47 protein-coding genes (2 of these 47 cut by a window edge) are annotated in these 57,671 nt (G+C 63.5%); 26 read left to right on the top strand and 21 right to left on the bottom strand.

What is annotated here, in order from left to right; genetic code table 11:
- Window positions 1-552: the 3' portion of a Fe-Mn family superoxide dismutase gene (locus BM338_RS09775; RefSeq protein ID WP_090450693.1), read on the top strand. It extends 27 nt beyond the left edge of the window; the window shows 552 of its 579 coding nt (coding positions 28-579); the start codon falls outside the window, past its left edge; its stop codon occupies window positions 550-552.
- A gap of 12 nt (window positions 553-564) precedes the next feature.
- On the opposite strand, the gene BM338_RS09770 is transcribed toward BM338_RS09775, so the two are convergent.
- On the bottom strand, window positions 565-1,881 hold the full coding sequence (locus BM338_RS09770; protein WP_090450692.1) for a sensor histidine kinase: 1,317 nt from the start codon (window positions 1,879-1,881) through the stop codon (window positions 565-567).
- A 25-nt stretch (window positions 1,882-1,906) separates the two neighbouring features.
- On the bottom strand, window positions 1,907-2,635 hold the full coding sequence (locus BM338_RS09765) for a response regulator transcription factor (RefSeq protein ID WP_255367247.1): 729 nt from the start codon (window positions 2,633-2,635) through the stop codon (window positions 1,907-1,909).
- A gap of 117 nt (window positions 2,636-2,752) precedes the next feature.
- Here BM338_RS09765 and BM338_RS09760 point away from each other — a divergent pair, with 117 nt between their 5' ends.
- The 4 genes from BM338_RS09760 to BM338_RS09745 all read left to right on the top strand — a co-directional run bounded on the left by BM338_RS09760 (window position 2,753) and on the right by BM338_RS09745 (window position 7,582).
- Entirely contained in the window at window positions 2,753-5,581 is a 2,829-nt protein-coding gene (locus BM338_RS09760) for a TonB-dependent receptor (protein ID WP_177229293.1), read from the top strand.
- A gap of 45 nt (window positions 5,582-5,626) precedes the next feature.
- On the top strand, window positions 5,627-6,640 hold the full coding sequence (locus BM338_RS09755; protein WP_090450690.1) for a YncE family protein: 1,014 nt from the start codon (window positions 5,627-5,629) through the stop codon (window positions 6,638-6,640).
- A 67-nt stretch (window positions 6,641-6,707) separates the two neighbouring features.
- A complete protein-coding gene (locus BM338_RS09750; RefSeq protein WP_090450689.1) occupies window positions 6,708-7,256 on the top strand; it encodes a GNAT family N-acetyltransferase in 549 nt (182 codons plus the stop codon).
- Window positions 7,253-7,582, top strand: a complete 330-nt coding sequence (locus BM338_RS09745) for a non-heme iron oxygenase ferredoxin subunit (protein WP_177229292.1) — start codon at window positions 7,253-7,255, stop codon at window positions 7,580-7,582. The genes BM338_RS09750 and BM338_RS09745 overlap by 4 nt, the downstream gene beginning before the upstream one ends.
- 27 nt (window positions 7,583-7,609) lie before the next feature.
- Here the strand turns inward: BM338_RS09745 and BM338_RS09740 are convergent, their stop codons facing one another.
- Genes BM338_RS09740 through BM338_RS09720 form a run of 5 tightly spaced genes read right to left on the bottom strand, consistent with a single transcriptional unit; the run spans window position 7,610 to window position 12,709 of the window.
- Window positions 7,610-8,413 carry a MipA/OmpV family protein gene (locus BM338_RS09740; RefSeq protein WP_218156324.1) on the bottom strand — a complete coding sequence of 268 codons (804 nt, stop codon included), beginning with the start codon at window positions 8,411-8,413 and terminating at the stop codon, window positions 7,610-7,612.
- A gap of 8 nt (window positions 8,414-8,421) precedes the next feature.
- Window positions 8,422-9,366, bottom strand: a complete 945-nt coding sequence (locus BM338_RS09735) for an efflux RND transporter periplasmic adaptor subunit (protein ID WP_090450687.1) — start codon at window positions 9,364-9,366, stop codon at window positions 8,422-8,424.
- A complete protein-coding gene (locus BM338_RS09730; protein ID WP_177229290.1) occupies window positions 9,363-10,103 on the bottom strand; it encodes an ABC transporter ATP-binding protein in 741 nt (246 codons plus the stop codon). Before BM338_RS09730 ends, BM338_RS09735 begins: the two co-directional genes overlap by 4 nt.
- 18 nt (window positions 10,104-10,121) lie before the next feature.
- Window positions 10,122-11,255 carry an ABC transporter permease gene (locus BM338_RS09725; RefSeq protein ID WP_090450685.1) on the bottom strand — a complete coding sequence of 378 codons (1,134 nt, stop codon included), beginning with the start codon at window positions 11,253-11,255 and terminating at the stop codon, window positions 10,122-10,124.
- Window positions 11,255-12,709 (bottom strand): TolC family protein, encoded by a 1,455-nt coding sequence (locus tag BM338_RS09720; protein WP_255367246.1) that lies wholly within the window; start codon window positions 12,707-12,709, stop codon window positions 11,255-11,257. Before BM338_RS09720 ends, BM338_RS09725 begins: the two co-directional genes overlap by 1 nt.
- A 281-nt stretch (window positions 12,710-12,990) precedes the next feature.
- Here BM338_RS09720 and BM338_RS09715 point away from each other — a divergent pair, with 281 nt between their 5' ends.
- Both BM338_RS09715 and BM338_RS09710 read left to right on the top strand, forming a co-directional pair.
- On the top strand, window positions 12,991-13,692 hold the full coding sequence (locus tag BM338_RS09715; RefSeq protein ID WP_090450683.1) for an MtnX-like HAD-IB family phosphatase: 702 nt from the start codon (window positions 12,991-12,993) through the stop codon (window positions 13,690-13,692).
- A 44-nt stretch (window positions 13,693-13,736) separates the two neighbouring features.
- A complete protein-coding gene (locus BM338_RS09710) occupies window positions 13,737-15,146 on the top strand; it encodes an aspartate aminotransferase family protein (RefSeq protein WP_090450682.1) in 1,410 nt (469 codons plus the stop codon).
- An 83-nt stretch (window positions 15,147-15,229) separates the two neighbouring features.
- Here BM338_RS09710 and BM338_RS09705 read toward each other — a convergent pair whose 3' ends face one another.
- Complete coding sequence (locus tag BM338_RS09705; protein WP_255367245.1) at window positions 15,230-16,681, bottom strand: sensor histidine kinase; 1,452 nt, start codon at window positions 16,679-16,681, stop codon at window positions 15,230-15,232.
- A gap of 55 nt (window positions 16,682-16,736) precedes the next feature.
- On the bottom strand, window positions 16,737-17,417 hold the full coding sequence (locus BM338_RS09700) for a response regulator (RefSeq protein WP_090450680.1): 681 nt from the start codon (window positions 17,415-17,417) through the stop codon (window positions 16,737-16,739).
- A 241-nt stretch (window positions 17,418-17,658) separates the two neighbouring features.
- On the opposite strand from BM338_RS09700, the gene BM338_RS09695 reads away from it, so the two are divergent.
- The 7 genes from BM338_RS09695 to BM338_RS09665 all read left to right on the top strand — a co-directional run bounded on the left by BM338_RS09695 (window position 17,659) and on the right by BM338_RS09665 (window position 25,512).
- Complete coding sequence (locus BM338_RS09695; protein ID WP_090450679.1) at window positions 17,659-18,285, top strand: PepSY-associated TM helix domain-containing protein; 627 nt, start codon at window positions 17,659-17,661, stop codon at window positions 18,283-18,285.
- Window positions 18,286-18,296: 11 nt separating this feature from the next.
- Entirely contained in the window at window positions 18,297-18,812 is a 516-nt protein-coding gene (locus tag BM338_RS09690; RefSeq protein WP_090450678.1) for a DUF2271 domain-containing protein, read from the top strand.
- Window positions 18,813-18,841: 29 nt separating this feature from the next.
- Window positions 18,842-19,648, top strand: a complete 807-nt coding sequence (locus BM338_RS09685) for a DUF4198 domain-containing protein (protein WP_090450677.1) — start codon at window positions 18,842-18,844, stop codon at window positions 19,646-19,648.
- A gap of 14 nt (window positions 19,649-19,662) precedes the next feature.
- Window positions 19,663-20,628, top strand: coding sequence for an FAD:protein FMN transferase (locus BM338_RS09680; RefSeq protein ID WP_090450676.1), 966 nt, complete (start codon window positions 19,663-19,665; stop codon window positions 20,626-20,628).
- Window positions 20,625-22,256: a sulfite reductase subunit alpha gene (locus BM338_RS09675; protein WP_255367244.1), complete on the top strand. Its 1,632-nt coding sequence runs from the start codon at window positions 20,625-20,627 to the stop codon at window positions 22,254-22,256. The genes BM338_RS09680 and BM338_RS09675 overlap by 4 nt, the downstream gene beginning before the upstream one ends.
- 92 nt (window positions 22,257-22,348) lie before the next feature.
- The gene (locus tag BM338_RS09670; RefSeq protein ID WP_255367243.1) at window positions 22,349-24,610 is read left to right on the top strand and encodes a M1 family metallopeptidase; all 2,262 of its coding nucleotides are present in this window, start codon (window positions 22,349-22,351) and stop codon (window positions 24,608-24,610) included.
- Complete coding sequence (locus BM338_RS09665; protein ID WP_090450675.1) at window positions 24,610-25,512, top strand: hypothetical protein; 903 nt, start codon at window positions 24,610-24,612, stop codon at window positions 25,510-25,512. Before BM338_RS09670 ends, BM338_RS09665 begins: the two co-directional genes overlap by 1 nt.
- A 268-nt stretch (window positions 25,513-25,780) precedes the next feature.
- On the opposite strand, the gene BM338_RS09660 is transcribed toward BM338_RS09665, so the two are convergent.
- The 4 genes from BM338_RS09660 to BM338_RS09645 all read right to left on the bottom strand — a co-directional run bounded on the left by BM338_RS09660 (window position 25,781) and on the right by BM338_RS09645 (window position 27,825).
- Complete coding sequence (locus tag BM338_RS09660; RefSeq protein WP_090450674.1) at window positions 25,781-26,362, bottom strand: HutD/Ves family protein; 582 nt, start codon at window positions 26,360-26,362, stop codon at window positions 25,781-25,783.
- Complete coding sequence (locus BM338_RS09655; protein ID WP_090450673.1) at window positions 26,359-26,898, bottom strand: GNAT family N-acetyltransferase; 540 nt, start codon at window positions 26,896-26,898, stop codon at window positions 26,359-26,361. The genes BM338_RS09660 and BM338_RS09655 overlap by 4 nt, the downstream gene beginning before the upstream one ends.
- Window positions 26,899-26,905: 7 nt before the next feature.
- On the bottom strand, window positions 26,906-27,382 hold the full coding sequence (locus tag BM338_RS09650) for an SET domain-containing protein-lysine N-methyltransferase (RefSeq protein WP_090450672.1): 477 nt from the start codon (window positions 27,380-27,382) through the stop codon (window positions 26,906-26,908).
- Window positions 27,383-27,486: 104 nt separating this feature from the next.
- The gene (locus BM338_RS09645) at window positions 27,487-27,825 is read right to left on the bottom strand and encodes a ComEA family DNA-binding protein (protein ID WP_090450671.1); all 339 of its coding nucleotides are present in this window, start codon (window positions 27,823-27,825) and stop codon (window positions 27,487-27,489) included.
- A gap of 213 nt (window positions 27,826-28,038) precedes the next feature.
- On the opposite strand from BM338_RS09645, the gene BM338_RS09640 reads away from it, so the two are divergent.
- From BM338_RS09640 to BM338_RS09630, 3 genes are all read left to right on the top strand, one after another.
- The gene (locus BM338_RS09640; RefSeq protein ID WP_090450670.1) at window positions 28,039-29,463 is read left to right on the top strand and encodes a M20 family metallopeptidase; all 1,425 of its coding nucleotides are present in this window, start codon (window positions 28,039-28,041) and stop codon (window positions 29,461-29,463) included.
- A 173-nt stretch (window positions 29,464-29,636) separates the two neighbouring features.
- Window positions 29,637-30,356, top strand: coding sequence for a YggS family pyridoxal phosphate-dependent enzyme (locus tag BM338_RS09635; protein ID WP_090450669.1), 720 nt, complete (start codon window positions 29,637-29,639; stop codon window positions 30,354-30,356).
- Between the two features lie 228 nt (window positions 30,357-30,584).
- Window positions 30,585-31,247 carry a C40 family peptidase gene (locus BM338_RS09630; RefSeq protein WP_090450668.1) on the top strand — a complete coding sequence of 221 codons (663 nt, stop codon included), beginning with the start codon at window positions 30,585-30,587 and terminating at the stop codon, window positions 31,245-31,247.
- Between the two features lie 75 nt (window positions 31,248-31,322).
- On the opposite strand, the gene BM338_RS09625 is transcribed toward BM338_RS09630, so the two are convergent.
- The 4 genes from BM338_RS09625 to BM338_RS09610 all read right to left on the bottom strand — a co-directional run bounded on the left by BM338_RS09625 (window position 31,323) and on the right by BM338_RS09610 (window position 39,255).
- Entirely contained in the window at window positions 31,323-31,976 is a 654-nt protein-coding gene (locus BM338_RS09625; protein ID WP_090450667.1) for a Rossmann-fold NAD(P)-binding domain-containing protein, read from the bottom strand.
- A 104-nt stretch (window positions 31,977-32,080) separates the two neighbouring features.
- Entirely contained in the window at window positions 32,081-33,736 is a 1,656-nt protein-coding gene (locus BM338_RS09620; RefSeq protein ID WP_090450666.1) for a M28 family peptidase, read from the bottom strand.
- 114 nt (window positions 33,737-33,850) lie between these two features.
- Window positions 33,851-36,616 (bottom strand): TonB-dependent receptor plug domain-containing protein, encoded by a 2,766-nt coding sequence (locus tag BM338_RS09615; protein ID WP_090450665.1) that lies wholly within the window; start codon window positions 36,614-36,616, stop codon window positions 33,851-33,853.
- Window positions 36,617-36,669: 53 nt separating this feature from the next.
- The gene (locus tag BM338_RS09610; RefSeq protein WP_090451231.1) at window positions 36,670-39,255 is read right to left on the bottom strand and encodes a TonB-dependent receptor plug domain-containing protein; all 2,586 of its coding nucleotides are present in this window, start codon (window positions 39,253-39,255) and stop codon (window positions 36,670-36,672) included.
- 686 nt (window positions 39,256-39,941) lie between these two features.
- On the opposite strand from BM338_RS09610, the gene BM338_RS09605 reads away from it, so the two are divergent.
- Both BM338_RS09605 and BM338_RS09600 read left to right on the top strand, forming a co-directional pair.
- Complete coding sequence (locus BM338_RS09605) at window positions 39,942-40,556, top strand: rhomboid family intramembrane serine protease (protein ID WP_090450664.1); 615 nt, start codon at window positions 39,942-39,944, stop codon at window positions 40,554-40,556.
- A 26-nt stretch (window positions 40,557-40,582) separates the two neighbouring features.
- On the top strand, window positions 40,583-41,950 hold the full coding sequence (locus BM338_RS09600; protein WP_090450663.1) for an amino acid permease: 1,368 nt from the start codon (window positions 40,583-40,585) through the stop codon (window positions 41,948-41,950).
- Between the two features lie 436 nt (window positions 41,951-42,386).
- On the opposite strand, the gene rapA is transcribed toward BM338_RS09600, so the two are convergent.
- Window positions 42,387-45,227, bottom strand: a complete 2,841-nt coding sequence (rapA, locus tag BM338_RS09595; protein ID WP_090450662.1) for an RNA polymerase-associated protein RapA — start codon at window positions 45,225-45,227, stop codon at window positions 42,387-42,389.
- A 279-nt stretch (window positions 45,228-45,506) separates the two neighbouring features.
- On the opposite strand from rapA, the gene pilV reads away from it, so the two are divergent.
- The 6 genes from pilV (at window position 45,507) to BM338_RS09565 (ending at window position 53,558) form a co-directional block, all read left to right on the top strand.
- Entirely contained in the window at window positions 45,507-46,112 is a 606-nt protein-coding gene (pilV, locus tag BM338_RS09590; protein WP_177229289.1) for a type IV pilus modification protein PilV, read from the top strand.
- A complete protein-coding gene (locus tag BM338_RS09585) occupies window positions 46,112-47,491 on the top strand; it encodes a PilW family protein (RefSeq protein WP_090450660.1) in 1,380 nt (459 codons plus the stop codon). The genes pilV and BM338_RS09585 overlap by 1 nt, the downstream gene beginning before the upstream one ends.
- Before the next feature lie 82 nt (window positions 47,492-47,573).
- The gene (locus BM338_RS09580; RefSeq protein ID WP_177229288.1) at window positions 47,574-48,203 is read left to right on the top strand and encodes a pilus assembly PilX family protein; all 630 of its coding nucleotides are present in this window, start codon (window positions 47,574-47,576) and stop codon (window positions 48,201-48,203) included.
- An 83-nt stretch (window positions 48,204-48,286) separates the two neighbouring features.
- The gene (locus BM338_RS09575) at window positions 48,287-52,528 is read left to right on the top strand and encodes a pilus assembly protein (protein ID WP_177229287.1); all 4,242 of its coding nucleotides are present in this window, start codon (window positions 48,287-48,289) and stop codon (window positions 52,526-52,528) included.
- A gap of 20 nt (window positions 52,529-52,548) precedes the next feature.
- Window positions 52,549-52,950: a type IV pilin protein gene (locus BM338_RS09570; RefSeq protein WP_177229286.1), complete on the top strand. Its 402-nt coding sequence runs from the start codon at window positions 52,549-52,551 to the stop codon at window positions 52,948-52,950.
- A gap of 5 nt (window positions 52,951-52,955) precedes the next feature.
- Window positions 52,956-53,558 carry a GspH/FimT family pseudopilin gene (locus tag BM338_RS09565; protein ID WP_143109280.1) on the top strand — a complete coding sequence of 201 codons (603 nt, stop codon included), beginning with the start codon at window positions 52,956-52,958 and terminating at the stop codon, window positions 53,556-53,558.
- A 13-nt stretch (window positions 53,559-53,571) separates the two neighbouring features.
- Here BM338_RS09565 and BM338_RS09560 read toward each other — a convergent pair whose 3' ends face one another.
- The 3 genes from BM338_RS09560 to BM338_RS09550 form a co-directional block, all read right to left on the bottom strand.
- Window positions 53,572-54,297, bottom strand: coding sequence for a tetratricopeptide repeat protein (locus BM338_RS09560; RefSeq protein ID WP_177229285.1), 726 nt, complete (start codon window positions 54,295-54,297; stop codon window positions 53,572-53,574).
- Window positions 54,294-54,983: a Fe2+-dependent dioxygenase gene (locus BM338_RS09555; protein ID WP_090450654.1), complete on the bottom strand. Its 690-nt coding sequence runs from the start codon at window positions 54,981-54,983 to the stop codon at window positions 54,294-54,296. Before BM338_RS09555 ends, BM338_RS09560 begins: the two co-directional genes overlap by 4 nt.
- 105 nt (window positions 54,984-55,088) lie before the next feature.
- Window positions 55,089-57,377, bottom strand: a complete 2,289-nt coding sequence (locus tag BM338_RS09550) for a TonB-dependent receptor (protein ID WP_090450653.1) — start codon at window positions 57,375-57,377, stop codon at window positions 55,089-55,091.
- A 293-nt stretch (window positions 57,378-57,670) separates the two neighbouring features.
- Here BM338_RS09550 and panE point away from each other — a divergent pair, with 293 nt between their 5' ends.
- Window position 57,671, top strand: a 1-nt sliver of a protein-coding gene (gene panE, locus BM338_RS09545; protein ID WP_090450652.1) for a 2-dehydropantoate 2-reductase. It continues 929 nt past the right edge of the window; a 1-nt sliver of its 930-nt coding sequence is all that appears in the window; its start codon straddles the right edge of the window (only 1 of its three bases is visible, at window position 57,671); its stop codon lies off the right edge, out of view.

The raw sequence follows: 57,671 nt of genomic DNA, 5'->3' as shown, positions 1-57,671 counted from the left end.
TATGAGCGCAATGGGCTGGTGCCGCATATTTCCGCCGAGACGCTGGACTATCACTACGGCAAACATCACCAGGCCTATGTCACCAATCTTAATAGCCTGATCAAGGGCACCGAGTTCGAGTCGATGAGTCTGGAGGACATCATTCGCCGTTCCTCGGGGGCCATCTTCAACAACGCTGCGCAGATCTGGAATCACAGCTTCTACTGGAATTCGATGAGCCCGCGCGGTGGTGGCGAACCCCGCGGCAAACTGGCCGATGCGATCGCGCACGCGTTCGGTTCGTTCGCGCAGTTCAAGGAGGCATTCGCCAAATCCGCCGCCGGCAATTTCGGCTCGGGCTGGACGTGGCTGGTGCAGCGTCCGGATGGCACGCTGGCGATCGTCAACACCAGCAATGCGGCAACGCCGCTGACCAGTGAGGATCGTCCACTGCTGGTGGTGGATGTGTGGGAGCACGCGTATTACATCGACTACCGCAACCTCCGCCCGAAATATCTGGAGGCGTTCTGGCAGCTCGTGCATTGGGAATTCGCTGGCGACAATCTGGCCTGATCAACGGAACGCTTACAGCGCAGGAAAGCCGAGCTCCACCGCGAGTCCCGGCTGAGCATCTCCAAGTGTCAGGCGAATGCCGTGCAGATCGGCGACCGCGGCGACCAGGGCCAGGCCGAGCCCGCTGCCGGGCGTACTGCGGCTGCGGTCCAGCCGTACGAAGCGGCGCAGTACGCGTTCGCGCGCCTCGGAGGGAATGCCGGGGCCGCTGTCAGTCACGCGCCCGATGATGCGTTCGGGCGTGCTGCTCAGGCTCAGCTCGATGCGCGATCCGGGTGGTGTGTGGCGCAACGCGTTCTCGATCAGGTTGGCCAGCATCTGCGTTAACAGGATGCGGTCGCCGTGCAGGCGGCGACCGCTTTCGATGCGTGCGGACCATTGCTGTCCGAGATCCTCGGCCACCGGCCGATACGTTTCCGCGAGCGTGTCGAACACGGCCGACAGATCCAGGTCTTCGAAGCCGGATCGTCGCTGCCGCGATTCGACACTGGCGATGCGCAGCAGTGCACGAAAGGTCGCCAGCAGGCCGTCGACTTCCTCCAGTGCATGCTGCGCACCGTCGCGCAGTCCCTGTTCGTCGACATGCGGATCGAGGCTGGATTCCAATCCCTGACGCATGCGCGTGAGCGGCGTGCGCAAATCGTGGGCGATATCGTTTGAAACCTGCCGCATGCCATCCATCAGCACATGCATGCGGCCCAGCATGCGGTTGAGGCGGTTGGCCAGGCGATCGAATTCGTCGCCCTTGCCCGAAGGGGCGATCACCAGTGCGGTCTCGCCTTCGAGCGCGCGCTCGGCCAGTTCACCCAGGGCGTCGATGCGGCGCAGATAGAGCCAGCCGCCGATGCCACCGATCAGCAGTACGAGAAGGACGGCCGGCACGCCGATTTCCAGAAAGCGCTGGCTGAGCAATTCGCTCAACTCGACCACGCTGCGGTTGTCGCTGCCGGCGGCCAGCCAGCGGCCGTCGGCCAACTGCACCACGTAGAGGTGCACGATGTCGGCGTCGCTGTTGTCTTCGCCCAGCGCGCCCTGCAGAGGCACGGCATGCCAACCCGCCTTGGTCGGTCGATAGACGAGATTGCCCGCCAGGCGATGTCCCGCCGTGTCGGCAAGCAGGTAGTAATCAGGCCCTACCGGCATCACCGCGACGCGCTGGCGGATCTGCTGCGTCAGTGTGCCGTCGGCGGCGGCCTGGAGCAGGCTGGCGATGTCGGTCTTTACGTCGGCGCGCAGTTGCGCTTCGGCGTACTCGCTGACGCTCCACCATGCGATGCCGAGCAGGGCCGCGACCAGCGCGGCGAACAGCGTGGCCTGGATCATGGCCATGCGAAACGCGGCCGTGCGGAATAGGCTAATCCGCCGCACGCAGGCAATACCCGGCGCCGCGCACGGTGTGCAGCAACTCCTGTTCGAAGCCGCGGTCGATCTTGTTGCGCAGGCGGCTGATGTGCGTCTCGATCACGCTGGTCTGCGGGTCGAAATGAAATTCCCATACATGTTCGAGCAGCATGCTGCGCGTTACCACACGCCCCTGATGCGTCATCAGATATTCCAGCAGGCGGAATTCACGCGGCTGGAGTTCGACTGCGCGATCCGCACGGCGTACCTCGCGCGTGATCCGGTCCAGTACGAGGTCGGCGACGCGTAACAGCGTGGGGTGGTCGGCCATATGCGGACGGCGCGACAGGGCGGCGAGGCGCGCGCGTAGCTCGATCATCGCAAAAGGTTTCGCCAGATAGTCGTCGGCACCGGCTTCCAGGCCTTCGACGCGCGCGTCGACCTCGCCCAGGGCGGAGACCATCAATATCGGTGTCTCACGGCCCGCGTGGCGCAATTCGCGCACCATCGACAGGCCGTCCAGCTGCGGCAGCATACGGTCGACCACCAGCAGGTCGTAATGCTCGCGCGCGGCCATGGTCAGGCCCGTGTAACCGTCGTGCGCATTGTCGATATGCGACGCGCTCGACTGCAGGCCGGCGGCGATATGCGCGGCGGTGTCGCGATCGTCTTCGACGATCAGGATTTTCATGGGCGGCATTCCGTGGTGGGTGATGTGAATCTCGTCGCGAATGTCGTCCATGACGGGGCTTCCTTACCGATCGGTAAGGCCTCTGCATCCCCATGGTCATAGCACCTCCCTAGTTTCGCTTGGATGACAGCGCAGACCGGCTGTGCTCATTCAACGAAGGGTTTTTCCATGGCTCGTAAACGTGCAGGCAGTTTTCTGGTGGGCGTCGCCGCGTTGACCGGAGCGACATGGGCGCATGCGGCAGGCTCGGCCGCGCTCAAGGGTGTCGTCGAGAGCGAGCATCGTCCGGTAGCGGGCGCCAAGGTGGTGCTGAGCGAATCGGGGCGCAGCGTGGTTACCGGTGCGGACGGCCAGTTTGCGCTGGATGGCGTGGACCCGGGCAACTACACCATGGTGGTCAGTGCGTCCGGCCAGGCGCCGTTGCAGCGGCAGGTGATTCTGCATGCCGGCCAGACCATCGAGCAGGACGTGGAATTCGGCGGTACCGCCAAGACCTTGCAGGGCCTGCGGGTCACCGCACAGACCACGCCGCTGGAACTTGCGCGCAGCATCCAGCAGGACGCGCCGAATCTGGTCAACGTGCAGCCCGCGACCGAGATCCGCAAATTGCCCGACGTCAATGCGGGCGAAGCGGTGCGTCGCATTCCGGGCATCTCGCTGGAGAGCGATACCGGCGAAGGCCGCTTCGTAAATATTCGCGGTCTCGATGCCGATCTCAACGGCGCCACTTTCGGCGGCGTACGTCTGCCGCCAACCAATGTCGCCTCGCCGATGGGTGGTGGGCGCGCGGTGGCGTTCGATTCGATCCCCACCGGCCTGATCGGCGCGATTACGGTGACCAAGACCAATACGCCGGACCAGGATGCCGAAGCATTAGGCGGCACCATCGAAATCACGCCCAAGCAGGTGCCGCCCGGCAAGGACAAGTTCCTGGAGGTCGAGCTGGGTGCCGGCTATGAGAGCCAGCGCAGCACAGGGATCAAGGACTACCAGTTGAGCGGCGGCGGCCGCTTCGGTCCGGGCAATGCCTTCAGCTTTATCGGCACCGTGGCCTATTACGAAGACAAGCGCGGCGTCGACGATATCGAAGGCTCCTATGCCGACGACCAGGCCAACGGCACGCCTGACAAGGTGATGAACGATTTCGAGCAGCGCTACTACCGCTATCACCGCCGCCGTCTCGGTTATGGCGGCGAGCTCAACTACCAGCCCGACGACGACAACCGCTGGTATGTGCGCTACTTCGACGCAGGCTATACCGAGTCGGTGAACCGCCAGCGCCTGACCTACAACATGTTCGGCGGCGGTACGGGCTCGGTCACCGCCGATCCGTCGAATGCGCATGGTTTCATCGATCCCAACGTCACCTTCGACAAGACCCTGCGCGACGAGAAGGAAACCATCGATACGCGTGTGGCGACCTTCGGCGGCGAGAACCATTTCCAGAGTTTCAAGATTGATTACCTGCTGGCCGCGACCTACGGCTCGTATAACAAGCCGTTCGACTACAACAGCACGTTCTCCAACCCGAACGCGGTGGCGGTTGCTTACGACAATATCAGCGATCCGCGCTTTCCGCGCTTCGGCTATCTCAATGCCAATCCGCTCGATCCGTCGGGTTATACGTTCGGCAATTTCCAGAACAGTACCGAACACGATCACAATCAGGAATACACCGGTGCATTCAATGTCACCATTCCGACCAGCTATTTCGAAGGCACCGACGAGAACATCAAGTTCGGCGTGAGCGCGCGCAAGCGCTCACGTCACGGCGAGATCACGCGCTTCAGCGGAACCCCGCCGGCGCTGCCGTTGAGCCAGTTCGTCTCTGGGCAGCCGATCAGCTATTACAAGAATCACTACCAGAACGGCTACAACATCAATGCCGAGGCGCTGCGCAATCTATACGTGACCCATCCGGAGCTGTTTACCGAGAACAACCCGCTGGCGGACGCGCAGAGCGAAGCGCAGGGTGCGTCGAACGGCAAGGAGAACGTCTATGCCGTCTATGGCCAGTATCAGTTCAAGCCGACCGACAAGCTGGGTGTGCTGGCCGGTGTGCGCTGGGAGCGGACCATGGCCACCTACGGCGGCAATCAGGTCCTGGTCGATCCGAACACGGGGGCCTTCGGCGGTGCCGTACCGATTGCGGTGAACCACAGCTATAACCATTTCTTCCCCACGGTGCAGCTGCGCTACGAGCTGAGCGAGGGCCTGGTGGCGCGCGCGGTCTATTCGAAGACAATTGCGCGACCGGGCTTCAACCAAGTCACCGCGTCGACCTTGATCGATCCCGCGGCGGACAACGTGACCCAGGGCAATCCGAACCTCAAGGCGACCACCAGCAACAATTTCGATCTGTCGCTGGAGTATTACCTAGACAACGGCGGCATCGCCTCGGTGGGTGTGTTCGACAAGGAGTTGAGCAACTACATCATCAACAAGGAAGAGACCGGCGTGACCTTTCCGAACAACGGACTGTTCGCCGGATTCACCGGCGCGGCCAAGGTGTTCACCTTCGCCAATCTCAGCAGCGCGCATGCGCGTGGCGTGGAGCTGAACTACCAGCAGCGGTTCGCCACGCTCCCCGGCTGGCTGGCCGGTTTCGGTATGGCGGCCAACTACACCTTTGTCGATTCGAGCGGCGAGATCCGCCCCGGCGAACATCTGCAGTTGCCTTCCACATCGCGTAACACCGGCAACTTCGCGCTGTTCTATGACCTGGGCGGGTTGAACGTGAATCTTGGTGCCTACTATGTCAGCAAGAACATCTTCGGCGTGGGCAACTCGGCGGCGACGGATATCTGGTCGCAGCCCCGGTTCTCGCTGGATCTCGGTGCTAGCTATGCGATCGATGAGCAGTGGTCGCTGTTCTTCAACGCCAAGAACCTCACCGATACGCGCCTGAAGTTCACCGAGGGTCCGAGCAGCAGCCGTCCGATCCAGCGCGAGTTCTACGGGCAGACCTATACCGCCGGCGTGCGCCTGAAACTCTGATCATTTCTCTACTAGCCCATTTCTCTATCCAACCTGGGACCTTGCATGAAAAAGTCGTCTTTCCTTGCGTTGTCGATCGCGCTGTTGCTCGGCGTAGCCGTCGTGGCGCCGTCGACAGCGGGAACTGCCGCCGAGCAGCCTTATGCAGTCACCAAGCACTACGCGCTGGGTGGTAGCGGTGGCTGGGATTATCTGAGCTTGGATGCGGCAGCGCACCGGCTGTTCATTGCCCGCGACGACCGCGTGATGGTGATGGATACCGTTTCGGGCAAGTTGCTGACTGAGATTCCGGGTATGCAGCACGCGCATGGCGTGGCGTTGCTGCCGTCGAAACATCAGGCGTTCGTGAGCAACGGTCACGGCGACAACGTGACCGTCATCGATACCGATACGCTGAAGGTCACCGGGCACATCGCGATCAGCGGCAAGGATCCGGATGCGATCGTGTTTGACGACGCTTCCGGCCATCTGCTCACCATGAACGGGCATAGCGGCAACATCAGCATCATCGATGCGCAGGCGGGCAAGGAGCTGGGGACCATCGCGGTGCCGGGCCGCCCGGAGTTCGCCGTTGCCGACGGCAAGGGCCAGCTGTTTCTCAATCTGGAAGACAAGAACCAGCTCGCGCGCGTGGATCTGGCGACGAAGAAGGTGTTGAACGTGTGGTCGCTGGAACCGTGTGATGGACCCACCGGTCTGGCGCTGGATGCCGTGCATCAGCGGCTGTTCTCGGTGTGTGCCAACGGTTGGATGGTGGTGACCGATGCCCATGACGGGCACCAGGTGGCCAAGCTGGCGATCGGCAAAGACCCCGATGCAGTGGTGTTCGATGCGCAACGCCAGGTCGTGCTGAGCTCGGGCGGCGAAGGCACGCTTAGTGTGGTGGCGCAGGATGATGCTGACCATTACCGCCTGCTTGGCAATCTGCCGACGCAGAAGAGTGCGCGCACCTTGGCGCTCGATCCACAGAGCCATACGGTCTACCTCGCGGCTGCCAGTGCGTCCGGCAAGGGCAAGCCGGTGGAAGGTTTTGGTGTGCTGGTGGTGGCGCCGCACTAAGTTCCGGATCTGCGGCGGTACGCCATGCGTGTACCGCCGTGGTGGGGTGGCGGATTATCATGCGCGGATGTCCGAAACCTCTGTTCCCGTTTTCCGGGCGGCCGGGACCGCCGATATCCACGCTGTAGTCGCCCTGGTGGAGTCCGCCTATCGCGGCGACTCTGGCCGGCGCGGCTGGACCACCGAATCCGATCTGCTCGACGGGCAGCGCACCGATGCCGCGGGTGTCTCCGCGCTGCTTGGCCAGCCGGACAGCCTGGTGCTGCTGGCGGAGCGCGATGGCGTGCTGCTTGCCTGCTGCCATATCGAGCGGCAGGGCGATGCCGGTTACTTCGGCATGTTCGCCGTGAATCCCGATTTGCAGATGGCCGGCGTCGGCAAGGCCTTGCTCGCCGAAGCCGAACGCGTCGCGCGCGATGAATGGCGTTGCGTGGCGATGCGCATGACGGTGATCGAGCAGCGCGCCGAACTGATCGCGTGGTACGAACGCCGCGGTTATCAGCGCACCGGTGAGTTCCGCCCATTCCCTTATGGCGATGCGCGTTTCGGCATTCCGCTTCGTGAGGATCTTCGCTTCGAATGGATGGTGAAGCCCCTCGCAGGGGCGGTGGCATGAGCGACGACGACCTGAAGGACTGGATCTTCGTCGGTACGCGCAGCGAAATGCTGCCGGGTGAGTTCAAGGTGGTCTACGACGGCGACACGCCCATCGCTGTGTACAACATCGACGGCGATCTGTATGCGGTCGAGGATGTGTGCACGCATGACGGTGGCGATCTTGCCGGCGGTGAAGTGCACGGCTTCGAAGTGGAGTGTCCGCGTCACGGTGCGCGCTTCGACCTGCGTACGGGCGCGGTCACGTGTCCGCCGGCCTACGAGCCGATCGCCAGCTTTCCGGTGCGCGAGGCGCACGGCGGCATTTGGACGCGTGATAACCGTTGAGTCGGCGCGCGCTTCATCGCGCGCGCGTCAGAAGCGATAGACCAGCGCGAGCGAGCCGGTGAACTGATAAGGCGAGCCGTAGTAGCGCACCAGCGGACTGTCGGCCGCGTCGCCGAGCAGGCGCGCGAAGTTCAGCGAGAACACCGCGGCGAGCGAGTCGCCGAGGGGAATCATGGCGTCGTATTCCAGCGCCATTTGTTGCGCACCAGCGCCGGGACGCCACGCGTTCACGCCAAGTTGCGTGGCCTGCGCCGGCGTGAGTCCGAAGAAGCGGCGCATGGCCGGGCCATTCATCGACTGCAGCTGCAGTTGCAGGCTGTGCTGGTAGCTGCCCAGCGGTGGCAGTCCGGTCACCGCATACATATTGAGATAGACGCCGGCACCCTGCGTGTCATGCGACAGCGTGACGCCAAGGTTCTGCGCCTTGTTGAGGTCGTACTCCACGTAGCCGCCGGCATTGAGGCGGGGCGACAGGCTGTTGACGATGCCGCCGAGACGCGAGCCAAGATCCTCGCGGCTGCGTCCCCATTGGTAGTTGCCGAACAGGCCACCGTGAAGACGCTCGGCGTGAATCAAGTCCAGCGTGACGCCGTCATCGGTGGACAGAGTGAGGCGGTCGTCCAGCTCGACTTCGATATAGGGGGCGAGCTGGTCGCGATGCACGCGCGCGCCTTGCCATCGAGGCAGGTGGATGACACCGACGCCCAGCATATTGGGCAGGCTGTCATCGGCGCCCTGCACGTCATCCGCGTAACTCGGTGCGCCTGCCAGCAGGCCGCCGCCCAATAGAGCGGTGAGCAGCCAATGTGTAATGCGACCCGGGAAACGCAACGTCAGGCTCACTGCGCCGGGGCGGCCTTGGTGTCGGTGCCTGCCGGTGGGAAGCGCACCAGTACGCGCTGGCCGATACGCACGGAAGCCGGCGGGGGCTGGTCGAAGCTGAGCACGCATTCCACCGTGCGGGTGTTGGCGCGCACTAGCGGATCGTCTTCCAGCGTGCTGGCGCCGAACACGGTGCCGATGCGCAACACATGCGCGGTGAGGTTGGGCATGCCGCTGCCGCTGTCATCCGCGACTTCCGCCTGCATGCCCGGAGTTACTGCGCGCACGAACGATTCGTTGAGCTCGGCGCGCACGATACGTGGCTGGTCGGGCAGCAGCACAAAAGCCGGGCCGCTTTGCGGCGAGGCGAGCGCACCGGGCTGGATCTGCCGCTGCACCACCTGGCCGTCGACCGGCGCGAGCAGGCTGCGCTGCGACAGTTCGTATTTCGCACCGGCAAGCTTCTGCGCAGCCATGGCGGCGGAAGCCTTCGCGTTGTCCAGCTCGCCCTGCAGTTGTTGCGCGTTCTCGCGGGCGTCGTCGGCACTTTGGCTGTCGCCGGCACCGGCCGCGGCGGCAGCGGTGAGGCGCTCGGCGCGTTGCGTGGCGGCCTTGATGCGCGACTCGAGCAGTTTGGCCTGCGCTTCGGCCTGCTTCTGCTCGGCTTCCGCCGAGGTGACCGCCAGGCGTGCGGGTTCGGTATCCAGCGCGGACAGCAGCTGGCCTTTGCGCACGTGGTCGCCTTCATGGACCTTGATGTCGGCCACCACGCCATCGCGCGCAAAGCTCAACTTGAGCAGGCCGCCTTCGATGTCGATGCGTCCGCGCGCCACCGCCACGTATTGAGCCGTTGCCGCCTGTGCGGCGGCCTTGTGGCTGGCGGAGTCGTCGCGCGAACAGCCGGCCAGCGCGAAGGAGGCGACGGCCAGGACGATCAGCGGACGGAACAGGCGCGAACTCATGCAGAGGATTCCTTGAGGCCGGGGACGGCGGTCGTGGTGGACGGCGGGCTGCGATCGCTCAGGATACGACCGTCTTCCATGGCAAGAACGCGGTCGGCATGGCCGACCAGACGCGGATCGTGGCTGACGCACAGCACCGTGGTGCCGTGAGTGCGCGCGATACGGTGCAGGATATCGATGATGATCTGGCCGTTGGCGGCGTCAAGCGCGCTGGTCGGCTCGTCGGCGAACAGTAGCTCGGGCTCCTTGGCCAATGCGCGGGCGATCGCCACGCGCTGCTTCTCGCCGCCGGAGAGTTCGGACGGGCGCAGCTCCATGCGCGTCCCCAGGCCGACTTCTTCCAGCGAGTCCACCGCGCGGCGGCGTGCCTCGGAGGGCGACAGGCCCAGGTAACTCAGCGGCAGCTCGACCTGTTCCACTGCATTCAAGGCGGGAAATAGGTTGAAGCCCTGGAATACGAAGCCGGTGTGCAGCAGGCGGAAGCGTTCGAGTGCGCGGATGTCGAGCAGGCCCAGGTCCTGGCCCAGCGCGATCACCTGGCCAGCGTCTGGCCGCTGCAGACCGCTGAGGATCGCCAGCAGTGTGCTCTTGCCGCAGCCGGAAGGGCCTGAGATCAGCGTGAGCTCGCTGGCGCGCATGTCCAGTGTGAGATCGTGCAGCACGGTGCTGCGCACGCGGCCGGATTCGAACGACTTGCTGACGCCGCGCGCCTGCAGGGAGATGGATGCTGATGGCATGGGTTGGCTCGCCATGGCTTACCTCAACAGCGTCGCGGGATCGGCGCGACGCAGGCTGCGCATCGCGGCGAGGCCGGAGACGATCGCCAAGCCCATGCCGAGCAGAAGGCAGCCGACGGTGGCGATCGGGTTGAGTTCCACCGGCACGCTGCGGCTGCGCGCGAAGAAAAAGAACAGCGCACCCAGCACGGCACTTCCGATCAGGCCAAGGGCGCCCACCCAGAAGGCCTGCTCCATCACCACCTTGCGCAGGGCGCCGACGCCGACGCCCAGCGCGTTGAGCGTGGCGTACTCGCGGATCGAGCCGATCACCGCGGCGACCAGGGTCTGGCTGGTGATCACGGCACCTACCAGGAACACGATGCCGGCGAGGAACAGCACGCCGGCACCAGCACCGGTGTCGAACATCCAATAGAACTGCGAACGGCGCGCGAAGTCGCGCGCCGTCCACACGTCATAGTTGCCGAACGTGTTGGAGCCACGCAGGCGCTGCGCGATCTCCTCGGCCTTGTCCGGATCGTTCACCTTGGCGACAAAGTAGGTCATGCGATTGGCGTTGGCCGGATCGGTGTCCAGCTCGCGCGCGGTGGCCAGCGAGGCCACCACATTCACACCGCCGAGCGCGCGCAGGCCGCTGCTCACGCCGACCACGCGCACGCGATGGCCGTTGATGACTGCGGTGTCGCCAACGCTCACGCCGAGGCTGCCGAGGTCGGCGCGATCGACGATCACCGCATCCGGCTCGTTCAGGCGCGCGCGCAATGTGGCCGGCAGCGCGCGGGCGAACATCATGCTGTCGGGCCGCGCATCGATGCCGGAGACGAATACCGACACGCCGCCGGTATCGTTCGGGCCGCGCCAGTCGGCGTCCACCCAATGGAACGGCTCCACCTTGGTCACGGCCGGGTCCATCAGCAGCCGCATCTCCACGCCGGTGTCGATCGGGCGTCCCAGATTCACGCTCTGAGTGCCGGGGTAACCAGCCCACAGGTCGGCGGAAGAGCCGGTGATGTAGACGCTGGCGCTGCCGAAGATGCCCAGCACCAGCGCGGCCTGCAGCAGCTGCAGCAGGCCGGCGAAGCCCACCGCGACGATGGCCGGCAGGAAGCGCCGCCATTCATAGATCAATGTCTTGCGGGCAAGCGCGACCATCAGTCGGTGCTCCCCGGCGTGGGCTGCGCCGGTATCGGTGCGCCGCCCAGGGCTTTGTAGAGCGACACGTAGGCGAGGTCGCGCGCAGCGATGGCGCTGACCAGTTCCAGCTCGGCGCGCTGGCCTTCGACCAAGCTGTCCTGGATATCCATATGGCTGCCCAGCCCCAGCTCAGCACGCTTGCGCGTGGCCGCGGTGCCGGTCTGCAGTGCCTCAGTGGCTTGTTGCGAGGCCTGCTCGCGTCCGCGCAGTTGCTCCAGGTCGCCCATGGCGATTTCTGCTTCGGCCACGCCTTGCAGTACCGCCTGGCGATAGGCGTACACGGCGGCCTTGAGTTCGTGTCCCTTGGCATGTGCCGCGGCGACGCGCTGGCCCCAATCGAACAGCGGGATATCGATCACCGGGCCGATCGAGAAAATGCCCTCGTGATTGCGCGCGCGGTGATTGCTGGCGATGTTGATGGACCACTGCATCGAGGCGCCGATGCCGATGTGCGGATACATATCGGCACGGCTCATGCCCAGCTCACCGGCGGCGCGCAGCACTTCGGCCTCGGCATTGGCGATCTCAGGGCGGGTACGCAGCAGGTCGGCCGGTGCCGAGGATAGTTGCCAGCTGCCCAGTCGTGGCTGCGGGCCGGTTTCCAGCCACTGCGGGTCGGGCTCGTTCTGGCCGAGCAGCACCGCCAGTTGTTGCGCGCTGGCGTTGATCGCCTGTTGCGGCTCGGCCAGCGTGGCTTCCGCGCGCAGCACTTCGGCCTGGGCGCGGGCGGCCTCGGCGGGCGGGGCCAGCTTCAGGTTCACTCGGGTCCGCACTAGGCGCAGCTTTTCTTTCTGCGCATCGCGGATGCCGGTGAGCAGGCGGGCCTGCTGCTGCGCGGAGCGCAGCTCGATCCAGCGGCGGGTGACTTCGGCGACCAGCGATACCTGAACACCGCGCAAGCCGACCTGCGCGCTGTTCAGCTGGGCCTGTGACACGCGACCGGCGCTTTGCCAGGCGCCGAACAACGGAAATTCCCAGGCGGTGTCGAAGCCGACCATGAAATAGGAGGCGCTGGTGTCGGGATTGACCACATCATTGGTGCGCGCATGCAGATTGGGCAGATAGCTGTCGTGGGCATGCGGACTCAGTGAACGGGCCGCGCGCAGGCGCTCAGCCGCCTGTGCGACATCCAGGTTGTGCTCCAGCGCGCGGTTGACCAGTGCGTCCAGCGCCGGATCGCCCAGCGCCTGCCACCAGCTCTTGAGATCGGCCTTGGGCGGGGCGACGCCGTTGGGCGCGTTGCGCCAGGTTTCCGGCACCGGCGGCTTGAGTTCGGGCAGTGGCGTGACCGAGCAGCTGGCCAGCACGGTCAGGCCGGCGGCCAGGCACAGCAAGGCCAGGGAGCGATGGGCAATCCGCCGTTGCGCCGTCCTGGCGACCGTCTTCGACGGAATGGTGGGGAACAGGGACACGGAACTCCCGCGGGTAACTGAAGGGGACTGCGCCTCCGACGGCCAGACCGCTGGAAGGCGTTTCACGGCGGCAGGTGACGAATAGGGGGCAAAGCATACCTTGCCTGCCTTTGGCTTGGCTTCGGAACTAGACATTAAGGTGCAAAGACGGTTCCGCAGCGGTTTTTTGAAATGCCACCTGAGGCGGTCCCGGGGTGTGCCGGAAGGCATGGTCCACAAGAAAGGAGGCCGAAAGGGGGTAGCGCCTAAGGTGCGGCCATCCTGAAACACGAGTTGCCTCTGTGACTGCATGGAACATCCTCTGCGACTTTGACGGCACCATCTCCGTCGAGGACGTGATCGACTCGCTGCTCGACCGCTTCGGCCGCCCTGGCTGGGAGACGCTCGAGCAGGATTGGCGTGCCGGCCGCATCGGCTCGCGTGAGTGCATGACCGGCCAGGTTGATCTGCTCGACATGAGCCGCGACCAGCTCGACAAGCATCTCAGCGGCCTGTGGATCGACCATGCTTTCCCGGCTTTCGTGGCCAAGACGCGTGAGCTGAACACGCCGATCCGCGTGGTCAGCGATGGTCTCGACTACGCCATTCACAAGATCCTGGGCCGTTATGGCCTGGACGACCTGCCGCTCGCCGCCAACCATCTGGCGCCGGCCCAGCCGCCGCGCCAGTGGCAGCTGACCTCGCCGTTCCAGGCCGAGGGCTGCCGCAGCGGTACGTGCAAGTGCGCGTGCGTGGCGCAGTCCCGCCAGAGTGGCGCCAAGACCCTGCTGATCGGCGACGGTGCTTCTGACTTCTGCGCGGCCGACCGTGTCGATTTCGTGTTTGCCAAGCATCGTCTGATCGAGCATTGCCGTGCGGCCGGCATTCCTTACGTGCCGATCACCGGCTTCGAGGACGCGCTGGAACTGCTGCCCAAGCTGCTCGATGGCAGCCTGCTGGAAGAGCACGCCCAGCCCGAGCGCATCGTTGCGATCGCCCGCTGATCCGCTTTACCGACTAACCCCCATACCCCATCCGGATTTGCCTGATGAATGCTTACGACCCGAACGCCGCTACTGGCGTGATTCCTGACGCCCAGCTGCTGGCCGATGAGGCGCAGTACAGCTCCTTCGGCGACACCGTGCACTACGTCGATCCGCCGAAGATCTTCCGCCACGGCGAAGGCAGCTGGATGTACGACACCGCGGGCGTGCCGTTCCTCGATCTGCAGATGTGGTACTCGGCGGTCAACTTCGGCTACGGCAACAAGCGCCTCAACGACACGTTGAAGCGCCAGATCGATGTGCTGCCGCAGGTGGCCAGCCAGTACCTGCACCAGACCCGCATCGAGCTGGCCAAGACGATTGCTGTCGACGCGCAGCAGAAGTTCGGCCTGAAGGGTCGCGTGCACTTCAACGTGGGCGGTGCGCAGGCAGTTGAGGATTCGCTCAAGCTGGTGCGCAACTTCAAGAACGGCAAGAGCCTGATGTTCGCCTTCGAGGGCGGCTACCACGGCCGCACGCTGGGTGCGTCGTCGATCACCTCGAGCTACCGCTACCGTCGTCGCTTTGGCCACTTCGGTGAGCGTGCGATGTTCATCCCGTTCCCGTACCCGTTCCGTCGCCCGAAGGGCATGACGCCAGAAGAGTATTCGGACGCCTGCGTGCGCCAGTTCGAGCGCTTGTTCGAGACCGAATACAACGGCGTGTGGGACCCCAAGGTTAACCAGGCCGAATACGCCGCTTTCTACGTCGAGCCGATCCAGGGCACCGGCGGCTATGTCATCCCGCCGAGGAACTTCTTCAAGGACCTCAAGAAGGTGCTGGACAAGTACGGCATCCTGATGGTGGTTGACGAAATCCAGATGGGTTTCTGGCGCACCGGCAAGCTGTGGTCGATCGAGCACTTCGGCGTGACGCCCGACGTGATCGTGTTCGGCAAGGCGCTGACCAACGGCCTGAATCCGCTGTCCGGCCTGTGGGCGCGCGAGGAGATGATTAATCCGGAGATCTTCCCGCCGGGCTCCACGCACTCCACCTTCAACTCGAACCCGCTCGGCACCTCGCTCGGCCTCGAAGTCATCAAGATGGGCTACGAGCTCAACTATGAGAAGACGGTGGCGGAGAAGGGCGCTCACTTCCTCGATGCGCTGAAGGACCTGCAGAAGCGTCACAAGGAAATCGGCGACGTTGACGGTCTGGGCCTGGCGCTGCGCGCCGAGATCTGCACCGACGACGGCTTCACACCGAACAGGGCGCTGCTGGACAAGATGGTCGATATCGGCCTGGCCGGCGACCTGACGCACAACGGCAAGAAGATCGGCCTCGTGCTGGACGTGGGCGGTTGGTACAAGAACGTGATCACCTTCGCGCCGTCGCTGGACATCACGCACGAAGAGATCGACCTGGCCATCTCGCTGCTCGACCAGCTGCTGACCCGGGCCAAGAAGGAAATGTAAGGATCAAGGCCGCCGCGATATGCGCGGCGGCCCTGGTTTTGTGTCACCTATTCCCATGCAGGGGATTCTGACAACGGCGACGCTTAAGCGTCGCCGTCTTTTTTTGTAGTCCGTGCGGGCGGAAACAGAATCTCCACGCGCAGGCCGCCTTCGCTGCCGGCCACGTAGCGCACGCGCGCATGGTGCCGTTCGGCGATGCGCTGCACGATGGCCAGGCCCAGGCCGGTGCCTTCTTCATTGCTGCCCGGCACGCGGAAGAAGCGCTCGCCCAACCGCGCGAGAAAAGCTGCCGGTACGCCAGGGCCGTTGTCTTCCACGTTGAGCATGGCGCCCTTGGCATCGCTGGACACACTCACCGTCACTTCGCTGCGACGGCCCGCATAGCGCAGGCTGTTGTCGATCAGGTTGTCGAGCAGTTCCTGCAGGGTGGTGCGGTCGCCATCGATCCACACCGGTTGCGGCGGACCTTCGTAACCCAGGTCGACGCCAGCAGCTAAAGCCTCGTGCACGCGCAGGGTCAGCAGGTCGGGAACCAGTCGCGCGAGGTCGATCAGTGCATGCGCACCGTCGTCGTGATCCGGCGACTGCGCGCGGGTGAGTGCGAGCAGCTGGCCCGAGGTGCGCGTGGCGCGCTGGGTCAGGCGCAGGATGTGCTGCAAGGCATCCTTGACGGTTTCCGGTGTGGGATCGCTCTGTGCTCGCTCGACGTGCACACGCAACCCTGCCAGCGGCGTGCGCAACTGATGCGCGGCATCCGCGATAAACCGCTCCTGCAGGGCCAGCATGCCGCGCAGGCGCGCGAACAGGCCGTCGATGGTGCGCGTGAGCGGCAGGATTTCCACTGGCACGTCGGCATCGCCGATCGGTGCGAGATCATGCTCGCGTCGGGCCAGCCTCGCTGTCAGTGGATCGAGCTGGCGCAGGCCGATGCGCACGCCGAACCACACTAGCACGAACACCGCGGCGATCAGCAGTGCCTGCGCGGGAATGCTGAGCAGCAGGATTTCTTTGGCGCGCTGGCGTCTGTCGCGCAGAGTTTCAGCGACGGTGATGGTGAGCTGATCGCCTTCTTCGTGGACGCTGTCGATGATCATGCCCGCGGCACGCAAGCGGCGGCGATCGAGCATGATGTCAAACAATTTCGGCTCGCCGTTGACGCTGAGGCCGAGTCCCGAAGGCGGCGTCAGCTTGTCGCTGCCAGCGAGCAGGCCATGGCGCTGGCTGACGATGCTGAAGTAGTTGATGTTGTTGTGACCCTCGGGGTCGTACTGCAGCAGGAAGCGCGCCTGCTCGGAGATCGGACCGTCCAGGCCTTCCTTCTGCATCATCTGCGCGACGGTCTCCGCGCTACCGGCCAGGTCGCGATCGTGCACGCTGTTCGAATACACCAGCGCGCCGGTGTAGGTGATCAGGCTTTCGATAAACAGCATTGCCATCAGCGGTACCAGCAGGAACGCCAGCAGCCGCCGGCGCAGGCTCTGCCGCCCGTCGGGTTCCAGCATCCGGTATAGCCAGGGCTGTGAGGGTCTGCTCATGACCTTCTCATGGCCCATGTTGAGTAGCGGTGGGCTGACCCTGGCGTGGGTTCGTTCATGCCGCGCCTTCCTTCACTTCCTCAAGCAGGTAACCGAGGCCGCGGATGGTGCGCACCTGGGTGCCGGAATCCGAGAGCTTGCGGCGCAGGCGGTAGATGGCGATATCCAGGCCGTTATCGGTGAGTTCCTCGTCCCAGTTGCACAGCGCTTCGACCAGTTGGGCGCGGCTGGTGACGCGGTCCGGGCGTGCCGCCAGCGCTTCGAGCAGGCCAAATTCGCGCGCGGTGAGTTCCAGTGGCGCCTCGTCGACCCACGCACGGTGGCCAGGCAAGTCCAGGCGCAGGCGGCCCAGCACCAGCTCCGGCGCACCTTGGGCGGTGTAGCGGCGCAGCAGCGCGCGTACACGGGCGTCGAATTCCGCCAGAGCGAACGGCTTCACCAGGTAGTCGTCGGCGCCGAGGTCGAGCACGCGCACGCGCTCGCGCAGACCCTCGCGTGCCGTGATGACCAGCACCGGCAGGCTGGCGCCGCGCTTGCGCAGGCGTTGCAGTACGTCGCTGCCATCCAGGGCGGGCAGGCCGAGGTCGAGGATCAACAGGTCATAGGGCGTGTCGCGCAGCGCCGCGTCAGCGCGCGCGCCGTCGTTCACGTGGTCGACGGCGTGGCCGCTCTGGCGCAGCGAGGCACAGACGCCGGCGGCGATGGCGGGATCATCCTCGGCGATCAGGATGCGCATGAATAACTCCGATCAATAACAAGGGGAAAGCGGGGATATGGGGACGCAGAGCTGCTCGAATTGAGAGTGATTATCATTTGTGGCAAGATCTTGCGCCCGGCCACGGTGGCGGCCTATGTCCGCCAGCTTAGCGCCCGGGCGGATCGCTGGGACAGATCACAAGCGGCGCCATGGCACTACCAGCCCGCGATAAACGCACAACTGACGGGCAGGGTGGATGGCGAAGCAACAGGCAGTGCGAATGCAGGGCAGGCAAGGCCAGCCGGAGCGCGCGTTCTGGCTCAAGCAGCTGCATCGTTGGCACTGGATCAGCTCGGCCTTGTGCCTGGTCGGCATGCTGTTGTTCGCCGCCACCGGCATCACGCTCAACCATGCCGCGCAGATCGAGGCGAAGCCGCAGACCGTGCATCGCGAGGTACAACTACCCGCGCCGCTGCTGCGCGCGCTGTCCGGTGAGGACGAGCGCAAAGGCGTCGCATTACCTGCCGCCGTCGCTGATTGGATCGGCGACGCCGTGCAGGTGGATGTAAGCGGCCGCAAGGGCGATTGGTCGGCCGACGAAATCTATCTCTCCATGCCGCGCCCGGGTGGCGACGCCTGGCTCAGCATCGACCGCGCCACCGGCAAGCTCGAATACGAAGGCACTGCACGCGGTTGGATTTCCTATCTCAACGACCTGCACAAGGGCCGCAACGCAGGCCCGGTGTGGGGCTGGTTTATCGATGTGTTCGCGCTGGCCTGTGTGGTGTTCTCGGTCACCGGCCTGCTGCTGCTGAAAATGCACGCCGCCCAGCGCGGCGCCACCTGGCCGCTGGTGGCGTTCGGGCTGGTGCTGCCGCTTGTACTTGCTCTGATCTTTATTCACTGAAAGGAACGCCGATGCGTCGCCTGCTGTTTTCCATGCCCGCCTTGCTGCTCGCTGCGCCTGTCGTGGCCGCCGATCTCGATGTGACCGTGCAGATTCCCCAGCTCGATGTGGCCGAGTACCACCGGCCGTACACGGCAGTGTGGATCGAGCGCGAAGACCACAGCGTCGCCGCGCAACTGGCCGTGTGGTACGCGCAAAAAGAAACCAAGGAGGGCGCCGGCACCAAGTGGCTGCCGGAGTTACGCCAATGGTGGCGCCGTGGCGGACGCGAACTGCAGATGCCGGTCGACGGGGTCTCCGGCGCGACGCGGCCTGCTGGTCAACAGCAACTGAAGTTCAAGGACGGCAAGGCACCGCTGGGCCAGCTTGCCGCAGGCAAGTACGAATTGGTGGTGGAAGCCGCGCGTGAAGTCGGCGGACGCGAAGTCGTGCGCGTGCCGTTCACCTGGCCGGCCACGTCGCCGCAGCACCTCGATGCCAAGGGCAGCACGGAACTTGGCGCGGTAAAGCTCGACATCGCGCCCTGATCCTTCAATCACTTTTACCGGAGTCCACCATGCTCAAGCGTTCCCTGTCTTTGGCGGTTCTCGCCCTCGCGCTTCCCTTTGCTGCGCAGGCGCACAAGATGTGGCTGCTGCCTTCGGCCACTAATGTTTCCGGCGCGGATCCCTGGGTGACGGTGGATGCCGCAGTATCCAACGATCTGTTCTATCCAGACCACGTACCGGGCGATCTCTCGCGTCTGGTGATCACCGCGCCGGACGGCCAGACGGCCAAACCGGATAGCGCCATCACCGGCAAGTACCGCAGCGTGTTCGATCTGCATCTGACCCAGCAGGGCACCTACAAACTGTCGCTGGTAAATGCCGGCGTGTTCGCCAGTTACGAGCAGGGCGGCCAGAAGAAGCGTTGGCGCGGCGATGCAGCGAATCTGGCGAAAGAGCTTCCCGCCGATGCCAAGCAGATTGAAGTGAGCGAAGCGGTCAATCGCGTGGAAACCTTTGTCAGCAACGGCAAGCCCAACGAAGCGGCGCTCAAGCCCAGCGGCAAGGGACTGGAGCTGGTGCCGGTCAGCCACGTTACCGATCTAGTGGCTGGCGAGGGCGCGACTTTCCAGCTGCTGCTGGACGGCAAGCCGGCCAGCGATATCAAGGTCAGCGCTATTGCCGGTGCCACGCGCTATCGCAACGCGCAGGACGAGTTCGACGTCACCACCGGCAAGGATGGCAAGTTCACTCTGACCTGGCCGCATGCGGGCATGTATTGGATCAACGCCAGCACGCAGGACGACAAGACCAGCGTGAAGCAGGCGAAACAGCGTCGCCTGTCGTACACGGCCACGCTGGAAGTGTTGCCGCAGTAAGCGCTGCGATCGTCATGTCGGCACAGCATCACGCAACATGTTTTGTGCAAAGCCTGCATGGCGAAACCATGGGTACGACCTGGTCGGCGCGCGTGGCGGCGCCAGCCGATGTGCCGCTGCATCACCTGCAGAGCGGCATCCAGCAATGCCTTGATCTGGTCGACGGGCAGATGAGTACGTACAAGCCGCACTCGGCGCTGTCGCGCTTCAACACCGCGCCGGCCGGCACCTGGCGCCCGCTGCCGCAAGCGTGCTTCACCGTGTTGACGCATGCGTTGCGGCTCGCCAGCGATACCGGAGGTGCCTACGACCCCACGGTGGGGCCACTAGTGAATCTGTGGGGCTTCGGCCCCGCGGCGCGGCCGGAGAGCACGCCGTCCGATCGCGCGATGACGGAAGCGCGGGAACGTGTCGGCTGGTGGAAGGTGAAGCTCGATGCAGCGAATGAGATGGCTTATCAACCAGGCGGCAGCTATGTCGATCTTTCCTCGGTGGCCAAAGGCTATGTGGTCGACCTGGTTGGCACGTGGCTAGACGATGCAGGCGTGACGTCATGGCTGATCGAAGTCGGTGGCGAGCTGAAGGGCAAGGGGACGAAGCCTGATGGCTCGCCCTGGCGCATCGCTATCGAACACCCGGATGCGAGCGGGCAGCATGGGCGCGTGGTGTCGCTCAGCGGTTGCGCCATCGCGACATCGGGCGATTACCGGCGCAGCTACGGTCGCGGCGGCCAAACCTATTCGCACCATATCGATCCACGCAGCGGCAGCCCGGTTCCGCACACCGTGGCTTCGGTCAGCATCCTGGCCGCGCAGGCGATGACCGCCGATCCATTGGGTACCGCCATGACAGTGATGGGGCCGGAGCAGGGGCTGGCCTATGCGCGCGAACGGCATCTTGCCGTGCTGTTCGTGCTGCATGGCGAGCATGGATTCGAAGAGCGCATGTCGCCGGCGTTCGCCGAAGCCCTCTGCACGTGAAGAGCATCGCAGCCATCGACAAGTCGCGCCTGGGCAACCTCGCAGTGATGCTTGCACTGGCTGTCGTCGCGGCATGGCTGTTCCGCCTGCATGCCGAAGCGATGCAGTGGCGCGATCCCGGCCTTGGTCGCTGGTTGGCTGCGGGATTGAGCGTGTCGATCTGGATGGGCTTCGTGGCGTTGCTGCGCCGACGACGGGCGCAAGCGAGCGGAATGAATTTGTCGGTCATCAAGGAAACAGAGGCCAGCGCGATTCTGGTGGCCTACGCCAGCCAGACCGGCTATGCGGAGCAACTCGCACGTCAGACCGCGCAAGGCCTAATGGCCGCCAAGTTGCCAGTGCGGCTGGCCGAACTGGGCGGACTCGACGTGCCGGCTTTGCGTGCCGCCGGCCGTGTGTTGTTCGTGGTCAGCACTACTGGCGAAGGTGACGCACCTGATCGTGCAGCCTCCTTCGAGCAACGTTGTCTGCGGCAGGCCGGCGAGCTGGACGGCCTGAGCTATGGCTTGCTCGCGCTGGGCGATCGCGATTACGAGAACTTCTGCGGCTTCGGCCATCGCCTGCATCACTGGCTGGCGCAGAGCGGCGCGCAACCGCTGTTCGATCCGGTGGAAGTGGACAATAGCGACGATGGCTCCTTGCGCCACTGGCAGCATCATCTCGGTCTGTTGAGCGGTGCCAACGATCTGCCGGACTGGCAGCCACCGCAGTACCAGCGTTGGCAATTGATCGAGCGCCACCTGCTCAATCCGGGCAGCGCAGGCGGTGCGTGTTTTCATCTCGCGTTGCGTCCGTTGGACGGCGAGCTGGCATGGGAGGCGGGTGATCTGGTGGAGATCGAGCCGCGCCATGCGATGTCCGACGTCACCCGTTGGCTGGATGCGGCGGGTTTCGATGGCTCGATTTCATTGGCGGATGACGGCGGGAGAGAATCGCTGGCGACGCGACTCTCACGCAGCCATCTGCCATTGGCCGCCGACGTCGCCGGTTGGACTATGGAGCAACTGGCCTCGATTTTGCGGCCGCTGCCGCATCGCGAATACTCCATTGCCTCGCTGCCGACTGACGGCGCGCTGCATCTGCTGGTGCGCCGCATGCACCGCGACGATGGCACGCCCGGCATCGGTTCTGGCTGGCTGACGCAAGGAGCGCCGGAGGGAAGCGAGATCGCACTGCGCATCCGTTCCAACCCAGGCTTCCACCGACCGGTGCGGGACGTGCCCCTGATCCTGATCGGCACTGGCACTGGCCTGGCCGGGTTGCGTGCGCTGTTGAAGGCGCGTGTGGCGGCGGGACATCGGCGTCACTGGCTGTTGTTCGGTGAGCGGCACGCGGCACACGACTTTTTCCATCGCGAAGACATCGAGCGATGGCAGGCGGCGGGTGATATCGAACGCCTCGACCTGGCGTGGTCGCGTGAAGCGGCGGCGCCGGTCTATGTGCAGCAGCGTCTGGCCGAAGCGGCGGACGAACTGCGCCGATGGGTGGAGCAGGGAGCTGCGATCTACGTTTGCGGCAGTCTCGCCGGCATGGCGCCCGGGGTGGATGCGGTGCTGCGCGCAACGCTGGGCGGCGAACAGATCGAGCAATTGCGCATGAGTGGGCGCTATCGCCGCGATGTCTATTGAGTGCGACGTGAGGGTTTGCGTCGTGACCTTTGGCCTATGCCTCGATCGGCGTTCATGGCGCAACCTGCATCAGGTTTCGGGGAGACATCACGATGCGGAAGCGATGGGGCTTGGCGGGCAGCCTTGGGGTGGCGATGGCGTTGGTCGCCGTCTCCTGGCATGGCATGGCACAGGACGCTGCGGCTCCGCCAGCCGCGACAAAAGCGGCGGATACCAAGCCAGCGGTCGCCGCACCTGCATCTGAAGCGCCGGCAGCGGACATAGCGGAAATCCCCCTCGTCCACGGCAATGCGGCCGGTGTAAGAACGCCCAGCGCACCGAATGCCTGGGGCGGCGAGCGCACCGGCAGCGAGTCGACCCTGTCCGACCGGGTGGTGAGCTATCGCATCGATGCAGAGCTGGACGCGGCCAAGCACGCGGTGACCGGCAAGCAGCAGATGACCTGGCGCAACCGCAGCGACCGCGCGGTACGCAGCGTCTATTTGCATCTCTACCTCAACGCCTTCAAGAACGAAGGCAGCACCTTTTTCGGCGAGCGCCGCGTGCTTACCGCCCACGGCCGTTCGCGCGGTGCGGCGGTGCTGAAGAAAGGGCAATGGGGCTGGATCGATCTCCAGCGCGTGCAGCAGGGCAATGCTTCGCTGAAGTGGAGTTTCGTGCAGCCGGACGGTGGCCCGAAGACTGACGAAACGGTGGTGCGCGTCGATCTGGCGCAGCCGGTGCCCGCGGGCGAGACGCTGACCCTGGATATCGATTTCCTCAGCCAACTGCCGCGCGTTGTCGAGCGCACCGGCTGGTGGGGCGACTTCAACCTGGTCGCGCAATGGTTTCCCAAGATCGCCGTGCTGGAACTGCCGGGCGAACGTGGCGCCACCGAGGTGCAGTGGAACGCGCACGAGTTCCACTTCAACAGTGAGTTCTATGCCGATTTTGGCAGCTACGACGTACGCCTGACCGTGCCCTCCGACTACACCGTCGGCGCGGTGGGCGAGCAGCAGGGAGACCCGGTGCAGGGCAATGGCAAAACCACGTATCACTTCGTGCAGGGTGATGTGCACGACTTCGCCTGGGTTGCCGGCAAGGGCTTCAAGACGCTGGATGGCAGTTACACCGGGCCAGGCAGCCCCAAGGTCGCGGTGCGCGTGATCTATCCGACCGAGTACACGGCGAGTGCGCAGCCGGTGCTGAAGGCGACCATCGATTCGCTCGGTTACTTCTCGAACACGCTGGGCGCGTATCCCTATCGCACGGTGACGGCGGTGGTGCCGCCATACAACGCGGCCGAAGCGGGCGGCATGGAATACCCGACCTTTTTCACGGCAGAAGGCTATGCCGAGATCGATGCGCGTACGTCGGACCAGTGGGAGATTGACTTCGTCACCATCCATGAGTTTGGCCACGGCTATTTCTACGGCCTGCTCGCCTCGAACGAGTTCGAGGAACCGATGCTGGACGAGGGCCTCAACGAATATTGGGACGAGCGCATGCTGCGTGAGCGCAACCAACGCATCCTGGTGCCGAGTTCGTGGGCGGCGCGCATCGGTGTCCGGCCATCGATGGATGTGTTCGTGCAGGAGCGCATGGGCGCAGGCCTGAAGTCGCCGTACGACCCGCTCAGCGAAAACGCCTGGAACCGCTTCTCCAGTAGCAGCTATGGCACGGTGTATTCGCGCACCGCCACGGCCATGCACGATCTGGAGGAACGCCTGGGAAAACCGGTGATGGAGCGCGCCTTCCGCGAGTACTACAAGCGCTGGCATTTCCGACATCCCTCTGTCGCGGATCTGCGCGCCACGTTGATCGATGTGTCCGGCGACGCCAAGAACGTCAACGAGATCTTCGATCAATACGTCTATGGCACCGCCTTCGTGGACGATCGCGTGGCGTCCATCGACAACGAAGAAGTGCTGCCGCTGTCGGGCGTGACGGACAAGGGCGGCAAGCGCAACGAAGTGGTTGCCGTCGAGCTGGAAAAGCAGATCGACAAGCAGCGCGACGCCTGGGACAAGGCACACCCGAACGCCAAGCCCGGCGAGGGGCCCTTCCCCTGGCGCGTCACCGTCACCGTAGTACGGCAGGGCGCGCCGGTAGCGCAGTTGCTGCGCGTGAAGTTCGCCGACGGCAGCAGCGAGGATGTGCACTGGAACGATCAGCGACGCTGGGCGCGCTTCGTGTTCGACAAGCCATCCAAGGTGGTGTCGGCCGAACTGGATCCCGAGCAGAAGATCCTGCTTGACGCCAACAAGCTCAACGACAGCCGCACGGCCAAGGGCAATACGGCCGCGTCGCGACGCTGGACTGCCGATGTCACGGCCCTGCTGCAGGCCTTCTACTCCTTCCTGGTGACGCTGTGATGGCCTACAAAAATTCCCGTCGTGTCGCCTTCGGTGCCTTGCTGGGTGCTCCGTTCGCCGCGCTGCAGTGGCGGCTACTGCTGCTGTGGGTGCTGCTGATGTTGTTGCCTGCAGTGGCGGTGGGTCTGCCGCTGCTGCATGCACTGGGCGGCCTGCTGGATCACTCGGTGCATGCTGATGCCTGGGGGCGCCAGTTCGACGCCATGATGTTTGGCGATACCGTGCGCGAGCTCGGCAGCAGCGATGGCGCGCTGACCGGCGCCTTCTTCGCCGCGCTGCTGATCACCTTGCTGCTGACGCCGCTGCTCAACGGCATGATCGTCGGCAGTGGCCGTGCGGGGCGTCCGCTGGGTTTCGGCCATCTGCTGCAGAGTGGCGTGGTGGAATACGGCCGCATGTTCCGACTGATGTTGTGGTCGTTGGTGCCGTATGCCGCTGCTGCATTTTTGGTGAAGACCGGCATGAACCTGCTTGACGACAAGATCGATGTCGCGATGTTGGAATCGCAGGCGGCCTCCGCCAAGCACCTGACGGCGTGGCTGCTCGGCCTGGTGGTCGTGCTGGCACAGGTGATCGTTGAATCCGGCCGCGCAGCCTTCATCGCCGACACTGGCCTGCGCTCGGCGACAGTGGCAATTGGGCGTGGTGTGATGCAGTTGTTGCGTCGTCCGTTCAGCAGCCTGTTTGGCTATGTCCTGATCACTGCGATCGGTTTTGGTATCGCCTTTACCCTCGGTGTGGCGCGTGCGCATACCACGGCAGTGGGCGGGCTGGGATTGCTGCTGGCCTTCCTGCTCAGCCAATTGGTGGTGGCGGCGATCGGCTGGACGCGCATCGCGCGTCTATTCGCGCTGGCCGAAGTGGCGCGCTCGCTGGCCGGCGGGCGGCGGGCAGGGTATTGAGCCGGTCCAGGATATTCTCGATGGGATGTCGATCTGTAGGGTCTGACTCGGCTTTAGGCGAGCCAGTTCACAACCTATCGTGGATGCAGCGCCGTAGGAGCGCACCCTGTGCGCGACGAACCGGCAGAACTGCCGGTTTGCACGGCGTTAGCCGCCCGAATGAAAGCCCTGCGATAGCAGGGCCGCTTTTGAATGCCACTGCTTACTGACTGAAGAGCTCGGCCCTGTCGGGCCGTTTCGCGCACAGGGTGCGCTCCTACAGAAGCAGTCATCCTTCCGCAGGATGGACGTCCAAACGCACAAGCACGATTTCGCCGCCGCCATCGATACGCAGACGTTCGCTCGTTTGGGTATCGATCCATATCGAGTCGCCCTGGGCGACGCTCGTTGCTTCAGGGCCTGCGTGTATCTGGGCCTGTCCCGCGAGCATGTGCACGAACCAGTGCGACTGGGAAGAAGCCGGCAGCAACATGGCTCCCGTCAATGGACGAACCACCAGTTCGCCTTCGATGTCGTCACGAAGCATCAGGTTGAAGGCGCGCGTGGGGCCGTTGGTCAGCTCGGCGCGTGGTGCTGCTTCACCGTCAAAACGGGCGATGCCAAGCCGCAGCAGCGGCCGATCCGTACCGTCCGGAAAATGTAAAGTCAGCGGTGCATCCAGCGTAGCGAACTGGCGACGCACACCGGGAAGTGCGGAGAAGTCGGCATCGCGATCAAGCTGCGCGATGCTCAGGCGCCACTGCCAGTCCGTCGTTGCAGGGCCACTGTCCAGCACCGTGGTGGTGCCGCCGCCGTTGGCCCAGGGCTCCGCGCGCAGCGCCTCGGCGGGCACGCGGCGGAACGTGCTCATGCGTAGGCTCGGCGCGACTCGCGATAGGGCGGGTAGTAAGCGAACACGTGGTTGTAGCTGCCGCAGAAATCCATGTCTTCGATATGTTCGCCGCCGAGGCGCTCGGCCAGGCGGTCGGAGGCTTCATTGCCGACGCGCACCAGACTGATCACGCGCTGTGCATGTAGCTGGTTCCACGCGTAGTCGAGTACCGCGGCGCAGGCTTCGGTGGCGTAGCCGTGATGGCGCGACTCCGACTTGAGCATCCAGCCGAGTTCGATGCCCGGCCAGCCTTCCGGATTCATCAGGCCGACGCGGCCGATGAATTCTCCGGTGTCTTTCCGCTCCAGCGCCCACATGCCGTAGCCACGCAACTGCCAATGGCCAAGCAGCATCGCGAGGGAACGCCAGGCGTGGCCGCGATCGAGCGGTTCGCCATCGCCCACCCAACGGGTGCTGGTGGGGTCGGCCAGCATCGCGGCGTAGTCGTCGAAGTGGCGGGCGGAAAGCGCGGTAAGGCGCAGGCGTGCGGTTTCGAGGGTCGGGATATCGAACATCACGGCATCAAAGGGCGGGCAAGCCACCCAACAGACTGGATAGGGCGCGGGTACTCAGGGCGAGGCTCTCGGCCCACGGCAAGCCAATGATTTTCTCACCAGTGGCCGTGTCGATAAAGTCCTCTTCCTGGCCGGGCGGCAGCAGGTGGCGGTAATCCACGGTGATTTCGGTGCCGGCAGACAGCTCGCGCAGGGCGAATACAAAGCCCAGGTGCCACAGGCCGGTGGGGTCGAAGCTATGGTTGATAAAGCACTCGTCGGGCCAGTCCGGGGACACCGTGTAGCGGTCCTCGAACCAGCGGGCGCTGGCGTAGAGCTGGGAACTCAGCTCCGGCGAGCCGGTGAGCTCCGCGTAGCGCCAGGTGCGGTCAATGGCGTCTGGCGCGGTAACGATGCGCCCGGCGGCCACGTTTTCCTCCAAAAACAACCCCTTGCCAGCGCCGCCAATCGTTGAGGCGGCAATGCGGTAACGCGGAAGGATCATTACGGCTGGGGCCAGGGGCAAGGAATATGGCGGGCGAGTGTAGCGCAACCGGCACCGCCCGCCAGGGCCATGCCGGTTGCGGAGACAAAGCTGTTCGGACCAGCTTACTCCTCGGTTTCGGCAGGCTTTTTCTTGGCTTTAGCCTTCTTTGCCTTGGCGGGAGTGTCGGCTGCGGTATCGCCGCCTGAGAGCAGGATGGCGGCGCGGTTGCGCTCCAGTAGGGAGGTGCCGACGCCCTTGATCTGGCCTACCTCGTCCACGCTTTTGAACGGTCCGTGCTCGTCGCGCCAGGCGACGATGGCGGCCGCCTTGGCCGGGCCGATGCCGTCCAGCGCTTTGGCGATGGTGGTCGCATCTGCGTTATTGACGTTGACCGGGGTGGCAGCCTGCAGTGGAAGGGTGAAAGCCAGGGCAAGGGCGAAGGCAGCGAGTTTGCGAAGCATGGTGGTCTCCTGAGGTTGGAAGGACGGCGTCTGCGCGCCGTCGCATCACCTTGCCCGCTGGATCGGCCGCCGAAAGCCGGCGCGGCCGCGGCTTTCGAGTGCGTCGTGTGCCTTTCTATCTGTGCGCCGCGCCCTACGCGGCTGTGGGCCTGAGCCAGGCACCATGGATCGCACTGATACAATCGCCGCTTTCCCGATCTACAGGAGTCGCCCATGGATACCGCCCGTCTTTCCAAATTTGTCAGCGGACTGTGGGATGACGAGATCGTGCCTCAGCTGGTGGAGTACATCCGTATTCCCAACAAGTCGCCGATGTTCGATCCGAAGTGGGTGGAGCACGGCTACATGGATGCCGCAGTGAAGCTGATGGGAACCTGGGCGCGTTCCAAGCTTTCCTCGCTGCCGGGCGCGACCCTGGAAGTGGTGCGCCTCGAAGGCCGCACGCCGCTGATCTACATCGAAGTGCCCGGCCAGAGCGACGACACCGTGGTGCTTTACGGCCATCTCGACAAACAGCCGGAGATGACCGGCTGGGCTGAAGGCCTCGGTCCGTGGACGCCGGTGCTGAAGGGCGACAAGCTCTACGGCCGCGGTGGCGCCGATGACGGTTACGCGATCTTCGGTTCGCTGGCCGCGTTGCTGGCGCTGCACGAACAGGGCATCCCGCACGCGCGCTGTGTGGTGCTGATCGAAGCCTGCGAAGAGTCGGGCAGCTACGACCTGCCGTATTACGTCGACCATCTGGCCGACCGCATCGGCAACCCGTCCCTGGTGGTGTGCCTGGACTCCGGTTGTGGCAACTACGACCAGCTGTGGCTGACCACGTCGCTGCGCGGCATGACCGGTGGTGAGCTGAGCGTGCAGGTGCTGGAAGAGGGCGTGCACTCGGGCGATGCCTCGGGCGTAGTGCCTTCAAGCTTCCGCATTCTTCGCGATCTGCTGTCGCGCCTGGAAGATCCGGAAACCGGCACGATCAAGCCGAAAGAGCTGTACGTCGAGATTCCGCCGCAGCGTATCGAGCAGGCCAAGAAGTCGGCTGAAGTACTCGGCACGGCGGTATACGACAAGTTCCCGTTCGTCGAAGGCATGAAGCCGGTGACCACCGATCTGACCGAGTTGGTGCTCAACCGCACCTGGCGTCCGCAGCTCGCGGTGACCGGTGCGGATGGTCTGCCGCCGCTGGAAAGCGCCGGCAACGTACTGCGTCCGAAGACCGCGGTGAAGCTCAGTCTGCGCGTGCCGCCGACCCTTAGTGGCGGCAAGGCCGGCCAGTTCGTCAAGCAGTTGCTGGAGAAGGATCCGCCGTACGGCGCCAAGGTCACCTTCAAGCTGGAGAAGGACGGCAGCGGCTGGAATGCGCCGCAGCTGTCGCCGTGGCTGGAGCAAGTAGTGGCCGAGGCCTCGCAGAATTATTTCGGCGCACCGGCGGCGTACATGGGCGAGGGCGGCAGCATTCCCTTCATGGGCATGCTGGGCGAAAAATTCCCCAAGGCACAGTTCCTCATCACCGGTGTGCTTGGCCCACATTCCAATGCACACGGTCCGAACGAATTTCTGCACATCCCCACCGGCAAGAAGGTGAGCATGGTGGTAGCGGAAGTGGTGGCACGCCACTTCGAGCAGGCCGGCAAGGCTTGATGCCTCGCTCCTCCTCCTCCTCCTGCTTGCGATTCGAAGCCAGTCCCGTGTTGGGAGGGGATGAGCCCTTGCGAAGACGTTACACGGCTTGTGGGGCTTGACCCCACCCCGACCCTCCCCTGCTACACGCAGGGGAGGGGGAAGGTTTCTCCAATTCGGTCGGTTCTTGTTTCATGACGCCATCTTCCAGCGACCACGCCTATCTCGCCGACAACTGGTCCGACGTTCGTTGTCGCGTCGACGATGCGTGTCGGGCGGCTGGCCGCGATCCCTCCGAGGTCTCCATCCTTCCCGTCAGCAAGACCTTCAGCGCCGACGTCATTCGTGATGCGGTGGCGCTCGGTCTGCATCGCTTCGGTGAGAACAAGGCGCAGGAGATTCGCGACAAAGCGGGGCCGCTGGCCGATTGCGGCATTGAGTGGGTGGTGATCGGTCACTTGCAGACCAACAAGGCCAAGGACGTCGCGCGGCTCGCCAGCGAAGTGCAGTCGCTCGACCGGCTGGAGCTGGCCGAAGCGCTGGATCGCCGCTTGCAGTCGGAGGGGCGGGCGATCGATGTGCTGGTGCAGGTGAAGACCTCCAGCGAAGAAAGCAAAAGCGGCCTGGCGCCCGAGCAGCTGCCAGCTTTTCTCGAACAGCTGCGCGGCTTTGCCACCCTGCGCGTCCGTGGTTTGATGACTCTAGCTGTCCAGTCCGACGATCCCGCGCAGGTGCGCGCTTGTTTCCGCCGCTTGCGCGAATTGCGCGACGAAGCGGTGGGCCGGGGCCACGATCTGTCTCGTCTTTCCATGGGTATGAGCGGCGATTTCCCGCTCGCCATAGCGGAAGGGGCGACCGAGGTGCGCATAGGCACGGCCATCTTTGGCCGGCGCTCCGTTAGGACGGATGCCTAGCGTTAACGTTAGGAAGCGCCCGGAATTTCTGTGAGGTGCGGCCGGTTTTTTGGTTAGTTCCCTTTTAAATCAAATGGATGTGAGTCGAGAAAATTTTTAGAACGATGGGGTTCAGTTAACCTCAATCGAACATACGATCTACATCGCTTTGCTAAGTTCACACCTTCGTCACGGTCGTCAGCAATGCAGACGGCCAATCCTGTGAACAGCAAAGGGGATTCCTCCCGCATGCCAATCAAGCGATTGACCGCTCTTACCGTGTTGGCTGCCGCCGCTCTCGCTTCCGGCCCGCTGTTCGCCAGCCCCACCACGGAATCGACGCACGCTTCCCCGGCAGTCGCCACGATTACCCCTCCGCTGTTGAACCAACTGTCGATCTTCGCGCCCGCCCAGGTGCTGTCACAGTCGGCCATGCCAGCCAGTCTGGCGGCCATCAGCAACAAGTCGATCGCTGCCGACGATGCCGAGGCCGATGACAACGGCGACTTTCGCAGCAACCTGATCAGCCTGGCCATGAAACTGCGCAACATCCGTTATGTGCGCGGCGGCCATGATCCTTCCACCGGTTTCGATTGCAGCGGTTTCGTCCGCTACGTGTTCGCCCACGCTGTGGGTCTCGAACTGCCGACCAACTCCGCTTCGCAGTTCCTGGCCGGCCTCAAGGTCAGCCGTGCGGACATGCAGCCGGGTGACTTGGTGTTCTTCCGTACAGCCGGCGGTCGTAAGGGTGGCGGTCGCATTTCGCACGTTGGCATTTACATCGCCAACGGCCAGTTCATCCATTCGCCCTCGCACGGCAAGACCGTGCGCGTGGACAGCCTGCAAGAGGCCTACTGGGCCAAGCGTTTCGCAGGCGCCAAGCGCCCCGAGGCGATCGCACAGAACGGCTGAGTCCTTCTTCGTTTTTCCGCAGTCCAAGGCCGCCCAAGGGCGGCCTTTTTTATGCGCGCGGTTTGCCAGGACGCATTAGCCTTTCGGTGCGTCGCCGACCTGGCGCAACTCATCCGACTCGACGACGCGTATGCCTTCGCCCGGCGTGCAAGCGAGCCGCCACAGCGCGCGGGCGACCGTTTCTGCCTGGATACCGCGCCAGCGGCCGGGTAAGAGTGTGGCGAACGGCGCGGCCAGTCTTTCAGCCAGGCGGAATTCCTTGCGCGGCCCCAGCAGCAGCGAAGGACGCACGATGGTCAATTGCGGCCAGCCCTGTTTGCCGAGCGACAACTCCAGTTCGCCCTTGACCTGGTTGTAGAAGGCGCGCGATGACGCATTCGCACCGAGCGAACTGATCACCAGGTAATGCCGCGCGCCGAGCTTGCGCGCCTTCTGTCCCACCGCCAGTGGCAGGTCGTAATCGGCCATGCGGAATGCCTCGCGCGAACCGGCGTGGCGGATGGTGGTGCCCAGGCAGCAGATGGCCACCTCTATCGGCGCCTGCAGTTGCGGCAGCAGGCGATGCAGCATGCCTACCGGATTGTCCAGCCGCGGGTGCGCGGGCAAGGGCCGGCGTGTCGGCGCGAGAACGCGCGCGACCGCCGGATCGGCGAGTACTTCGCGCAACACAAAGCCGCCGGTAAGGCCGGTGGCTCCGGCGAGCAGGACGTTACGCGGCGTGTCGGTCATGAAGGTCGGCAGCGAGGAAGGCGCAGGATCAGCCTGCCACGCTGCGCCTTGGATGCGCGTGACGGCTTGCTCAGCATGAAATTAAAGCAGTGGAAGTGTCGCGGCTAACGCATGCTCGCCGGCCGCTGGAAATTCGCCTCCGGCTTCCACTGTGGATAGGGCGTCTCCATCGACAACTTGCCGCCGACCATGAACAGTGCGCGCAGGTCTTCCGCCACGCCGCGCAAGTCCCACTGTGGATCGCTGGCGGACGCTGGCGGGTTGTCGCTAAGGCCGAGGTATTCGCCAAAGCGCTTGCGACCCAACGCGAGGCCGCCAGTCACCAGGTTCAAGCCCGAACGCGCATACAGCACCGGCACGCCGTGGCTCGCAAAGCTGAGTTGGTCGGAGCGGTAGAACAGGCCCTGGATCTCGGCATCGTCCGGCGTCACGTTGCGGTGCTGCGCGCGTACTGCGTCGGCAAGATAGTCGTCCAGTTGCGATTGCCCATAGCCCACCACTGCTACATCGTGGCTGGGCCCGAGTTCCGGCAAGGCATCCATATTGATGTCGGCGACAGTGCGATCCAGCGCCACCACAGGATGTTCGACGTAGTAGTGCGAGCCGAGCAGGCCCGACTCCTCCATGGTCAGCGCCAGGAACAGCACGCTGCGATGCGGCTTGGGTGCGCGGTGCGCGAACGCCTCCGCCATTTCGAGCAGCCCGGCGAGGCCGGCGGCGCTGTCGACCAGGCTATGCACAGCCTGGCTGTCCTGCTCCTCCGGTTGATCCCAGTGCGTCGAGTAGATCACCGCCTCGTCGTCGTGTTTGCTTCCCGGCATCTTGGCGATCACGTTCTGCGACTGGCCGTGCACCACGCTGCTGTTGATGGCGACGCTGGCGGTGGCGTCGAGCGCTACCGGTTTGAAGCCACGCTGATACGCGGCCTTAGCCAGCGCATCGAAATCCGCCCCGGCACTGGCGAACAGCTTGCGTGCGGCTTCAGTTGTCAGCCACCCGGCGATGGGAAGGCTGGGCGACTGCCCGGCCCGGCCCGGAGGGTTGTACCAGGCGCCGCCCCAGCGGTCCTTTACCTTGTGCCAGGCATAGCCCGAAGCGGCTGCGTCGTGCACCACGAAGGCCGCAGCCGCACCATGCAATGCGGCCTGCTCGACCTTGTAGGTCCAGCGGCCGTAGTTGGTCGGCGTGCGGCCCTTGAACAGCTGCGGGTCCTGGCTACCCCAGCCGGGATCGTTGGACAGCACCACCACCGTCTTGCCCTTGAGGTCGACACCGGCGTAATCGTTCCACTGCTGCTCGGGCGCATCGACGCCGTAGCCGACGAAGACAATGGGCGAATCGTGGAGGGCGGCGTGTTCCTGGTTGGCGGGCGAGTTCACCACCATCTCGTCGCCGAACGCGAACTCGAGCAGCGCCTTGCCGCCGGCGATGGCGAGCTTTACCTGCTGCGGGTGCTGCACGGTACTGGCGACATACGGCACGTACTGGACCCAGTTGCCGCTATTGGCGGGTTGCAGGCCGATACGCTGGAACTGCTCGATCAGATACGTCACGGTGCGGCGTTCGCCTTCGCTGCCGGGCGAGCGATCGCGATAGCCGGGCGAGGTCAGCACCTTGATATGGGCGGCCAGATCGGCCGGCATGATGCCGGGCGAGAAATGAGCGGATGCGGAGTTGTCGCCGTCGCGCGAATTGGCCTGGTGGTGCTGGCACGCGGCCAGCACGACACACATGACGATGATCGACAAAAACCGGCGCATTCCGCATTCCCGCTACAGCTGGGCTGGAGGCGGAATGTAACCGCGTCTTCGCCGGCTGGAAACGCGCAAGTTTCTGCGGTGTCAGCCGGCGAAGACATGCGCCTGCGTAGGGATTCAATGTGCGCCGAAGTGATAGCTCGCTTCGATCCACCATTGGCGCCCATACGGGTCGTAGTTGCCGACCGGATAGAACGGCCAGCCACTGCCGGTACGGTCGCGCGGCGGCGCCTTATCCAGAAGGTTGTTGACGATCAGCGACACACTGGCGCGGTCATTGATGCGCCATGCCACGCTAGCGTTGTAGCGGAAGTAGGGCGCGATGCGTCCACTCTGGTCGGCATTCATCAGGCTGCCGTAGCGGATGCCATACAGCGTGGTGGTGACGTCGCGGTAGTGCCAGCTCAGGCTGCCGTTGATCTTGCTGCGCCACTCGAAGGTGCTGCCCGAATCGCTCTGGCCAGCACCGTCGCGCAGGTTCAGCACCACACCACCCGGGAATTGCTGGTACTCGTGGGTAAGCACCAGCGTGTAATTCAGGCGCAGCGCGAAATCGCCGGCCCGTTGCATGTCCCAGCGCAGATTGCCGCTGGCATCGATGCCGCTGGTGCGTTCGGTGGCCGCGTTGATCGGGTTGACGTAGATGCGCGTGGCGGTGAGCGGATCGACCGCGTTTGCCGCATTGCGTTGTACCCGTGCAAGCGTGGCCTGGCATTGCGGTGAAGTGATGTCCACGGCTTGTCCCGCCTGCGTCCGACCAAGGCGGCAATCGGCTTCGTCGCGCAGCACACCATCGGCGCTGAGGTTGGTCACCTCGTTGTCGATGCGCACGTTGTAGTAGTCCACCGAAACATCCAGCTGCTGGCTCGGCGACCAAACCACGCCGTAACTATAGGAGCGGCCATTCTCTGCCTTCAGTTTGTTGCTGCCATAGCTGGTGTAGTTGATGCTCTGATTGGCGAAGTCGCAGTTGCCAAAGGCTTGGCCGGCCACACGGCAGCGGCAGTAGTCAGTCAGCCCCGGGATGTAGCCGTTGGTGGCGCTGGCGAAGATGTAGTTCATGTCCGGCGCGCGGAAGCTGGTGGCATAGTTGCCGCGCAACAGCAGCGAGTCGATCGGACGATATTCCAGGCCCGCGCTCCAGGTGGCCTTGTGGTCGCGGCGCCCTGCGTAGCTGTAGCTGTCGTAGCGTCCGGCCAGGGTGGCAATCAACTTGTTCTGCAAGGGCAGACTCAGCTCGGCGCCGATGGCGTAGCGATCACGCTTGCCGCTGGAAGGCAGGCTGCCGCTGTTGTTCCAGAACACCCCTTGCGCCAGACGCGCATCCGGCGTGTTGCGATAGCCCTGGCTGCCGGCCTCGATCACACCGGCGAATCCCGCCGAGCCCCCCGGCAACGCAAACAGATCGCTGTGATTGGCGCTCAGGCTCAGCGTCTGCACCCATGCACTGTTGTGACTGGCATAAGTGTCGGTCAACTGGTCCCAGCTGGCTGGATTGAGCGGCTGATAGAGTCGGGTCGCGTCGGGCGTATAGACGGCCACGCCGTTGGCGGTGCCGGTGCGTGGCCCGAGGAAATATTCGTCCAGACCGCTGAGGAAGGCGCGTCGCGTGGTGGTGTTGTCGTACTCGGAGCGGTTATACGCGGCCTCGTACTGCCAGCCATCGCCGATCGTGCCGCGCGCGCCGACGGTGGCGTTCCACGAGCGTTCGAAGAAGCGCGTACCGGCCTGCGTACGGCCGCCGATTTCCTCCGGTGACAACCGCCGGTACCAGCGCTCCGGGTTGCCGGTGGTGCCGTTGATGAAATAGCTGTTGCTCGCCGCCAGCGACGTCCAGCTCGGTGCGCGCGTGGTATTGCGGATCTTGTCCACGCCCAGCATGAAATCACCGAACAGTTCGGTGTCATCGTTGAGCTTGTAGTGCAGGCCGGTGTAAGCGTTGACATTGCGCTGCTGCGTCTGCACCGTCCAGAACGTCGGTGGTGCGCGGTCGCTGCCGCAGTAATAGCCGAGGCGCGGGTTGTAGGCGCGGCGCACAGTGCCGCTATAAAGATTGCTCAGCCCATCGCAGGTCGATGCACCCGGGTCGATGTACTTGCCCGTGTTCATGTCGCGCCGATAGAACACAGCGGTTGGTTGCGTGGACCGGCCGTTGAGGCTGGGATCGCGCGCGAGCGAATCCATAAAGCTCCGGTCCGTGCCCCAGATGGGCTCGCGATGCGTAAGCTCTACGCCGAACACCGCATCCAGCTTGCCCCAGCTATGTCCGCCGCCAATCTGCAGGCGCTGGTTGGAGCCGCCACCGCCTTGTGTGCTGCCAACGCGCAGATCCACGTCCACGCCCTTGGCCTTCTTCTTGAGGATCACATTGACCACGCCGGCGATGGCGTCCGAGCCATACACCGCCGATGCACCGCCGGTCAGTACTTCAATGCGGTCGATCATCACGGCGGGGATGTTGGCCAGGTTCACGAAATTCACCGAGCCGTCGTAAGCCACCGGGTAGTCTGCGACGCGGCGACCGTTGACCAGCACTAGCGTGTGATTGGGGCCGAGTCCGCGCAGATTGATGGTGTTGGCGGCAGGCGTGAAGGTGTTGCCGAAGTCTTCGCCCTGGGTCATGCCAGTGTTCTGCGTGAGCGCATTGAGCGCGTCGTACATGCTGCGAAAACCACGTGCCTCGATATCCGATGCACTGATGGTGATGACCGGTGTCGGGCCTTCGACGTCGACACGCGGAATGCGCGAGCCGGTGACGGTGACCTGTTCCAGCGTCTTGCTGTTCTTGGTGTCGGCGGCGTGACTTCCGAGCGTGGCGAACAGGCCGAGCCAGAGTGATGTGCGCAGCAGGGTGCCGCCGCGCGATGCGGATCGATGTTCCATGGATGAGTTCCGGTGTGGGGTGGCGGGCGGGTCTCGCGATCCGTGCCGGTGGATCAGAAGGTGTAGTTCACGCCGACATAGGCGTAGCGGCCGCGGGGATCAGCCTGGGTGATGTCGTAGTAGGTGTGGGACGGATCCCATGGCGGGCGCCGGTTCTGCAGGTTCTGTATCGCTAGCGTGAGCGTGGTGTGCGCGATACCGGTATAGGCCACCGACAGATCAAAGGTGCTCCAGTTTTTCACCCGCTCCGGATAGGCCGCACTCAGGCGGTTCTCCGGGTTCTGCTTGTAGCCACCCACGTAATACCAGGTCAGCGTGCTTGCAAAGTCGCCCAGAGTCCAGGTCAGGCCGGTGGTGCCGCGCCATTTCGGCAATGAGCCGAAAATGTTGGTGCCTGCGCCGTTGATCGGCGCGTCGCCCGCCACCAGCGGCTGGCTGTACTTGAGCAAGCGCGTCCAGCTGCCGTTGAGGATGAAGTCGCCGTAGCGCGAAGTGTGCAGTGCCTGGCGGACATCGATATCGACGCCGTCGGTGGTCAGGCTCTGCTGGTTCTTGTACTGATTGGTGATGATGCTGATGCGTCCCTGCGCATCGCGCTGAACGCGCGGGTCCTTGCGCAGTACCAGTGTGGCATCGTCATCAGGCCCGATGATGCCGTGCTGCACGATGTGGTAGTAGTCGATGCCTACGCTGGTATCGGCGCTGGGCGAAATCACGAATCCCGCGTTGTAGTTCTCCGAACGTTCCGGTCGCAGCTTGGGATTGGCGGCGAACACATCGGTGTAGCCGCGTCGCTGGCCGGGCGTGATCGGATCGTACGGATCGACTACGGTGCTGTAGCTCACGGCGGTGCTGTGGGTGATTTCCGGCAGCGATGGCGCGCGGAAGCCGCGCGAGTACGAGCCGCGCAACAGCAGCCAGTCCAGCGGCTGGTAGCGCAGGCTGAATTTCGGCGCAAAGGCATTGCCGAAATCGCTGTAGTGATCCAGCCGTCCCGCAATGCCGGCTTCCAGCGTGCTGAGAATCGGCACATTGAACTCGGCATAGCCGGCGTGCACATCGCGCGAGCCGCGGATGATGTCGATGGCCGGGCGCAGTTCGCTGCCGGACAGTACCGCTTCGGAGGTGCGTGAGTTGATCGATTCGTTGCGGAACTCATAGCCCGCCGCGAAACCCACCGCGCCCGCCGGAAGATCGAATAGCTGTGTGCTGGTGGTAGCGTTCACCGCCGTCAGCCGCGATACCGCTGGACGCGTCGTAGCGAGTCGCAATGCATCGGTGGCCGCCGCCGGATTGCCGTTCGCCGCGAAGTCGTAGCCTCCGCTGGCGAGCAGGGACTGGAATGCATAGCGGTTGCCGAAGTTGGTCACGTACTCCTTCAGACTGCTTTCCGAATGCTCCGCCGAAACATCCCAATCCCAGCCGCCCGTGTGTCCTTTCACGCCGCCGAGGAAGCGGGTGAAGATGGTGCGGTCGCGCTTGTTGCGCTGACCCACGTCCCACAGGTTGGTGTTTACCGGTGCGGGCACGCCGTGGGGATTGGCCGGATTGCCCACGGGCAGCGTGGTGTCGATATTGACCAGTTTCTGGTTGGCGTTGTCCCACGCACGCAGGCCGCTGCCGATGGCCAGCGGCGCACTGAACACAAAGGCGGCGTGGCTGCGGCTGTAGATCGCTTCGCCGTAGGCGTCGAAGTTGTCGGTGAGTTTCACCGTGGCGCGCAGCACCGCGTGATAGCGCTCCACGCCCGGAATCAGCGAGGTGTATTGCGCCGGGTTGTAGGCCCAGGTGTCGCCGGACTTGCCAGGCGTGATCGCACCGTAGGGCACTTTACGCACCGGGCCGACAGCGTTAGCGAAACCCTGGTTGGGATCATTGTTGTAGTAGTTGGTCGGCACCCAGTTCAGGCGGCCGCCCGGCATGTCGCGGAAATCGTTGTCGCGCAGCCAGCGCACATCGTCCTGATTCAACTGACTGCTGCGCGTGCCGTCGAGCGCAAAGAACACGTTGTAGCCGTCCTTCTTCACATCGCCATGGCCGAGCAGCAGGTGGAAGTTATTGGAGGTTTGGCCCGTACCTTCGGTGCTGCCGCCGATGCTCACGCCAGCTTCGGCGCCCTGGTAGTTCTGCTTGAGGATGATGTTGACCACACCAGCGATGGCATCGGAGCCGTACACTGCGGAAGCGCCGTCCTTCAACACCTCGATGCGCTCCACGGCGGCGAGCGGCAGTGCGTTGAGATCGACAAAGGTGTCCTGCAATTCATAGGCGGTGGCGTAGTTCGCCACCCGCTTACCATCCACCAGCACCAGCGTGTTCTTCTGACCCAGGCCGCGCAGCGAAATGCCCGCGGTGCCGGCGGAGAAGCTGCCGGTGAGCTGTTCGTTGACGCTGTTGCCGCTATTGGCGGAGATCGAGCGCAGCACATCGGGTAGGGTGGTCTTGCCACTGACTTTGATCTGGTCGGCGCTGATCACCTGCACCGGGCTGGGACCTTCGGTGTCGGTGGTCTTGATGTTGGAGCCGGTGACGGTGACCGCCTCGAGCTGGGTCGGTTTCTTGTCGGCGTCTTCGGCGTGAAGTGCGGAGGCCGCCAGCACGGTGGCGATGGCGAGCGGGAGCAGGCTTGGCTTGAACATGACGATGGGCATTCCGGTAGACGCGTCCCTCCCGGCAAAGACGCCAGGGTGGGAAAGCGCAGGGGATGCAGCGGGGGAGCTGCTTGGGGAAACACCGTGGGGACGGCGTCAGAGGCGGCGCGGGGTAACGCCTAAGGCTGCGGGGTCAGCCGATGCGACACATTCGACAGCGACAACAGCAGTCCACGCCGTTGACGGCGTGGACGTGGCGGCTATGCGAATGGAGGGAGGGCAGGGAAAGCATCGTGATATCCAGTGTGCGCGGGCCCGCGAGAGAGGGCCTGGCTCGTCGATCGCGGACCGGAGCGGTCCGCATGGGTTTCTCAGGCGACGGTCAACAACAGCAACAACACATCGCCTTGAAGCGATGCATGTTGCTCATGACAGTGCTGAAACCCTGGATGATCACGACGTGGTGTGTTCCTGCGTGGACAGATACCGCGTAATGAATTGGCGGTATGGATGTCTATTTGTTCCATTCATCGCGAATGATGTCAACCATTCGTTATGCCGTTCGTTGCGTTCGGCCGTGGGGGCGGCCGGATAGATTGCATCCTGGCGGGCTTTGCGAAGGTTCCTACGGCGTCATGCGTCGAATTGTCGCAGGGTGTCCGAGCCGGGTTCGGGCATGCATGGCAGGCCGGGTCGCCAACAGCTACCCTTGCCCAGATTGCCCGGAATCCGCCATGCCATTCGACCTTCCCCCGGTTACCCGTAACCTGTTGATTGCCAACGTTGTCGTCTTCCTGCTGCAGCTGGTGATGCCTTCACTGGAGGTGCTGTTCGCGCTTTGGCCGCTGGGCAGCGGTTACTTCGAACCGTGGCAGGTGGTCACCAACGGCTTCATGCATGGCGGCTGGCCGCACATCCTGTTCAACATGTTCGCCTTGTACATGTTCGGCGGACAGATCGAGCGCCTGTTTGGCGCGCGCAACTTCACCATCTACTACTTCGTCTGCCTGATCACCGCCTCGCTGCTGCAGCTGATCGTGCTGCGCTACTTCCTGATGGATTTCGAGACGCCGACGGTGGGCGCCTCCGGCGCGATCTTCGGCCTGCTGCTGGCCTTCGGCATGATGTACCCGCGCGAGAAGCTGATCGTCTTTCCGATTCCGATCGCGATACCGGCCTGGCTGTTCGTGACGGGCTATGCGCTGCTGGAGCTCACCTCCGGCGTGACCGGCTGGATGCCCGGCATCGCTCACTTCGCGCATCTCGGCGGCATGTTGGGCGGCTTCGTGTTGATCCAATACTGGCGCGGCAAATTTCCCATCAAGCCGCAGCGCCGTCTGTTGCGCTGATCACTTTCCTCCCAGCGGTCCCTCGCATGTCCCAGCACCTTCAGCGCCGGCTTACGCCGCGCCATATCACCTTCATGGCACTGGGCATGGCGATCGGCGCCGGTCTGTTCCTCGGTTCGGCCAACGCGATCAACATGGCTGGACCGTCGGTGCTGTTCGCTTACCTGTTCGGTGGCGTGATGATCTTCATCATCATGCGCGCGCTGGGCGAGATGGCGGTGCATGACCCGGTGGCGGGTTCCTTCAGTACCTATGCGCACCGTTACCTCGGGCCGTTCGCCGGTTATCTCACCGGCTGGAACTACTGGATCCTGATGGTGGGCGTCGGCATGGCCGAAAGCACGGCCGTGGGCATCTACATGAAGCAATGGTTTCCCGACCTGCCGCAATGGATCTGGGTGTTCGGCAGCGTCGCCATGATCGGAGCGCTGAACCTGATGGCGGTGAAGGTCTACGGCGAGATGGAATTCTGGTTCACCATGATCAAAGTGGTGACCGTGGTGCTGATGATCCTCGGCGGCGCCGGCATGATCTGGCTGGGCTGGGGCAACAGCGGCCAGCCGGTGGGGCTGGGCAATCTGTGGCAGCACGGCGGCTGGTTTCCCCATGGAGTGACCGGCATGGTGCTGGCGCTGCCGGTGGTGGTATTCGCCTTCGGCGGTATCGAGACCATCGGCATGGCGGCGGGTGAAGCTTCTCAGCCGGAGCGCACCATTCCGCGCGCGGTGAACTCGGTGTTGTGGCGCATCCTGATTTTTTACGTCGGCGCGCTGTTCGTGATCATGGCGATCTACCCGTGGAATCAGCTGGGCACGCAGGGCAGCCCGTTCGTGAGCACTTTCGCCAAGCTGGGCATTTCGCAGGCGGCGGGCGTGATCAACTTCGTGGTGATCACTGCCGCGCTGTCCGGTTTCAACAGCACGACTTTCAGCGGCAGCCGCATGCTGTACAGCCTTTCCACCAAGGGACAGGCACCGGCGATGCTGAGTAAGGTGAGTGCGAATGGCGTGCCGGTGCGCGGCGTGCTGGTGACCCTGGCCTGCCTGATCTTTGGGGTGTTGCTGAATTACCTGGTGCCGGAGCGCATCTTCGCGATGATGATGTCGATCCTCGCGTTCAATACGGTGTGGACCTGGGCGATGGTGTTGATCGCGCATTACAGCTTCCGGCGGAAGTATGCGGCGACGGCGTTTCCGTTGCGTGTGTGGCCGTTGAGTAGTGTGGTGTGTCTGCTGTTCCTGGCGTTTGTGGTGTTTATGCTGGGGTATGGGGCGGATACGCGGGTTGCGTTGTATGTGGGTGTGATGTGGGTGGTGGTGTTGAGTTTGGGGTATCGGGTGTTTGGGGTGGGAAAGCGGATGAGTTTGGTGGGGGCGGATGTAGCGCCGGTGTGAGTCTTTGTCTCCCTCTCCTTTCGGGAAAGGGCTGGGGTGAAGGTTCGGCCCTTGCGCCGTTTCTTCCTACTCGTCATTCCGGCGCAGGCCGGAGGCGCTTCACAACAGCGAAGCTGGTCATCCTGTGGCGTTGTCGCTTGGTTTTGGCGCCTGCGTGCCCTGGCTCGCCTGCCGCGGGCTTCCGAACCGCTGCCGCGGTCCGGGTCACTTTCTCTTTGCTGGCCCAAAGAGAAAGTAACCAAAGAGAAATGGCCTAAGAGCAGGTGGTGCGCTCTGTAGCTGTGCCTTTTCCAGGGTCAGGCGTCGGGATACTTTTCTTCCGGCCCTTCGGCTATCTCTCGACGAAACGCAACATCTCCCTCCCCCCTCCGGGGAGAGGGTTGGGGTGAGGGGTGGGTGCTCGGGATAACGTTGCTACGCAGTGGAATTTTTTGCTTTAGCGCAGCGCGAGGAAATCCGCGCTCACCACAAATCGCACCGCATCCAGTCGCAGCCGCGATTGCGGCAACGCTGCAAGCAGCGCGGTGCGTTCGTCGGTCACGGCGGTGATTTCCGCATCGCTGATGGATGGGTTTACCGCGCGCAGGGCGAGCAAGCGCGAGAGGTCGGCGTCTAGGGTGTCGGTCGCGTGGGCGATGGCGTCGGCGATGTGGGTCTGGGCGCGTAGAGCAGCGGCGGCTTCGGCTTTTTCGAGCATCGGCGGCACGAGCTTGGCGAGGAATTTGCGGTAGCGGGCGACTTCGATATTGCGGTCGGCGGCTTTGCGCAGGGCGATGTCGCTGGGCTGGAAGTCGGCGCGTTCGGCGAGTTTGGTGTCGATGGTGACGACGATGGGCAAGGAGGGCAGGAAGCGTTCCGCGTCGAGCTTGCGGTCGGCCACGCACTCGAGCACATAGACCGATTGCAGCAGGGCGGTGCGTGGCGGCAGGGCGTCGTCGACCATGAAGGCGGCGTTGCCTTGTTCACCCGACAGCGCAAGGTCGAGTGCGCCGGCAACCATGGGGTGATCCATGCGCAGCAGCGGCAAGTCTTCGCGGGCGAGTGCTGTGTCGCGCGCGAAGGTCACGGCGACGGGGCCTTCGGCGAAGCCAGGCAGGGCGTCGGTGGAGAGGTATTGTGGGTCGAGCAGCAACACTTTGCCGCCGAGTTCCTCGGCGTGGATGCCGAACTGTTCCAACACACGCTGCACGAAGGTGTCGCGGCCAAGGTCGTTCTCTTCGCGAGCGAACGCTTGCTGCAATTCGTCGGCGTGCAGATCACGGCTGGCGGCGAGTTCGAGCAGGTGATCGCGGCCGGCACGGATCAGCTCGGCCATTTCCTCGTGGCTGGCGCGGGTTTCGGCCAGCAGTACGTCGAGTTCCTGATCGCGGTTGTCGTCGCCGCGCGCGTGCTGATCGGCGAGGCGTGCGAGCGGTTCGCCATAGCGGCGCAGCAGTTCGCGGCCGTCGGCCGGGCTGATGCGGAATGCGTCCACGCCTTCGTCGTACCAGCGTGCGAGTACATGCTGTGCGCTGTCGGCAACGGCCAGGATATGGATGCTGATGTCGTGCTTCTGACCGATGCGGTCGAGGCGGCCGATACGCTGTTCGAGCAGATCCGGGTCGAGCGGCAGATCCCACAACACCAGGCGATGGGCGAACTGGAAGTTGCGGCCTTCGGAGCCGATCTCGGAGCACAGCAGCAGGCGCGCGCCATCGGGCTGCGCGAAATAGGCGGCGTTGCGGTCGCGCTGCACGATGCCGAGGCCTTCGTGGAAACGCGCCAGGCCGACGCCGCTCTTGGTGCGCAGCGCTTCTTCTAGCGCCAGCACCTTGGCCTGGCTACGGCAGATCAGAAGGAACTTGTCCTGCGGATGTGCGTCGAGCAGGGTCACCAGGGCGTCGAGGCGCGGGTCGGCGTTGTAGTCGAGCTCCAGCGCCGGCGCGGGCTGTTGGATATCGGCATGGAACTCCGCAAGCAGCGCCTGGCGACCATCGTCGCTGAGTACGCCTGCATCCAGCACATGCCACACTGGCAAACGCTTGGGAAAGCCACCGATGCCGGCGCGACGGTTGCGGAACATCGCACGGCCGGTGCCGTGGCGATCGATCAGCGCGGCGATCAGCTCGCGCGCGTTGTCAGGCTTGGTGGTGTCGGCCAGTCGCGCCTGCAGCGATTCATCGCCGGCAAAAGCAACGTGCAGCGTCGCGAGCTGGCTTTCCTCCAGCGGCTTGCCATCGAGCAGGCGGTCGGCGATCTTCGACAGGTTCTGGAAGGTGTCCGACTCGGCCAAGTAGGTATTGAGGTCGTGGTAGCGCTGCGGATCGAGCAGGCGCAGGCGGGCGAAATGGCCGCTGCGACCCAGCTGCTCCGGTGTCGCGGTGAGCAGGATCACGCCAGGCGTCACGGCGGCGAGCCCTTCGACCAGCGTGTAGCGCGGGCTGGCTGCCTCCTGTGTCCAGGCTAGGTGATGCGCTTCGTCCACCACCAGCAAGTCCCACGGGGCCTGCAGCAGTTGCTCGGCGCGCTTGGGATGTTGCTCGAGGAAGCCGAAATCGGCGATCACCAATTGTTCGTCTTCGAACGGATTGCGCCCGTCGCCGGATTGCTCCAGCGCCTCGCAGCGCTCTTCGTCGTAGATGGCAAAGCTGAGGTTGAAGCGGCGCAGCAGCTCCACGAACCACTGATACACCAAGGTATCCGGGAGCAGCACCAGCGCGCGTTGCGCGCGGCCGGTGGCGAGCTGGCGGGCAAGGATCATGCCGGCCTCGATGGTCTTGCCCAGACCCACCTCATCCGCCAGCAGCACGCGTGGCGGGCGGCGCGCGGAAGCGATACCCGCCACGCGCAACTGATGCGGTACCAGACCGATACGGGCGGCACCCAGACCCCAGGCCGGCGAACGGCGCGCGTCGGCACGGCGCTGCAGGCCCTCAATACGGAGATCGAACTGCGCCACCGGATCGGTACGCCCGCCGACCAGGCGGTCATCGGCCTGGCTAACGCTCTGCTCATCGTCCAGCTGCCCTTCGTGCAGCTCGCGGCCCTCGCCGCGGTAGATCAGTAGATCGTCCTTAATCTCTACCCGCTCAACCAGAAAGGCGAGGCCCTTGCCCGCTACCCGTTGCCCGGCGCGGAATTCGGCGCGCACCAGCGGCGCCGAGTCCATCGCATAAGGGCGCAGCACACCGGCCTTGGCGAACAGTACCTGCACCCCCCGACCCTCCACCCGCAGCACGGTGCCGAGGCCCAGTTCGGGTTCGGCGGTGGAGATCCATCGTTGGCCTGGTACGAACATCGTGCCGCCGTTTGTCTGTGAAGTGGGTCGGCAATTATCCGCTCAGTGGGCGTCAATGCCTAGGGAAGGGCGGATTTCACGAGGAGCAGCGAACGGCTTGAAGCCGGAATGGCTGCTGGCAAGGTCTGCGACGGGGTTCTCGTTCCTGCTGCGATGGCGCGCAATTTCTGATTTTCAGCGACGCCGCTTGTCGGCAGATTCCCACCACTTGTCGGCTTTGGACTAGTAGGTACCTCGCGGTCGCCGGAGAGTATGGACAGGGTAACGGGGAGAATCCGCATGCAACGTTTGTCGCGTCAGCGAGGTGTTTCGCTGATCGAAGTGCTGATGGCTGTCTTGATCTTCAGCATCGGCCTGATCGGTCTGGCCGGCCTGATGGTCATGGCCACCCGTTCCAACCACGCCGCTTATCAGCGCACCCAGGTCACCTTCCTGGCCAGCACCATGGCCGATCGCATGAGTGCGAATCCGGTAGGTGTGTGGAGCGGCAATTACGACTCCACCAGCTATCCGGTCAGCGCCAGTACGGCGGCCAATAATGATTGCAGTTCGGGTTGCACACCGGATGCATTGGCTGCCTCGGACCAGCGTGCGTGGAGTAGCCAGCTCAAAACCTTTTTGCCGAACGTAAAAGCCAGCATCAGTTGTGATGCGAGCAAAGCGGGCTTTACGCCGGCTGGCTGGACCTTAGGTACACCAGCATCAGGAGCCACCGCTGCTGTTCCTGCCGCTCCGGGGCAGGTCGGTATGCGCCCGCCATACGGCGGCGATTGCTCCATGCGCATTCAGTGGGATGAACAGCAAGCCATGGGAAGAAAGAACGCCGACGGCACGGTGCCCGCTGACGTCCAACAGCAAACCTTTGATTGGAAATTCCAGCCGTGATGACTTGCAAGCATGCATTCGCAGATCGCTGTCACCGCCAATCCGGCCTGACACTCATCGAGCTGATGGTGGCGATGGTGCTTGGCCTCATTGTGGCGGCTGGCGTCATCACCATTTTCATGTCGACCTCCAGTAGCAATCGCGCGCAGACTCAGCTGGCGCGCCTGCAGGAGGAAGGGCGTTTCGCGGTGACCCGGCTCAAGCAGGATCTGAGCATGGCCAACGGGCAGTACTGCACCAATTCCGGTGGCGTAGCCAGGCCAGCTGCGGCTTCGCAGGTGTATCTGGATGGCCTCCGTACGCCTAAGGTCTATGCCAAAAATGTGATACCGGCGATAGCCGATGTGACCACCGGCTGGGGCGCCACAAGCGGGAGCAATACCTATCCCAGCGTACCTACCGCGGACTATTCGTTTCCTTCATTCCTCTCCATGCGTGGTTATGAGTGCAGCGCCACTGCGTGTACTCCGGACGACCCGCACAGCACGGTCAGCGGCATCCCGCCGATGAGCACCAATGTGAATGATCGCGTGAAAGGCACCGATGTGATCACGGTGCGTTACGTGAACTCCTCACGGGGCTGGGCTATCGGTAATGGTGGTACGTCGATCGCCACCGCCGCATCCACCGGTGCCGTCATCACCAGTATCACGCTCGCGCCGGCCAGTTCGGTTGGCGAGCCGCCTGCGAGCGATTTCGCCTCGGGCGACATGGCCATGCTGGCCGACTGCTCGAATGCGCAGATCTTCGCGGTGACCAAGAGCGGCACGGCCACCCTGACTCCGGACAGTGCGAACAACTTCGATCCGCCATCTCCGCAGCAGCCTTTGTCGGCACCCAAGCTGTTCGATTTCAATCGCGACTACCAGACAGTTACCTATTACGTAAAAGTCGTTGACAACGGTAACGGCCAAAAAACCGGAGCGCTCATGCGCCGCGTCAATGGCGGCGCGTTTAAGAAGGACGGTACTACCCCCAATCCGGGGGGCTCCGAAGACGAGTTGGTACGGGGCGTCGAGCGGCTGGATTTTCGCTACGGCGTCCAGGACATCAACGGCCGGATCCGTTATCTGACGGCCGACGCTGTAGACAGCGCGACCGGCATCACGTGTCCCCCGGGCGAGCTCAATGCGATTACGTCAGCGGGCTGCCTTTGGCGCGCGGTTTCCAGCATTGAGCTGAACCTTGTTATCGACGGCCAGGTGCCGCTGTACACGCTGACCGCGAACGAGCTGGCTTATACCTACGGCATCGACGGCAAGACTACCCCAGTCGCTCCATCGGCCCACACCATTAAACCGAGCGACCAGGGCTTTGTTGATCCAATGATCCGCCGCGAATTTACCGCAGTGGTTTCCGTACGCAATTTCAATCCGTGACGCGTGTGCCCATGCACATGCGTCAAGCGAGTCAACGGAGTTCGTTATGAGTGATGCCCGCCTACATTCAAGAAGCCCGCGCATGCTTCAGCAGCGAGGCGTGGTGCTGATGGTGGCGCTGATCTTTCTGATCCTGCTGACCATCCTGGCGATCGGCGCATCGGGCCGGTCCCTATTGCAGGAGCGCATGGCCGGCGGCCTGCGCAATGCGGGGCAGGCGGACATGGGTGCTGAGACCACCCTTCGCGGCGTCGAGTGGAAACTCTGGACCAGCACCACCAATCTAGTTGCGACGCCGCTGCTGTGCGGCAGTGGCGTGCTTTCCGGCAGCTGCTATCGCTACGACCCGAGCAACTCCGCGCTCTATGGCAATTCCGGCACAGTGACCAAGTTCCGCAATAGCGGCACTTGGGTGACTGCGGGCGCCGCTACCTACAGCGGTGCGGACGGCAACACCGACTACACCTCGCCGCCTACTGGCCAGCCGACCGCGAAACTGGCCAAGAACCCGCTCTACATGATCGAGGACATGGGCGTGGAGCTGCCGCCCGGAGTCAGCGGAGGTCTGCACGAATCGGGTGCCACCGGAAGCGGTGGCGGCGGTGCCGGCAGCACCAGCCGGCACGTCTATCGCATTACCGCCCGCGCGACGGGTGGCGACCAGAACACGGTGCGCGTGCAGGAAAGCACGTTCGCCGCCAAGAGCAATTGAACCGGAGCCACTACGCCATGCGTATCCGTCGTTTCCTTTCCAGCGGTAGCGGTGTTTTCGTTGTTTGCCTCGGCCTGACGCTGATGGGTGGCCTGCCGGTTCCCGTCGAGGCAACCGCCGATGCGCCGCTGTCGCCGCTGTGGGTTGCCGGCCTGCTGGCGGGGGCCCCCGCTGCGTCGAGCACAGCACCGGCCTCGTCCAGCTCCGTGCCTGTTGGCGCCGTCGAGCTCAGTCCCACACCGCCGAATCTCACCCAGGGCGTGGCGCCCAATATTGCCGTGACCTTCGACGACTCGGGATCGATGGCCAGCAACTTCATGGGGGATACCCGCCCATTTGACGGCAATAATTGGGACGACAGCGATACCGATGCATGGCGTTGCGCCGGTGTGATCGATCCACGTATTACGGACAAGACGGACATCCGCTCGCACACCATGAATGGTGTGTACTACAACCCGAATGTGTTGTACCTGCCGCCGATGAAGGCGGATGGCAGTTCCTTTCCCAATGCCGATGCGACGTTAAAAGTGGTTCCTCTGGATGGCATTGGTGTGAATCGGCCGTTCAATCAGAAGACGCTGGCGAGTACAGGTGGCTACAGAAACAATCCGAACGGCACTACGGATCCGACGGGAGCGACAGACCTGACTGGCATCTTGGGGGCGACGTCCAACACGACCACCAAGACAGGCTCTTCCTGTCCGTCGGATCCCACGACCTATGACGCGGGCTCCTGCGTGTGCACTTCTTTCCAGTCGAATGGCAAGTGCAAAACCAGCGGCAAACCATGGCAGTGGACAGTAACCACTACCAGCCCGTTCGATAACCGATGGATGTGCGGAAACTCCACGAACTCTCCCATGGATGGAAAGACCACGGGACCCGATGGTGCGGCTTATCCGAACGGAGGCCCTTTCTATTGGCGATACAAGTCGTCGTCACCGGCCATTGCTGTCGACTCGTATGGGAACCCGACTAGTGCCGGCCTGGGCAACCTCTATAGCAGCGCCAATTGGGAGGCGGTAGCGGTTCCCAATACGAGCACAACCATCAGTGGCGTCACCGTCAACCAGTGGCAAAACTTCGCCAACTGGTATGCCTATTACCGCACTCGTAATCTGATGACCCGCAGCTCGCTGTCGCGCGTATTCGGCAAGCTGGGCGCATCAACGTCCGATGGCTCTTACGGCAGTGCCTTCCGTGTTGCGTGGCAGAACCTTTACGACACGGATACGTTCCGTCTGCAGAGCGATACGATCATCAGTAGCCTGATGGATGCCAATTCTCCATCATGCGTGGCTTCGGCTGTCGATCCGGCCACCGTTGAAATTCAAACCGGCACAGTTACAGCCGCTCCCAACTGTTATCGAAGTGCCTTCTTCAACTGGATTTTCCAGGTACCTGCGACGAGCGGTACGCCGCTTCGTGCTTCAACGATCCGTGCGGGACAGTTCTTCCAGAGAGGCAATGGCAACACAGGGGCAACCGGTGATCTTCACGACCCCTACTGGCAGCCGCCGACTGCCTCAGGCGCCAACGGCATGGAACTGTCCTGCCGCCAGAACTTCCACATGGTTGTGACGGACGGCTATTGGAACGAGGGCAATCCGACTCTGCCGTCCGCATTTATCGATTCCCAGACCGGTGGGACTTTGCCCGACGGCACGACCTATTCCGCTACGGCAGCGGAGTCGCGGGTGTTCTGGAATGTACAGGGCACCAAGTACACCTCATCCCTGGCCAATATCGCCTTCAACTACTGGGCGAAGAATCTGCGGCCGGATCTGTACGATCCGACCAATGGCAAGATAGTGCCGCCTTATATGCCGGATACGTCGACCGGCGTAGTGAGCGGAGCGAGCTCGACCACCCTGGAGAAGTATTTCAACCCGAAGAACGACCCGGCCAACTGGCCGCACCTTGTGCAGTACATGGTCACTCTCGGTGTGTCGGGCGTACTGAATTTTTCAAATGATGTCGACTGCGCTGTGAAAACCGCTAACGACATCTGCGCGCTACGCACCGGGGCAACCAATTCGACCGGCCATGTAGGCTGGACCACGCCCGCGAACAATTCGCCGCCAGGTATCGACGATACTTGGCATGCCGCGATCAACAGTCGTGGCTCCTATTTCAGTGCCGGCAATCCGCAGAACCTTGTCGATCAGCTGAGCGCCATTCTTTCCAATATCAGCGCGCGCAGTGTTCCGGCCAATACGGGTGCGGTGAACTCCGCGGTACTGGTTCCAGGCGTGCTTGGTTTCAGCTCCGGCTATACCTCGACGGATTGGTCCGGAACCCTGCAGGCGGTCACGATACCGACAGATGGATCCGCTTCCACCGTGGCCTGGGATGCGGGTGCGATCTTGGACAGCGCTACAAAAACGGACCCGACCACGCGGAGTATCTTTACGGGCACTGAGGACACCACCGGAAACTTCAATGGCGGTGTCGATTTCAAGACTTTCAGCAGCTTGGATGCTACGGCCCAAACGTTGTTGAGCGGCTCGCCCACTTCGGTCGATAGCACCAACGATACCGGTCAGACGCGACTGGACTATCTTCGCGGCGACCGTTCAAAAGAATCGACTACGTTCCGCCAGCGCTCGCATCTGTTGGGGGCGATCATTGGTTCGCAGCCGGTGTATGTCAGCTATCCTGCCAGTGGTTACCGCAATACATGGCCAACTGGCTCGCCTGAGCAAACCGCGATGGCTGCGGATGACTACAGTGCGAATGGCTGTGGCAAACCCAAGCCTTCGACCTGCCATAGCTACGAATATTTCGTGAAAGATCACTTGACACGAACACCGGCAGTTTACGTGGGCGCGAACGACGGCATGCTGCATGCATTCGATGCGTCGCTGACGACTGGTGCTGTTCCGTCGGCAACAGCTGGCAAGGAGCTGTTTGCTTACGTGCCACGCTCGGTGTACTCCAATCTCGGTAATCTGACCAACAAGACAGATTTCAGGTTCATGCCGACCGTCGACGGCATTCCGGTGACGCGCGATGTGTTCTTCAGTACCACCACCACATCACCAGTAGCTACCTCGACTGGCTGGCATACGATTCTCGTGGGCGGGTTGAGGCTGGGCGGCCGTGGCATTTACGCATTGGATATTACGGATCCAAGCTCGATGGCTGCGAGCAAGGTGCTATGGGAATTCAATGTTGACGCACCCGATGTGGCATCTGCGACGAGTGGCTCGGGGACCAATCCAGGTGGCAAGCCCTCCGATCTGGGGTATACCTTCGGGCAGCCCAATATCGGTCGACTCAACAACGGCAAGTGGGTTGTGCTGGTGCCGGGTGGTTATTTTCCGGATTGCACCAAGCCGCCGTTCTCAGGGGCAAATTGCACGTCGCCGCCGGCTGCTTCCAACAAATTCAGCTCGTTGTTCGTACTCGACGCGCAGACCGGCAAGCTGATTCGTGAGATCAAGACTTCCGATTCCACTGTTAGCGGTACTGTGTTCAGTCACGGCCTGGCCACTCCGGTGCTGGGCGACTACAACGACGACCAGATCGACGACGTGGCGTTTGCCGGCGACTTGGATGGCAATCTATGGCGTTACGACCTGTCTTCGAGTGATCCGTCGAAGTGGGTGGTGACACTTGCGTTCCAGCCCGCGACGGATGGCGCACAGCCGATCACCAGCATGCCGCGCCTGTTTGCCGACCCGGCGACCAACAAGTTCATCATCGTATTTGGTACTGGCAAGTATCTGGGCGTGGGCGATAACACCAGTGGCAGCGCCGCGACTCAGTCCGTCTACGGCATCCGCGATATTGGTTCGATCGTGACACGCACTCAGCTGGTCGCTCAGACGCTGAGTGAAACCACTGCCGATGACGGAAAGAGCGTTGCTCGCGGCCTGACTGACAATGCGGTGCCTACGTCCAAGAACGGCTGGTACTTCGACCTTGGTCCGTCGACCAGTTCCGCGGGCGAGCGTGTCGTCGTAACCCCTGGTGCCTTGTTCGATACTGGGCGTGTGGTGATCCAGACGCTTATCCCTGGCACCAACGACCCGTGCAATGCGAGTATTCAGGGCGCGGTGATGGTGGTGAATGCGGCAACGGGTGGAGCGAGCGGTGGCATATCGGCCCCGGGCGTGGCGGCTTGGCCCAACAAGGGAATCTATGTCGTGGGCGGCCGCGTTAACGATCCACGCACCACCGGCACGGTGCCGTTGGTGGCGACCGTCGGTGGTGGCTCGGTGCTGATCCCTGGCTTGAAATTGTCCGGTAGCAACAACGGTTTCAACATCAACGACGCCATTTGGCGCCGACGCTCATGGCGAGGTATTTCACAATGATCGATGCAGGGGGAATGGATATGCGCCGACAGAGTGGCTTCACCTTGATCGAATTGATGATCGTGGTGGGGATCATCGCCATCCTCGCGGCCTTTGCGGTGCCGGCGTATCTGCGCTATGGCATCCGGGCAAGACGCGCTGACGGACAGGAGATTTTGCTGCGTATCGCCAACGCGCAAGAACGCTATTACGCGACCAACAACACGTACGGGACGCTGGCTCTGCTCCAATACAACCAGACAACGTCGGATAAGGGGTATTACACCATCAGCATGCCTGCCTCCAGCGCAACGGCCTTCACCGCCAATGCAGTCCCCGTGGCTGGTGGCCCGCAGTCCAAAGACGACTGTAAAACCCTCACCATCAATAATGCTGGTGTGAAGAGTCAAAGCGGCAGCACCACCAACGGCAGTTGCTGGTGAGCGCCATGAAGATGAGACGCAGTGGGCGGGAAGGCTTCAGCCTGGTCGAGCTGATGATTGCACTGGCGGTGGCGTCGATCCTTGCCATCGTTGCTGCGCCGGGCTTTCGTGACATGCTGCGCCGGAACAAAGTGAGTGGCGCTAGCAATGCGCTGCTGGCCGATATTGCCTATGCGCGTAGCGAGGCAGCCTCGCGTGGTGGCATCGTTTCCATTTGTCCGAGCTCGGATGGCTTGAGCTGTGTAACCGATGGCACGGCGTATGAAGGCGGCTGGCTGGTGTATACCTACTCGCCCGGCAACGGTGTAGCGAATACCACCTACGACAGCACTAAGCCGACTACGAACATACTGCTCCGCTCCAACGGCGCGCGTGACGGTGTCTCGATACAGGCTTTGGACAAGGTTATTCTGAGTTTCGGCTCGCAGGGCCAGACCTTGCGATCTGACACCGCGCAGCCAAAGTTCGAGACCTGCTCCAGGCCGAAGGGCCAGACGGGTACGGGTGTCAGCACTACTGTGGTGCCAGGAGCTGTGTTGACGGTGAACCCATCGGGCAGCGTGTCATCGCAGTCGGTAGGTGTGCAGAGTAGCTGCGTGCCGACATAAATCGCGCGGTTGATCAGGTGGGTTTGATTGTCGCCAAAGCCCTGAGCTGGCTATGCGGCGAGAGTCGGAGTTGATCCAGCAATAGGTTGAGGTAATGCCGCGGTGCCAAAGGAATGGCGTTCTGGACAAGCGCGGCAGCTTCTTCGACACGCCCCTGCTCCATCAGCACCGAAGCCCAACTGCACATCCCCCGATAGTCTCCACCTTCCGCCGACTTTCGATACAGCTCGAACGCTCGCTGGAGGTCCACATCGACCTCCCACCCATACTCATAAAACTGCCCAAGAAAGTGCATCGCCCGCACATGCCCCAGGGCCACCGCGCGGGTAAACCATCGAAACGCCTCCGCACGATCCTCCTTCACGCCACGCCCGTTGGCATACATCTGCGCCATGTTGTAGATGGCCCAGTCCAGATCGTGTGTGGCGGCGCGTTGGTACCACACGGCGGCCAGGGGATAGTCCGCCGGTGTGCCCCAGCCGTTTTCATAGCAGCGGCCGAGCATGTTCATCGCCATCGGCACGCTGGCGTGGGCGGAGCGCTGGAACCAGTAGAGGGCTTCTTCATGGTCGCGCGGAACGCCGTGGCCGTCGAGGTAGAGCTGGGCCAGCCAGGCTTGCGCGTCGGGGCGGCCTTTGCGTGCGGCATCGGTGAGGTGTTGAGCCGCGGCTGCCGGGTCTTTGGTCAGCAGCTGGTTGATGGCTTCGATATCCAGCTCGATCACAGCAACGTCGTTCAACTCTCGCCCCATTGCCGCAGAAGGTTGTGATACACGCCGGTCAGCGAGAGCAGGGCGTTTTGATCGCTTGCCGGGTTCTGGGTAAGGGTCTGGATGGCGACATCAAGATCGAACAGGATGCGGCGCTGCGCGTCGTCGCGTACCAGGCTCTGGATCCAGAAAAACGATGCCACGCGCGCGCCGCGCGTCACCGGCTGCACTCTATGCAGGCTGCTGGCGGGGTAGAGCACGAGGTCGCCTGCCGGCAGCTTGATGCTATGGATGCCGAAGTTGTCTTCGATCACCAGTTCGCCACCGTCGTATTCCTCGGGCGCGGCGAGGAACAGGGTGACGGAGAGATCGGTGCGGATTGGCAGCGCGGGTTCGCGTGTGCGGTCGTAGCGGATCGCGTTGTCGACGTGGAAGCCGAAGTGCTGGCCGCCGCTGTAGCGGTTGAACAGTGGCGGATAGATGTGCCGCGGCAGGGCGCTGGCGAAGAAGGTGGGGTGGCGCAGGACGGCGTCGGTGACGATGGCGCCGAGTTCACGCGCGATGGGGTGTTGTTCGTCGAGCTGCGCGTTGTTCTTGGCCTGCGCCGATTGGTAGCCGGCTGTAGTGCGGCCATCCGCCCACGGCGCATCGGCGAGCTTCTCGCGAAACATCTGCAGTTGCGCGGGTGTCAGGACGTCCGGGATATGCAGCAACATGACTTCGGTTCCGTGGCGTAAGCGGATACATCAATAAACGGAACGCCGCCCGGGTGAGCGGGCGGCGTGGTTCCATCCATGCCATCGCTTGAGCGATGGCATCCTTCAAAACTTGAAGTTCGCACTCAGGATCGCCGAGCGACCCGGCGCCACCGTGGCGTAATGCGCGGCGTAAGCCTTGTCGAAGTAGTACTTGTTGGTGAGGTTCTGGATGTTGAGCTGCAGCGTGAGGTTGTGGTTGATCTCGTACGACGCCATCGCATCAAAGCGCGTGTACGAGGGCACCCACTTGGTGTTGGCGGTGTTGCCATAGACCTTGTCCATGTAATACGCGCCGCCGCCGATGGTCAGAGCCGGAGTGATGGCGTAGGTGGTCCACAAGGTCGCGCTGTTTTTCGGGGTGTTCGGGAACTGCTTGCCCTGATCGCCCGGGGCGGCCGGCGAGGCCTTCACCAGTTCGCTATCGAGATAGGTGTAGCCAGCGAATACCTGCCACTGCGCGGTGATGTTGCCGCTGATGCCGAGTTCGATGCCGTCCACGCGCTGCTTGCCGACGTTGGCCATCGGGCCGCCGCGTACGCCGGTAAGAGCCACACGCGCATTGGTCTTTTCGCTGCGGAACACGGCAGCGGTGAGCGAGACGCGGTTGTCGAGCACATCCCACTTGGTGCCCAGTTCCAGGTTGCGGCTGGTTTCTGGCTTGAGGTCGGCGTTGCTCAGTGCGATGGCGTCCGCACCGTCGCCGGCATCCACGCCCGGCGGGTTGGAGGAGGTGCCGTAGGAGAGGTAGATGCTGCCGTTGCTTACCGGCTTGTAGATCAGGCCGGCCTGGTAGTTCCAGAAGTTGGCGTCGTTCTTCAGTATCGCGACGGCGTTGGTGGCGGTTGTGACACTGGTGGAGCGCGTGTGGAAGTTGTCGAAGCGCACGCCGAGGTTGAGCAGCCATTGCTCGCTCAACGTGGCGGTATCGAAGGCCCAGGCCGAGCGCGTGTCGGTGGTGACGCGCACCGGGTTGAGACCGCCGGTGATCTGGCCGCTCCACGGGTCGTTCGGATTCGGGTTCAGTACGCTAGTGCACCAGTAGTTGGACGCTGCACCGATGCCGTACTTGCCGGTGCAGGCACCGTTGACGATCGAGCCGATGTTGTGGGTATCGCTGGCGTTTTTCGCCGGGTCGACGTTGTAGCTGCTGCGATTGGTCTTCTCGTTGCTGATCTCGATGCCGGTGGCGATGCTGTGCTTGATCGAGCCGGTCTCGAATTCACCGGTGAGGTCGGTCTGGTTGGTCAGCCCGGTGACGCTGCTGATGCGGTTGTTGTTGCGGCGCCAGATGCCGCCGTTGACCAGGAAGTTGCCCTGGCTGTCGTCCGGCTGCGTCCAGATGTAGTCGTTGGTGACACGCGAGTACACCGTGCTGTTGCGCAGCAGCCAGCCGCCGCCGAAATCGTGCTGCAGGCGAATGCTGCCCACGTCGGTCTTCTGCTTCTGGAAATCGCGCTTGAGCAGGCCGTAGTAAGTGTCGTGCGGCACCTTGATCGGCTCGCCGTTGCCGTTGAGGTAGGCATTCGGGCTGGTGGCCGCGAAGGGGTTGTTGTACGGCAGGCCGCTGTCCGGCGTGTCGTCGCTTTGCAGGTGGTAGTAGCTCAGCGTGACGCTGGTGGCGGATTTCATGCCGAAGGTGACCGACGGGGCGATGCCCCAACGGCTGAAGTCGGGGCCGTTGCGATCGGGGATGTCGTTTTCGTGCGCCATCGCGTTGAGGCGGAAGGCCACGTCGTCGTTCACCACCTGATTCCAGTCGACCGTGCCGCGGCGGTAATTATCCGTGCCTACGCCGACACTGCCGCTGACAAAGTTCTGTGCCTTCGGCGCCTTGGTTACCAGGTTCACGCTGCCGCCGGCGGAGCCGCGGCCGGTATAGGCGGAGCTGGGGCCCTTGGTCACTTCGATCTGTTCGATGTCGAACACTTCGCGCGACTGCGAGCCGGAGCTGCGCACGCCATCAATGAACAGCGAGCTTTGCGAATCGAAGCCGCGGATGAAGGGACGATCACCATTGGGGTTACCGCCTTCGCCGGCACCGAAGGTAATGCCCGGCACCGTGCGCAGCGCATCGAGCAGGGAGACCGCACCGGTCTCCTGCATGATCGACTGCGGGATCACGGTGACCGCGCGAGGCGTATCCAGCAGCGGCGCGGTGAATTTGGGCGAGGTCGAGTTGACCGTGGTGGCGTCCACCTTCACGCCTTCCAGCTTCTTGGCCTGATTTTCCTGGGGCGCGTCGGCGTCAGCGGCGTGCGCCGCCACCGGCAACAGGGCCAGGCCGAGGGCGGAGGCCAGCAGGCGCTTGGGTGAGGAGGCTTGCGAGGAGATAAAAGCTTGCGGGGAGGGCATCGCGCTTCCTTGGAACAGGTAAAGGGCATGCATGGCGCGCCGCGAACGTCGACACCGATGCGTCTGAATGTCTTGAATAAAGAAGGGGCTGGCCTGGCGTCCGGGTCGGCTGGCCGCTTCCTCGCGCGGTCCGCGCTGCGGTTGCGTCGGCCGGGCGGACTGCCTCGCTGAGCGTCGAGACAGTAAAGCAATTGATAATGATTCGCAATAAATATCGTGAAAAGTTGCGATGCCCGGAGTGCTCCAGACGCTGCCTGTACTCTGTGAGGCCGGATCGAGTCAGGAGTCAAAACA

Source organism: Dyella sp. OK004 (assembly GCF_900114495.1).
GTDB lineage: Bacteria > Pseudomonadota > Gammaproteobacteria > Xanthomonadales > Rhodanobacteraceae > Dyella_D.
This window is presented reverse-complemented; position numbering and strand designations above follow the sequence as displayed.

Coding starts and splice junctions, on each gene's coding strand:
- BM338_RS09765 (WP_255367247.1), bottom strand. CDS start 2,635: ATGGACGACATTCGCGACGAGATTCACATCACCCACCACGGAATGCCG.
- rapA (WP_090450662.1), bottom strand. CDS start 45,227: ATGTTCGTACCAGGCCAACGATGGATCTCCACCGCCGAACCCGAACTG.
- BM338_RS09710 (WP_090450682.1), top strand. CDS start 13,737: ATGAATGCTTACGACCCGAACGCCGCTACTGGCGTGATTCCTGACGCC.
- BM338_RS09685 (WP_090450677.1), top strand. CDS start 18,842: ATGCTCAAGCGTTCCCTGTCTTTGGCGGTTCTCGCCCTCGCGCTTCCC.
- BM338_RS09760 (WP_177229293.1), top strand. CDS start 2,753: ATGGCTCGTAAACGTGCAGGCAGTTTTCTGGTGGGCGTCGCCGCGTTG.
- BM338_RS09570 (WP_177229286.1), top strand. CDS start 52,549: ATGCGCCGACAGAGTGGCTTCACCTTGATCGAATTGATGATCGTGGTG.
- BM338_RS09750 (WP_090450689.1), top strand. CDS start 6,708: ATGTCCGAAACCTCTGTTCCCGTTTTCCGGGCGGCCGGGACCGCCGAT.
- BM338_RS09565 (WP_143109280.1), top strand. CDS start 52,956: ATGAAGATGAGACGCAGTGGGCGGGAAGGCTTCAGCCTGGTCGAGCTG.
- BM338_RS09640 (WP_090450670.1), top strand. CDS start 28,039: ATGGATACCGCCCGTCTTTCCAAATTTGTCAGCGGACTGTGGGATGAC.
- BM338_RS09705 (WP_255367245.1), bottom strand. CDS start 16,681: ATGAGCAGACCCTCACAGCCCTGGCTATACCGGATGCTGGAACCCGAC.
- BM338_RS09645 (WP_090450671.1), bottom strand. CDS start 27,825: ATGCTTCGCAAACTCGCTGCCTTCGCCCTTGCCCTGGCTTTCACCCTT.
- BM338_RS09575 (WP_177229287.1), top strand. CDS start 48,287: ATGGGTGGCCTGCCGGTTCCCGTCGAGGCAACCGCCGATGCGCCGCTG.
- BM338_RS09605 (WP_090450664.1), top strand. CDS start 39,942: ATGCCATTCGACCTTCCCCCGGTTACCCGTAACCTGTTGATTGCCAAC.
- BM338_RS09725 (WP_090450685.1), bottom strand. CDS start 11,255: ATGGTCGCGCTTGCCCGCAAGACATTGATCTATGAATGGCGGCGCTTC.
- BM338_RS09580 (WP_177229288.1), top strand. CDS start 47,574: ATGCTTCAGCAGCGAGGCGTGGTGCTGATGGTGGCGCTGATCTTTCTG.
- BM338_RS09755 (WP_090450690.1), top strand. CDS start 5,627: ATGAAAAAGTCGTCTTTCCTTGCGTTGTCGATCGCGCTGTTGCTCGGC.
- BM338_RS09745 (WP_177229292.1), top strand. CDS start 7,253: ATGAGCGACGACGACCTGAAGGACTGGATCTTCGTCGGTACGCGCAGC.
- BM338_RS09600 (WP_090450663.1), top strand. CDS start 40,583: ATGTCCCAGCACCTTCAGCGCCGGCTTACGCCGCGCCATATCACCTTC.
- BM338_RS09630 (WP_090450668.1), top strand. CDS start 30,585: ATGCCAATCAAGCGATTGACCGCTCTTACCGTGTTGGCTGCCGCCGCT.
- BM338_RS09680 (WP_090450676.1), top strand. CDS start 19,663: ATGTCGGCACAGCATCACGCAACATGTTTTGTGCAAAGCCTGCATGGC.
- BM338_RS09690 (WP_090450678.1), top strand. CDS start 18,297: ATGCGTCGCCTGCTGTTTTCCATGCCCGCCTTGCTGCTCGCTGCGCCT.
- pilV (WP_177229289.1), top strand. CDS start 45,507: ATGCAACGTTTGTCGCGTCAGCGAGGTGTTTCGCTGATCGAAGTGCTG.
- BM338_RS09615 (WP_090450665.1), bottom strand. CDS start 36,616: ATGGAACATCGATCCGCATCGCGCGGCGGCACCCTGCTGCGCACATCA.
- BM338_RS09695 (WP_090450679.1), top strand. CDS start 17,659: ATGCAGGGCAGGCAAGGCCAGCCGGAGCGCGCGTTCTGGCTCAAGCAG.
- BM338_RS09550 (WP_090450653.1), bottom strand. CDS start 57,377: ATGCCCTCCCCGCAAGCTTTTATCTCCTCGCAAGCCTCCTCACCCAAG.
- BM338_RS09635 (WP_090450669.1), top strand. CDS start 29,637: ATGACGCCATCTTCCAGCGACCACGCCTATCTCGCCGACAACTGGTCC.
- BM338_RS09700 (WP_090450680.1), bottom strand. CDS start 17,417: ATGCGCATCCTGATCGCCGAGGATGATCCCGCCATCGCCGCCGGCGTC.
- BM338_RS09670 (WP_255367243.1), top strand. CDS start 22,349: ATGCGGAAGCGATGGGGCTTGGCGGGCAGCCTTGGGGTGGCGATGGCG.
- BM338_RS09730 (WP_177229290.1), bottom strand. CDS start 10,103: ATGCCATCAGCATCCATCTCCCTGCAGGCGCGCGGCGTCAGCAAGTCG.
- BM338_RS09625 (WP_090450667.1), bottom strand. CDS start 31,976: ATGACCGACACGCCGCGTAACGTCCTGCTCGCCGGAGCCACCGGCCTT.
- BM338_RS09660 (WP_090450674.1), bottom strand. CDS start 26,362: ATGAGCACGTTCCGCCGCGTGCCCGCCGAGGCGCTGCGCGCGGAGCCC.
- BM338_RS09735 (WP_090450687.1), bottom strand. CDS start 9,366: ATGAGTTCGCGCCTGTTCCGTCCGCTGATCGTCCTGGCCGTCGCCTCC.
- BM338_RS09610 (WP_090451231.1), bottom strand. CDS start 39,255: ATGTTCAAGCCAAGCCTGCTCCCGCTCGCCATCGCCACCGTGCTGGCG.
- BM338_RS09650 (WP_090450672.1), bottom strand. CDS start 27,382: ATGATCCTTCCGCGTTACCGCATTGCCGCCTCAACGATTGGCGGCGCT.
- BM338_RS09555 (WP_090450654.1), bottom strand. CDS start 54,983: ATGTTGCTGCATATCCCGGACGTCCTGACACCCGCGCAACTGCAGATG.
- BM338_RS09655 (WP_090450673.1), bottom strand. CDS start 26,898: ATGTTCGATATCCCGACCCTCGAAACCGCACGCCTGCGCCTTACCGCG.
- BM338_RS09770 (WP_090450692.1), bottom strand. CDS start 1,881: ATGGCCATGATCCAGGCCACGCTGTTCGCCGCGCTGGTCGCGGCCCTG.
- BM338_RS09585 (WP_090450660.1), top strand. CDS start 46,112: ATGACTTGCAAGCATGCATTCGCAGATCGCTGTCACCGCCAATCCGGC.
- BM338_RS09665 (WP_090450675.1), top strand. CDS start 24,610: ATGGCCTACAAAAATTCCCGTCGTGTCGCCTTCGGTGCCTTGCTGGGT.
- BM338_RS09620 (WP_090450666.1), bottom strand. CDS start 33,736: ATGCGCCGGTTTTTGTCGATCATCGTCATGTGTGTCGTGCTGGCCGCG.